The 55353-nt window shown below is 59.3% G+C and carries 56 protein-coding genes, 1 tRNA gene and 2 pseudogenes (2 of these 59 only partly in view); 37 read left to right on the top strand and 22 right to left on the bottom strand.

All coding sequences use genetic code 11. From position 1 onward, the window contains the following. Both GQ39_RS11730 and GQ39_RS11725 read left to right on the top strand, forming a co-directional pair. Positions 1–801, top strand: partial view of a polysaccharide deacetylase family protein gene (locus tag GQ39_RS11730; RefSeq protein ID WP_047529954.1) — the 3' portion only. It extends 99 nt beyond the left edge of the window; the window shows 801 of its 900 coding nt (coding positions 100–900); the start codon falls outside the window, past its left edge; its stop codon occupies positions 799–801. Positions 802–914: 113 nt separating this feature from the next. Next, on the top strand, positions 915–1154 hold the full coding sequence (locus GQ39_RS11725; protein ID WP_047529953.1) for a DUF1652 domain-containing protein: 240 nt from the start codon (positions 915–917) through the stop codon (positions 1152–1154). Positions 1155–1207: 53 nt separating this feature from the next. Here GQ39_RS11725 and GQ39_RS11720 read toward each other — a convergent pair whose 3' ends face one another. Continuing rightward, positions 1208–2095: a LysR family transcriptional regulator gene (locus tag GQ39_RS11720; RefSeq protein ID WP_047529951.1), complete on the bottom strand. Its 888-nt coding sequence runs from the start codon at positions 2093–2095 to the stop codon at positions 1208–1210. Positions 2096–2222: 127 nt separating this feature from the next. Between GQ39_RS11720 and GQ39_RS11715 the strand changes: the two genes are divergently transcribed. The 8 genes from GQ39_RS11715 (at position 2223) to GQ39_RS11680 (ending at position 9902) form a co-directional block, all read left to right on the top strand. Next, positions 2223–3371 carry a muconate cycloisomerase family protein gene (locus GQ39_RS11715; RefSeq protein ID WP_161793932.1) on the top strand — a complete coding sequence of 383 codons (1149 nt, stop codon included), beginning with the start codon at positions 2223–2225 and terminating at the stop codon, positions 3369–3371. A 10-nt stretch (positions 3372–3381) separates the two neighbouring features. Beyond that, on the top strand, positions 3382–3672 hold the full coding sequence (gene catC, locus GQ39_RS11710) for a muconolactone Delta-isomerase (protein ID WP_047529949.1): 291 nt from the start codon (positions 3382–3384) through the stop codon (positions 3670–3672). Positions 3673–3727: 55 nt separating this feature from the next. Next, the gene (gene catA, locus GQ39_RS11705; RefSeq protein ID WP_047529947.1) at positions 3728–4657 is read left to right on the top strand and encodes a catechol 1,2-dioxygenase; all 930 of its coding nucleotides are present in this window, start codon (positions 3728–3730) and stop codon (positions 4655–4657) included. A 181-nt stretch (positions 4658–4838) separates the two neighbouring features. After that, entirely contained in the window at positions 4839–5798 is a 960-nt protein-coding gene (locus GQ39_RS11700) for an AraC family transcriptional regulator (protein ID WP_047529944.1), read from the top strand. A gap of 273 nt (positions 5799–6071) precedes the next feature. Next, complete coding sequence (gene benA, locus GQ39_RS11695; protein ID WP_047529942.1) at positions 6072–7436, top strand: benzoate 1,2-dioxygenase large subunit; 1365 nt, start codon at positions 6072–6074, stop codon at positions 7434–7436. Continuing rightward, on the top strand, positions 7433–7921 hold the full coding sequence (benB, locus tag GQ39_RS11690; RefSeq protein ID WP_047529940.1) for a benzoate 1,2-dioxygenase small subunit: 489 nt from the start codon (positions 7433–7435) through the stop codon (positions 7919–7921). The genes benA and benB overlap by 4 nt, the downstream gene beginning before the upstream one ends. Before the next feature lie 10 nt (positions 7922–7931). Continuing rightward, the gene (benC, locus tag GQ39_RS11685; protein ID WP_047529938.1) at positions 7932–8945 is read left to right on the top strand and encodes a benzoate 1,2-dioxygenase electron transfer component BenC; all 1014 of its coding nucleotides are present in this window, start codon (positions 7932–7934) and stop codon (positions 8943–8945) included. Between the two features lie 183 nt (positions 8946–9128). Beyond that, positions 9129–9902 (top strand): 1,6-dihydroxycyclohexa-2,4-diene-1-carboxylate dehydrogenase, encoded by a 774-nt coding sequence (locus GQ39_RS11680; RefSeq protein WP_047529936.1) that lies wholly within the window; start codon positions 9129–9131, stop codon positions 9900–9902. A gap of 11 nt (positions 9903–9913) precedes the next feature. Here the strand turns inward: GQ39_RS11680 and GQ39_RS11675 are convergent, their stop codons facing one another. Further along, positions 9914–10276, bottom strand: coding sequence for an NUDIX hydrolase (locus tag GQ39_RS11675; protein WP_047529934.1), 363 nt, complete (start codon positions 10274–10276; stop codon positions 9914–9916). 216 nt (positions 10277–10492) lie between these two features. Here GQ39_RS11675 and GQ39_RS11670 point away from each other — a divergent pair, with 216 nt between their 5' ends. Then, positions 10493–10684, top strand: coding sequence for a hypothetical protein (locus GQ39_RS11670; RefSeq protein WP_047529932.1), 192 nt, complete (start codon positions 10493–10495; stop codon positions 10682–10684). Between the two features lie 59 nt (positions 10685–10743). Here GQ39_RS11670 and osmE read toward each other — a convergent pair whose 3' ends face one another. Both osmE and GQ39_RS33305 read right to left on the bottom strand, forming a co-directional pair. Next, complete coding sequence (gene osmE / locus GQ39_RS11665) at positions 10744–11094, bottom strand: osmotically-inducible lipoprotein OsmE (protein WP_047529930.1); 351 nt, start codon at positions 11092–11094, stop codon at positions 10744–10746. A 13-nt stretch (positions 11095–11107) separates the two neighbouring features. Beyond that, positions 11108–11350: a hypothetical protein gene (locus GQ39_RS33305; RefSeq protein WP_047529928.1), complete on the bottom strand. Its 243-nt coding sequence runs from the start codon at positions 11348–11350 to the stop codon at positions 11108–11110. A 163-nt stretch (positions 11351–11513) separates the two neighbouring features. On the opposite strand from GQ39_RS33305, the gene GQ39_RS11655 reads away from it, so the two are divergent. From GQ39_RS11655 to GQ39_RS31415, 3 genes are all read left to right on the top strand, one after another. Beyond that, entirely contained in the window at positions 11514–11732 is a 219-nt protein-coding gene (locus GQ39_RS11655; RefSeq protein WP_047538777.1) for a hypothetical protein, read from the top strand. Between the two features lie 89 nt (positions 11733–11821). Continuing rightward, positions 11822–12163, top strand: a complete 342-nt coding sequence (locus GQ39_RS11650; RefSeq protein ID WP_047529926.1) for a hypothetical protein — start codon at positions 11822–11824, stop codon at positions 12161–12163. A 574-nt stretch (positions 12164–12737) separates the two neighbouring features. After that, positions 12738–13247 carry a hypothetical protein gene (locus GQ39_RS31415; RefSeq protein WP_081997896.1) on the top strand — a complete coding sequence of 170 codons (510 nt, stop codon included), beginning with the start codon at positions 12738–12740 and terminating at the stop codon, positions 13245–13247. Positions 13248–13351: 104 nt separating this feature from the next. On the opposite strand, the gene GQ39_RS11635 is transcribed toward GQ39_RS31415, so the two are convergent. Together GQ39_RS11635 and GQ39_RS33010 are read right to left on the bottom strand one after the other, a co-directional pair. Next, a complete protein-coding gene (locus tag GQ39_RS11635) occupies positions 13352–13999 on the bottom strand; it encodes a helix-turn-helix domain-containing protein (RefSeq protein WP_047529924.1) in 648 nt (215 codons plus the stop codon). Next, the gene (locus GQ39_RS33010; RefSeq protein WP_167361775.1) at positions 13996–14157 is read right to left on the bottom strand and encodes a hypothetical protein; all 162 of its coding nucleotides are present in this window, start codon (positions 14155–14157) and stop codon (positions 13996–13998) included. The genes GQ39_RS11635 and GQ39_RS33010 overlap by 4 nt, the downstream gene beginning before the upstream one ends. A gap of 265 nt (positions 14158–14422) precedes the next feature. Between GQ39_RS33010 and GQ39_RS11630 the strand changes: the two genes are divergently transcribed. Next, positions 14423–14638 carry a TOBE domain-containing protein gene (locus GQ39_RS11630; protein ID WP_003173733.1) on the top strand — a complete coding sequence of 72 codons (216 nt, stop codon included), beginning with the start codon at positions 14423–14425 and terminating at the stop codon, positions 14636–14638. A gap of 70 nt (positions 14639–14708) precedes the next feature. Here GQ39_RS11630 and GQ39_RS11625 read toward each other — a convergent pair whose 3' ends face one another. Beyond that, the gene (locus tag GQ39_RS11625; RefSeq protein WP_047529914.1) at positions 14709–15341 is read right to left on the bottom strand and encodes a response regulator; all 633 of its coding nucleotides are present in this window, start codon (positions 15339–15341) and stop codon (positions 14709–14711) included. 34 nt (positions 15342–15375) lie between these two features. Next, positions 15376–16737 (bottom strand): cache domain-containing protein, encoded by a 1362-nt coding sequence (locus GQ39_RS11620; protein ID WP_047529913.1) that lies wholly within the window; start codon positions 16735–16737, stop codon positions 15376–15378. Between the two features lie 344 nt (positions 16738–17081). On the opposite strand from GQ39_RS11620, the gene GQ39_RS11615 reads away from it, so the two are divergent. From GQ39_RS11615 to GQ39_RS11600, 4 genes are all read left to right on the top strand, one after another. Next, entirely contained in the window at positions 17082–19139 is a 2058-nt protein-coding gene (locus GQ39_RS11615) for a carbon starvation CstA family protein (protein WP_047529912.1), read from the top strand. A gap of 14 nt (positions 19140–19153) precedes the next feature. Continuing rightward, positions 19154–19351, top strand: a complete 198-nt coding sequence (locus tag GQ39_RS11610; RefSeq protein ID WP_047529911.1) for a YbdD/YjiX family protein — start codon at positions 19154–19156, stop codon at positions 19349–19351. Between the two features lie 222 nt (positions 19352–19573). Continuing rightward, positions 19574–20479, top strand: coding sequence for a hypothetical protein (locus GQ39_RS11605; protein ID WP_047529909.1), 906 nt, complete (start codon positions 19574–19576; stop codon positions 20477–20479). 82 nt (positions 20480–20561) lie between these two features. Continuing rightward, positions 20562–21626, top strand: coding sequence for a GGDEF domain-containing protein (locus GQ39_RS11600; protein ID WP_047538767.1), 1065 nt, complete (start codon positions 20562–20564; stop codon positions 21624–21626). A gap of 21 nt (positions 21627–21647) precedes the next feature. On the opposite strand, the gene GQ39_RS11595 is transcribed toward GQ39_RS11600, so the two are convergent. After that, positions 21648–23213: an aldehyde dehydrogenase (NADP(+)) gene (locus GQ39_RS11595; protein ID WP_047529908.1), complete on the bottom strand. Its 1566-nt coding sequence runs from the start codon at positions 23211–23213 to the stop codon at positions 21648–21650. A gap of 10 nt (positions 23214–23223) precedes the next feature. Then, positions 23224–23847: an isochorismatase family cysteine hydrolase gene (locus tag GQ39_RS11590; protein ID WP_047529905.1), complete on the bottom strand. Its 624-nt coding sequence runs from the start codon at positions 23845–23847 to the stop codon at positions 23224–23226. Positions 23848–23945: 98 nt separating this feature from the next. Between GQ39_RS11590 and GQ39_RS11585 the strand changes: the two genes are divergently transcribed. The 3 genes from GQ39_RS11585 (at position 23946) to GQ39_RS11575 (ending at position 25443) form a co-directional block, all read left to right on the top strand. Continuing rightward, on the top strand, positions 23946–24482 hold the full coding sequence (locus tag GQ39_RS11585) for a winged helix-turn-helix transcriptional regulator (RefSeq protein WP_047529903.1): 537 nt from the start codon (positions 23946–23948) through the stop codon (positions 24480–24482). 122 nt (positions 24483–24604) lie between these two features. Continuing rightward, complete coding sequence (locus tag GQ39_RS11580) at positions 24605–24949, top strand: hypothetical protein (RefSeq protein ID WP_047529901.1); 345 nt, start codon at positions 24605–24607, stop codon at positions 24947–24949. A 260-nt stretch (positions 24950–25209) separates the two neighbouring features. Further along, entirely contained in the window at positions 25210–25443 is a 234-nt protein-coding gene (locus GQ39_RS11575) for a hypothetical protein (protein ID WP_047529899.1), read from the top strand. A gap of 94 nt (positions 25444–25537) precedes the next feature. On the opposite strand, the gene GQ39_RS11570 is transcribed toward GQ39_RS11575, so the two are convergent. Beyond that, on the bottom strand, positions 25538–26272 hold the full coding sequence (locus GQ39_RS11570; protein WP_047529898.1) for a FadR/GntR family transcriptional regulator: 735 nt from the start codon (positions 26270–26272) through the stop codon (positions 25538–25540). Between the two features lie 262 nt (positions 26273–26534). On the opposite strand from GQ39_RS11570, the gene GQ39_RS11565 reads away from it, so the two are divergent. The 3 genes from GQ39_RS11565 to GQ39_RS11555 all read left to right on the top strand — a co-directional run bounded on the left by GQ39_RS11565 (position 26535) and on the right by GQ39_RS11555 (position 29916). Then, positions 26535–27641 carry a mandelate racemase/muconate lactonizing enzyme family protein gene (locus GQ39_RS11565; RefSeq protein WP_047529897.1) on the top strand — a complete coding sequence of 369 codons (1107 nt, stop codon included), beginning with the start codon at positions 26535–26537 and terminating at the stop codon, positions 27639–27641. A 110-nt stretch (positions 27642–27751) separates the two neighbouring features. Then, the gene (locus tag GQ39_RS11560) at positions 27752–28693 is read left to right on the top strand and encodes an AEC family transporter (RefSeq protein ID WP_047529896.1); all 942 of its coding nucleotides are present in this window, start codon (positions 27752–27754) and stop codon (positions 28691–28693) included. 350 nt (positions 28694–29043) lie between these two features. Beyond that, positions 29044–29916 (top strand): DNA/RNA non-specific endonuclease, encoded by an 873-nt coding sequence (locus GQ39_RS11555; RefSeq protein WP_047529895.1) that lies wholly within the window; start codon positions 29044–29046, stop codon positions 29914–29916. Between the two features lie 84 nt (positions 29917–30000). On the opposite strand, the gene GQ39_RS11550 is transcribed toward GQ39_RS11555, so the two are convergent. Next, a complete protein-coding gene (locus GQ39_RS11550) occupies positions 30001–30561 on the bottom strand; it encodes a YSC84-related protein (RefSeq protein ID WP_047529893.1) in 561 nt (186 codons plus the stop codon). A 372-nt stretch (positions 30562–30933) separates the two neighbouring features. On the opposite strand from GQ39_RS11550, the gene GQ39_RS11545 reads away from it, so the two are divergent. After that, positions 30934–31986 (top strand): metallophosphoesterase, encoded by a 1053-nt coding sequence (locus tag GQ39_RS11545; protein WP_047529892.1) that lies wholly within the window; start codon positions 30934–30936, stop codon positions 31984–31986. Between the two features lie 297 nt (positions 31987–32283). After that, entirely contained in the window at positions 32284–32745 is a 462-nt protein-coding gene (locus GQ39_RS11540) for an HvfA family oxazolone/thioamide-modified RiPP metallophore (protein ID WP_047529891.1), read from the top strand. 214 nt (positions 32746–32959) lie between these two features. Here GQ39_RS11540 and GQ39_RS11535 read toward each other — a convergent pair whose 3' ends face one another. Further along, positions 32960–33988, bottom strand: a complete 1029-nt coding sequence (locus GQ39_RS11535; protein ID WP_052193558.1) for a D-cysteine desulfhydrase family protein — start codon at positions 33986–33988, stop codon at positions 32960–32962. A 248-nt stretch (positions 33989–34236) separates the two neighbouring features. On the opposite strand from GQ39_RS11535, the gene GQ39_RS11530 reads away from it, so the two are divergent. The 5 genes from GQ39_RS11530 to GQ39_RS11510 all read left to right on the top strand — a co-directional run bounded on the left by GQ39_RS11530 (position 34237) and on the right by GQ39_RS11510 (position 39228). Next, complete coding sequence (locus GQ39_RS11530; protein WP_047529890.1) at positions 34237–35490, top strand: MFS transporter; 1254 nt, start codon at positions 34237–34239, stop codon at positions 35488–35490. Between the two features lie 128 nt (positions 35491–35618). Further along, entirely contained in the window at positions 35619–35933 is a 315-nt protein-coding gene (locus GQ39_RS11525; protein ID WP_047529887.1) for a DUF485 domain-containing protein, read from the top strand. Then, a complete protein-coding gene (locus GQ39_RS11520) occupies positions 35930–37603 on the top strand; it encodes a cation acetate symporter (protein WP_047529885.1) in 1674 nt (557 codons plus the stop codon). Before GQ39_RS11525 ends, GQ39_RS11520 begins: the two co-directional genes overlap by 4 nt. Before the next feature lie 59 nt (positions 37604–37662). Then, the gene (locus GQ39_RS11515) at positions 37663–38217 is read left to right on the top strand and encodes a cytochrome b (RefSeq protein WP_047529880.1); all 555 of its coding nucleotides are present in this window, start codon (positions 37663–37665) and stop codon (positions 38215–38217) included. 3 nt (positions 38218–38220) lie between these two features. Beyond that, a complete protein-coding gene (locus tag GQ39_RS11510; protein WP_052193556.1) occupies positions 38221–39228 on the top strand; it encodes an NAD(P)H-dependent flavin oxidoreductase in 1008 nt (335 codons plus the stop codon). A gap of 1 nt (position 39229) precedes the next feature. Here the strand turns inward: GQ39_RS11510 and GQ39_RS11505 are convergent, their stop codons facing one another. Next, positions 39230–40117 carry a LysR family transcriptional regulator gene (locus tag GQ39_RS11505; protein ID WP_047529879.1) on the bottom strand — a complete coding sequence of 296 codons (888 nt, stop codon included), beginning with the start codon at positions 40115–40117 and terminating at the stop codon, positions 39230–39232. Between the two features lie 113 nt (positions 40118–40230). Between GQ39_RS11505 and GQ39_RS11500 the strand changes: the two genes are divergently transcribed. The 3 genes from GQ39_RS11500 (at position 40231) to GQ39_RS11490 (ending at position 43714) form a co-directional block, all read left to right on the top strand. Beyond that, positions 40231–40902: an MOSC domain-containing protein gene (locus GQ39_RS11500; RefSeq protein ID WP_047529878.1), complete on the top strand. Its 672-nt coding sequence runs from the start codon at positions 40231–40233 to the stop codon at positions 40900–40902. A 139-nt stretch (positions 40903–41041) separates the two neighbouring features. Beyond that, entirely contained in the window at positions 41042–42559 is a 1518-nt protein-coding gene (locus GQ39_RS11495; protein WP_047529877.1) for a CoA-acylating methylmalonate-semialdehyde dehydrogenase, read from the top strand. Between the two features lie 105 nt (positions 42560–42664). Beyond that, positions 42665–43714 (top strand): NAD(P)H-dependent flavin oxidoreductase, encoded by a 1050-nt coding sequence (locus tag GQ39_RS11490; protein WP_047529874.1) that lies wholly within the window; start codon positions 42665–42667, stop codon positions 43712–43714. A gap of 199 nt (positions 43715–43913) precedes the next feature. On the opposite strand, the gene GQ39_RS32395 is transcribed toward GQ39_RS11490, so the two are convergent. From GQ39_RS32395 to GQ39_RS11470, 5 genes are all read right to left on the bottom strand, one after another. Continuing rightward, positions 43914–44114, bottom strand: coding sequence for a hypothetical protein (locus tag GQ39_RS32395; protein WP_152613992.1), 201 nt, complete (start codon positions 44112–44114; stop codon positions 43914–43916). 189 nt (positions 44115–44303) lie between these two features. Next, entirely contained in the window at positions 44304–44975 is a 672-nt protein-coding gene (locus GQ39_RS11485) for a class I SAM-dependent methyltransferase (protein WP_047529872.1), read from the bottom strand. 208 nt (positions 44976–45183) lie between these two features. After that, the gene (locus tag GQ39_RS11480; RefSeq protein WP_047529870.1) at positions 45184–45705 is read right to left on the bottom strand and encodes a cupin; all 522 of its coding nucleotides are present in this window, start codon (positions 45703–45705) and stop codon (positions 45184–45186) included. Between the two features lie 232 nt (positions 45706–45937). Beyond that, on the bottom strand, positions 45938–47797 hold the full coding sequence (locus GQ39_RS11475; RefSeq protein ID WP_047529868.1) for an ABC transporter ATP-binding protein: 1860 nt from the start codon (positions 47795–47797) through the stop codon (positions 45938–45940). A gap of 292 nt (positions 47798–48089) precedes the next feature. Beyond that, positions 48090–48293 (bottom strand): hypothetical protein, encoded by a 204-nt coding sequence (locus GQ39_RS11470; RefSeq protein ID WP_047538758.1) that lies wholly within the window; start codon positions 48291–48293, stop codon positions 48090–48092. A gap of 652 nt (positions 48294–48945) precedes the next feature. Between GQ39_RS11470 and GQ39_RS33300 the strand changes: the two are divergent. After that, positions 48946–49098, top strand: a pseudogene (locus GQ39_RS33300) (cell wall hydrolase); the annotation flags it as partial. 75 nt (positions 49099–49173) lie between these two features. Here GQ39_RS33300 and GQ39_RS11460 read toward each other — a convergent pair. Both GQ39_RS11460 and GQ39_RS32385 read right to left on the bottom strand, forming a co-directional pair. Beyond that, entirely contained in the window at positions 49174–51261 is a 2088-nt protein-coding gene (locus GQ39_RS11460; protein ID WP_047529865.1) for a SwmB domain-containing protein, read from the bottom strand. A gap of 296 nt (positions 51262–51557) precedes the next feature. Continuing rightward, a pseudogene (locus GQ39_RS32385) lies at positions 51558–51665 on the bottom strand (integrase); the annotation flags it as partial. A gap of 404 nt (positions 51666–52069) precedes the next feature. Here GQ39_RS32385 and GQ39_RS11450 point away from each other — a divergent pair. Beyond that, entirely contained in the window at positions 52070–54844 is a 2775-nt protein-coding gene (locus tag GQ39_RS11450; RefSeq protein ID WP_152613991.1) for a DUF4214 domain-containing protein, read from the top strand. A 479-nt stretch (positions 54845–55323) separates the two neighbouring features. On the opposite strand, the gene GQ39_RS11445 is transcribed toward GQ39_RS11450, so the two are convergent. After that, positions 55324–55353 (bottom strand) — tRNA-Ser (locus GQ39_RS11445); it runs 58 nt beyond the window's last position.

Here is a 55353-nt window from a genome sequence, read left to right as displayed (position 1 = left end):
CGGCTACGCACTCAAGCTCCCGTCCGTTTTCTGCTGACTTTCGACGACGGTCCCAGCGCGTCGAGTTTCTGGAACCCGAGTGAAACCGTGCTCGATAGCCTGGCGCGCAATCCGCTGCAACCGGACATCAAGGCCGTTTTCTTCGTGCAGACCCGCGCTACACGGGCCGGCGGCAGTGACATAGGGCGCGCGGTCATGCACCACGAGCGCGATGCCGGGCACATTCTCGGTTTTCATACCGCTACGCCTTCGCACACCAACCATCGTTCCCTCGACCCGCAAGCGCTGGAACAGGCACTGACCGATGGCAGCGCCGACATCGCCGCGATCACGGGCACCTCCCCAACGCTGGTGCGTCCGCCTTTCTGGAACTACGACAAACGCACCTTTGCCGCTTATCAGCAGCATGGCATGCATGTGTTGCTGACCGACTTGAGTGCCAATGACGGCAAGATCTGGGGTTTTAATGCCAGCCCGCGCCGGCGCGCTCACTTCCTGCGCTCGATGTCCGAAGTGCGCGAGCGCATCGCCCTGGGAGAGCTGCCGGTGGTCGATGGGGTGATTCCGGTGGTGGTGACGTTTCACGATCTCAATCGCTACACCGCGCGGCACACCCGCGAGTACCTGCAAATCCTGCTCGACAGCGCCCAGGCAACGGGGGTGAGAACTGCAGAACAGCCGTTCTACGACGACACCGCCGCACTGCAGCGGGCGGCGATGGCGCGTACCGTTCGCGACAGTTCGCAGCCGGTTGAGTTGCCCGGTTTCTGGAACTGGATCTGGGGCGCGAACGCCCATTGAAGAAGTGCTCGGAATTGAGAGGTAGCTAACATTTTTTTCTGGCGCAGGATTGGCAAAGTGCATCTATCCTGAGTGGGATCCAATCCGATCAATCGCCGTACGAGGCAGCGGCCATGGTTTCCATTTCAGTCCTTTGCAATATTGTCGAGTCCGGTTTTGTGCCGTTGGCCTGCGAGTGCACGGAGCACGGCGGTCTTCTGCGAATCGAGATCTACGAACCCGCGAGCAGGCGAGTGGAGTTGTTTATCAGTGGTGTCTCGACCAAACAGCTGACCAGCGTGCGTGCCATTTCCGATTTCATTGGCGAGTTGCGCACCGAGATGAAGGCTGGGCGCCGGGCGTTTGCCGGTTAAAGTCGATCGCGGGCCACCGCTGAACCTGTGGCGAGCTCCCTCGCCACAGGTCCTCATGAGCCTTGCGGCAACAACTCATCGATCATCCTCAGACAGTGGTTCAACCCCGGCGACACATCGCCTACCCGTCGGCTGAGAATGATCGGCGAGGTCGCGTTGTCTTCCAGTAACGGGGTGAAACCGATGTCGTCGCGGTGCACCAGTTGCACCGAGGCGGGCACCAGCGTGACGCCGATTCCGGCCCCCACCAGTCCGATCGCCGTTTGCAGTTCGTTGGTCCATTGCGCCACATGGATCCTCACGCCGTAGGATTCGAAGAGTGCAATCACGTGGTCGGCGTAGCTTGGTCGTGGATTGCCGGGGTACAGCACGAAGGGTTCTTTTGCCAGGTCGCGCAGGCTGATGGGGCCGGCGAGCAAAGGGTGGCCGGCGGGCAGGGCGGCGACCAGGCGATCTTCGGTGAGGACGGTCTGGATGATTGCCGGATCGTCGATGCGTATTCGACCGAAGCCGATGTCGATACGCCCGGCCTTCAGTGCCTGCACCTGTTGCAGGGTGGTCATCTCGGACAGCCCGAGCTCCAGCTCAAGGGGTTCACCGCTGCGCAAGCGGCGAATCAGTTCTGGCAACACGCCATAGAGCGTCGACGGCGCAAAACCGATGCCCAGCCAGGTCTTTTCCCCCAGGCCGATCCGCCGCGTGTTGTCGCAGACCTTGTTCAGTTGTTCCAGCAGCGCGGTGGAGTGTTCATGGAAAAACCGCCCGGCATCGGTCAGCTTCAGCGGTCGCCCGCGTTCCAGCAGCATCACGCCGAGTTCATCTTCCAGCTGCTGGATCTGCCGGCTCAGGGGCGGTTGGGCGATGTGTAGCAACTCGGCGGCGCGGGTGAAGTTGAGGGTTTGGGCCAAGACCTGAAAGTAACGCAGGTGACGCAGTTCCATGGAGCCTCCAGTCGCCGATCGGTTGTATACCTTTAAGGTATCAAATCAGACCAATTCTATATTGGCTTCACGAAAAAAGCCGTACGAGAATCGATCCCAGAACTTCAAGAACCTGACGGGTATCGAAATGCTTGCAACAGCCATTGAGTCGATCGAGACGATCATCGTCGATTTGCCGACCATCCGCCCGCACAAGCTGGCGATGCATACGATGCAGAACCAGACGCTGGTGATCATTCGGGTACGGTGCGCCGATGGCATCGAAGGCATCGGCGAATCCACCACCATCGGTGGCCTGGCCTATGGCAACGAAAGCCCGGACAGCATCAAGACCAACATCGACACGCATTTCGCGCCACTGTTGATCGGCCAGGACAGCGGCAACGTCAATGCCGCGATGTTGCGCCTGGAGCGCAGCATCCGTGGCAACACCTTCGCCAAATCCGGGATCGAAACCGCGTTGCTCGACGCCCAGGGCAAGCGCCTCGGCCTGCCGGTCAGCGAACTGCTCGGCGGTCGCGTGCGTGACGCCCTGCCGGTGGCCTGGACCCTGGCCAGTGGCGACACCGGGAAAGACATCGCCGAAGCGGAAAAGATGCTCGACCTGCGCCGCCACCGCATCTTCAAACTGAAAATCGGTGCCGGTGAAGTCAACCGGGACCTGGCGCACGTGATTGCCATCAAGAAAGCCTTGGGCGACCGCGCCAGCGTGCGGGTCGACGTCAACCAGGCCTGGGACGAAGCGGTGGCACTGCGTGCCTGCCGGATTCTCGGCACCAATGGCATTGACCTGATCGAGCAGCCGATTTCGCGCAACAATCGCGCCGGCATGGTGCGCCTCAATGCCATGAGCCCGGCGCCGATCATGGCGGACGAATCCATCGAGTGTGTGGAAGACGCGTTTAACCTGGCCCGTGAAGGCGCGGCTTCGGTGTTCGCCCTGAAGATCGCCAAGAACGGTGGCCCGCGTGCGGTGCTGCGTACCGCCTCCATCGCCGAAGCGGCGGGCATCGGCCTGTACGGCGGCACGATGCTCGAAGGTGGCCTCGGCACGATGGCGTCGGCCCATGCCTTTGTTACCTTGAACAAACTGGCGTGGGACACCGAGCTGTTCGGCCCGCTGCTGCTGACCGAAGACATCCTCAGCGAACCGCTGGTTTATCGCGATTTCGAGTTGCATGTACCGAAAACCCCGGGGCTGGGCCTGAGCCTGGATGAAGAACGCCTGGCGTTTTTCCGTCGCGACAAAACATCCACTGCCATCCATCAAGCCTGAGGAGAGCATTATGCTGTTCCACGTAAAAATGACCGTGAACCTGCCGGTCGATATGAATCCGGAAGCAGCCAGCAGACTGAAAGCTGACGAGAAAGCCCTGGCCCAACGCCTGCAAGAGCAAGGCAAGTGGCGTCACCTGTGGCGAATCGCCGGGCACTACGCGAACTACAGCGTGTTCGATGTCGACAGCGTTCAGGAACTGCACGACCTGCTCATGCAATTGCCGTTGTTCCCGTACATGGCCATCGAGATCGATGCGATGTGCCGCCATCCTTCTTCCATCCGTGACGATGACCGCTGAACCCCGCCCGTTCAGCTCGCAACGCCAATAATTACAAGATGAGGAACCTACCAAAATGAACATCAAGATTTCCCATACTGCCGAAGTCCAGAAATTTCTCGAAGAGGCCAGCGGCCTGTTCAACGATGCTGGCAACCCACGCGTCAAGGCCCTGATGTACCGCATCCTGCGTGATTCGGTGAACATCATCGAAGACCTGGCCGTGACCCCGGAGGAATTCTGGAAAGCCGTTAACTACCTCAACGTACTGGGCGCGCGCCAAGAGGCCGGGCTGGTGGTGGCCGGGCTTGGCCTGGAGCATTACCTCGACCTGCTGATGGATGCCGAAGACGAACAGGCCGGCAAATCCGGCGGCACGCCGCGCACCATCGAGGGCCCGTTGTACGTGGCTGGCGCACCGCTGTCGCAAGGCGAAGCGCGCCTCGATGACGGCGTCGATCCCGGTGTGACACTGTTCATGCAAGGTCGCGTGTTCAACACCGCTGGCGAACCGCTGGTCGGCGCCGTGGTGGACGTGTGGCACGCCAACACCGGCGGCACCTACTCGTACTTCGATACCACGCAATCGGAATTCAACCTGCGTCGCCGTATCGTCACTGATGCCGAAGGCCGCTACCGTTTCCGCAGCATCGTGCCGTCGGGTTACGGCTGCCCACCGGACGGTCCGACCCAGCAACTGCTCGATCAACTGGGCCGTCACGGTCAGCGCCCGGCGCACATCCACTTCTTCATTTCCGCGCCGGACCATCGTCACCTGACCACCCAAATCAACCTCGATGGCGATCAATACCTGCATGACGATTTCGCCTACGCCACCCGTGACGAGTTGATCGCCAAAATCACCTTCAGTGATGATCAGGCACGTGCAGCGGCCCACGGTGTCAGCGGTCGATTTGCGGAAATCGAGTTCGACTTCACGCTGCAATCGTCGGCCCAGCCAGAAGAGCAGCAGCGCCACGAGCGGGTCCGCGCTCTGGAAGACTGATCACAAAACCCTGTAGGAGCAGCCGGTCGACGCTCGATTGCTCGCGATGGTCGTTAACGATAACGCGTGTTTACTGGCTAAACGCTGTGTTCTCGAGTCCATCGCGAGATAGCTCGCTCCTACAGGTGTTTCGGTTCTAGAATGAAGTGATGCAACCCATAATAACAATCAGAGTGACCCGATGATGCAAGCGCAACTGTTGAGTCAGCGCAGCAGAGTGTTCGACCACGCCGACCCTCATGCGGTGTCTGGCTACGTCAATCAGCATGTCGGCAACCATTGTATTCTCATGCCCCGGGCAGGCCGCCCGCTGGCCAGTCTCGACCATCGCAAATTCGCCAGCCTCGATCTGTGTCGCATCAGCTACGGTGGCAGTGTGCGGGTGACCTCAGGTGCGCTTGAGGATATCTACCACCTGCAAGTGTTGCTTCGCGGCAACTGCCTGTGGCGCGGGCACGGCCAGGAACATTACTTCGCCCCTGGCGAATTGCTGCTGATCAACCCCGACGATCCGGTCGATCTGACGTATTCGGCCGATTGCGAAAAATTCATTCTGAAAGTCCCCACCCGGTTGTTCGAGTCGGTCTGCGAAGAGCAGCGATGGCGTTATCCGGGGCAGGGCGTGCGCTTTCTGGAGAACCGCTATCAGCTCAATGAGCTGGAAGGTTTCGTCAACTTGCTGGCAATGATTTGCCAGGAGGCCGAGGCCACCGAGCAGATTCCCAGGGTGCAGGAGCATTACGCACAGATCATCGTCAGCAAGATGCTCAGCTTGATGAAGACCAATGTCAGTCGCGAGTGCCTCGGTTCGCCGACGGCCACCTTCGACGTGATCGCCGATTACATTGCGCGCAACCTCAAGCAAGACATCGACAGCGAAGAACTGGCGCGGCAGGCCAGCATGAGCCTGCGTTCGTTGTATGGCCTGTTTGAACGCAATGCCGGGCTCACACCGAAAAACTACATCCGCCAGAAACGCCTGGAACGCATCAATGCCTGTCTGAGTGACCCGACCTGCAACGTGCGCAACGTCACTGAAGTGGCGATGGATTACGGTTTCCTGCACCTTGGTCGATTCTCCGACAGCTACCGCAAGCAGTTCGGCGAGCTACCCTCCGACACCCTCAAGCGCCGCCACTGAAACCTTCAGGCTTGATGTTGTCTGGTCTGGCCCCATCGCGAGCCAGCTCGCTCCCACAGTGATTTCGGTTGGGCGCAAAACTTGTGTTCAGCCACTAAGCCTGCGGGAGTGGGCTTGCCCGCGAAGAGGCCCGTACATTCACCATCGATGGCGCATGACACAACGCCAGCCCCTTGCACAAAACGGATACAAGTCTGCATCCCGCGGATAGTCCGTCACATCCCTCCGTCCTAGCATGACCCTGCCTGAACAATAACAACGGAGGCGGCGGCCATGACCCTGCGACCTGAATATATTCACTCCCTGCTTGAAGACGACCCTGCCCAAGGCCTGTATCGCTGCAAGCGCGAGATGTTCACCGACCCGCGCCTGTTCGATCTGGAGATGCAGCACATCTTCGAAGGCAACTGGCTGTACCTGGCTCACGAAAGCCAGATTCCCAATATCAACGATTTCTACACCACCACCATGGGGCGCCAGTCGATCTTCATCGCGCGCAACAAGGATGGTGTGCTCAACGCCTTCATCAACGCTTGCAGTCATCGCGGCGCGACCCTGTGCCGGCACAAGTCCGGCAACAAGAGCTCCTATACCTGCCCGTTCCACGGCTGGACGTTCAACAACTCCGGCAAGCTGCTCAAGGTCAAGGACCCGGCCAACGCCGGCTACCCGGCGAGCTTCAACTGCGAAGGCTCCCATGACCTGACCAAAGTCGCGCGTTTCGAGTCCTATCGCGGTTTCCTGTTCGGCAGCCTCAAGGCCGATGTAGTGCCGTTGGTGGAGCACCTGGGCGAGTCGGCGAAGATCATCGACATGATCGTCGACCAGTCCGTCGATGGCCTGGAAGTGCTGCGCGGTTCCTCCAGCTACATCTATGAAGGCAACTGGAAACTCACCGCCGAAAACGGCGCCGACGGTTACCACGTCAGCTCAGTGCACTGGAACTACGCCGCCACCCAGAACCAGCGCAAGCAGCGCGAAGCCGGTGACGAAAACCCGACCATGAGCGCCGGCAGCTGGGCCAAGCAGGGCGGGGGTTTCTATTCCTTCGACAAGGGCCACATGTTGCTCTGGACCCGCTGGGCCAACCCCGAAGACCGCCCGCTTTACGAGCGCCGCGACGAGCTCGCCCAAGACTTCGGCAAGGCTCGCGCCGACTGGATGATCGAGAACTCGCGCAACCTGTGCCTGTACCCGAACGTGTACTTGATGGACCAGTTCAGTTCGCAGATCCGTATTGCCCGGCCGATCTCGGTCAACCGCACGGAGATCACCATTTACTGCATCGCCCCTAAAGGTGAGAGCGACGACGCCCGTTCGAAGCGGATTCGCCAGTACGAGGATTTCTTCAACGTCAGTGGCATGGCCACACCGGATGATCTGGAGGAGTTCCGTTCCTGCCAGACCAGCTACCAGGGCAGCGTCACGACGTGGAACGACATGTCCCGCGGCGCCGAGCACTGGATCGAGGGCGCCGACGAGGCGGCCAAGGAAATCGACCTGCATCCGCTGCTCAGCGGTGTGCGCACCGAAGACGAAGGCCTGTTCGTGCTGCAACACAAATATTGGCAGCAGACCATGCTCAAGGCCCTGGCGGCCGAACAGTCCGAGTTGATTGCCGTGGAGACCGTGCAATGACCATCACCTATGACAGCGTGCGCGATTTTCTCTACCGCGAAGCGCGTTACCTCGACGACCGGCAATGGGATGAGTGGCTGGAGATGTATGCGCCGGACGCCACATTCTGGATGCCGTCGTGGGACGACAACGACGAGTTGACCGAAGACCCGCAGCGCGAAATCTCGCTGATCTGGTACGGCAACCGCACCGGCCTGGAAGACCGCGTCTTCCGCATCAAGACCGAGCGTTCCAGCGCGAGCATTCCGGACACCCGTACCTCGCACAACATCAGCAACATCGAGTTGCTCGAACAGGCCGACGGACTGTGCAAGGTGCGCTTCAACTGGCACACCCTGAGCTTTCGCTACAAGACCGTCGACAGCTATTTCGGCAGCAGTTTCTACACCCTCGATGTGCGCGGTGAGAATCCGCTGATCAAGGCCAAGAAAGTGATCCTGAAGAACGACTACGTTCGTCAGGTCATCGATGTCTATCACCTGTGAGGCGGCCGTCATGACCCATTCCATTGCGTTCAACTTCGAAGACGGCGTCACTCGGTTTATCGACGCCAATGCCGGCGAAACCGTGGCCGATGCCGCGTACCGTCAGGGCATCAACATTCCGCTGGACTGCCGCGACGGCGCCTGCGGCACCTGCAAGTGCTTTGCCGAGGCCGGTCGCTACGACCTGGGCGAGGAGTACATCGAAGACGCCCTCAGCGCCGATGAAGCCGAGCAGGGCTTTGTCCTCACCTGCCAGATGCGCGCCCAGAGCGATTGTGTGGTGCGGGTGCCGGTGTCGTCGGATGTCTGCCGCACCCAGCAAGCCAGCTACGACGCCACCATCAGTGCCGTGCGCCAGTTGTCCGACAGCACCATCGCGCTGTCGATCAAGGGCGAGGCGTTGAACAAGCTGGCGTTCCTGCCGGGGCAATACGTGAACCTCGGAATTCCCGGCAGCGGTCAAACCCGTGCCTATTCGTTCAGCTCGTTGCAGCGCGACGGCGAAGTCAGTTTCCTGATTCGCAACGTACCTGGCGGCCTGATGAGCAGCTTCCTCACCGGCATGGCCAAGGCCGGCGACAGCATGAGCCTGGCCGGTCCCCTGGGCAGTTTTTACCTGCGCGACATCCGTCGGCCGTTGTTGTTGCTGGCGGGCGGCACCGGGTTGGCGCCGTTCACGGCAATGCTGGAGAAAATCGCCGAGCAGGGCAGTGAGCATCCGCTGCATTTGATCTACGGCGTGACCCACGATTTCGACCTGGTGGAGCTCGATCGCCTGGAAGCCTTCGCCGCGCGCATCCCGAACTTCAGCTACAGCGCCTGCGTGGCCAGTCCCGACAGTCAGCACCCGCTCAAGGGCTATGTGACCCAGCACATCGAGCCGAAGCATTTGAACGATGGCGACGTCGATGTCTACCTGTGCGGCCCGCCGCCGATGGTGGAAGCGGTCAGCAAGTACATCGGCGAGCAGGGCATCAAGCCTGCGAACTTCTACTACGAAAAATTCGCCGCCAGCGCGGCGTAAGTTGCGCGCAAATCCCGTGCACGACACAGAACCCATGTGGGAGCGAGCCTGCTCGCGATGAGGGCAGAACATTCGACATCGATGTCGCCTGTGAGCCGGCTATCGTGAGCAGGCTCGCTCCCACAGGACTGTGTTTCGTCCGGCACTTCTTCATTGACCTGCATCCTTAGTCATGGGGTACACATGAACAGATTTCACGAAAAAGTCGCGCTGATCACTGGGGCAGCCCAGGGCATCGGGCGCCGGGTTGCCGAACGTATGGCCGCCGAAGGCGCAAAGCTGATCCTGGTCGATCGTTCCGACCTGGTGTTCGAGGTGCAGACGGCACTGTCACAGACCTGCCAGGTCCTGGCCCTGACTGCCGACCTTGAGCAATACGATGAATGCGACCGGGTGATGCACACCGCCGTCGAGCGCTTTGGTCGGCTCGACGTGCTGATCAACAACGTGGGCGGCACGATCTGGGCCAAGCCGTTCGAGCACTACGAGGCCGCGCAGATCGAGGCCGAAGTGCGCCGCTCGCTGTTTCCGACGCTGTGGTGCTGCCATGCCGCGCTGCCATTCATGCTGGAACAGGGCAGTGGAGCGATCGTTAACGTTTCATCCATTGCGACCCGTAGCGTCAACCGCGTGCCTTATGGCGCGGCGAAAGGCGGGGTGAATGCGCTGACGGCGTGCCTGGCATTCGAAACCGCCGGGCGCGGCGTGCGAGTCAATGCCACCGCGCCGGGCGGTACCGAAGCGCCGCCACGAGTCATTCCGCGCAACAGTGCCGAGCAGAGCGCGCAAGAGAAAATCTGGTACCAGCAGATCGTCGATCAAACCCTTGAGAGCAGTTTGATGAAGCGCTATGGCACGCTGGATGAGCAGGCCGGGGCGATTCTGTTTCTGGCCAGCGACGAAGCGTCCTATATCACCGGCATGGTCATGCCCGTGGGCGGTGGCGATCAGGGCTGACGCACAGGCCGTTACAGGCGACGCTGAAACGCTTTGATGATGCGCAGCGTGGCGTCGCTGGTGCTCAGGTTTTGTACGGTATCCATCGGGAACCAGATGAAGTCGACAATTTCATTTTGCGCCCGGACCTCATGCAGATTCACCACGGAGGCTTCGTAGACGTGGTGTCGGGTATCGCCGGTTTCCAGTTCCATCAGGTACAGCATCTCGTCGGCGTACAGGCCGGTTTCTTCCTGCAGTTCGCGTATGGCGGCGTCAGCCCGGGTTTCTCCGGGCTCGACTTTGCCACCGGGCAGCGCCCAGCGGCACCTCAGCTTACGCACGAGGAGAATGTGCCGGTCCTGCTCGCAAATGACGGTTGCGCGTACTTTCATGTGTGACCTGATGGCTTGCTGTCATAGAACTGTAACAAAAATGCAATATTCACGCCGCGTGCCGTTTTGCCTGTGGTTGTGTTGTTCGATGTGAGTGATACCTGAAAGTGCCATTGAATCGGCCGTGGTGATACGACGTCTGGTCGGCATTCGGACAAAGGGTGGGTGTAAGGTAGGCACGTCAACTTGGACATCACTGCCAAAACGGAGGTGACTATGAGTCTTTCGATGTTGAACAAGATGCATATGAACGGCTATGACGTAATCAGCGTGAACAACGGTCCGTGGCGGGTATGCACCAAAGGTGACCGTCTTGCCTCATTTGGCAGCCGCGAAGAAGCACTGGCGTTTGCAGCGTCGCTTCCCGGCTACAAGGCACGCTCGGGCAGGCAGGCGAACAGCCAGTAAGCCAGTTGATTGCATGTAAAGCCCCGGCATTCCGGGGCTTTTTGACGTTGGCGCGGTGGTCAGTAGCCTCCGCCACCGGAGTGCGAAGGTTCCCTGGCTTTTTGCTGCGCGTGGCTCCATTCGGCGCAGGTCATGAAACTGGTGTGGTCGACCTTTCCCCGGCTGTCGAAACTGACGTTGTACGGCTGTTTTTTGCCGGATTGGGTCAACGTGTAATCGAAGCAGGTGCCGGGCTCGACGGTGCGGTCCGTTATCGATAGCGGTGGGCCGCCGATCTGCTGGACCTGTTCCTTGCTCATGCCGGTGTCGACCTTGGCCACCAGCGGCTGCCCCCGGAACGCCCCAGACTCGGTATTACAGCCATTCAATGCCGTCAGCACCACGACCAGCGAGCACAGAAGCCTGTTCATGTCGGCGCTCCGCTCAGTGAGTTTTGGTGGTTCGACTGATGGCCCGGGCTTTGACTTCTTCGGCGTAACCCGCCAATCGTCCTTCATTGCTCTGGAAAACTTCGCACAGCCGCAGGGCGGCCTGTGCGTCTACGTCATTGCCGGCCTGGCGCAACTGCTCGGCGATGCGTAACAGTTCCACGGCGGACCACCTCAAATCCGACGCAACACTCTGCAAATCACGGCGAAGTTCTTGTTCCGACTCGTTAAGCCACATGATGACCTCCTGAATGTCTGCGCTACGAAATTTTAGACCCGTTTCCCAATGGGGCGTTGTGTTCGTCTGATCCCGTGCGGCTTCCTTTGGTCGGGAAGTTTGCGCGAACTCGTAAATCCGCTGTCGTATTGGAGTATCGATTTCCTGGGCGGGGGCAATGCAAATGACAACGACCGATGACTTCCGGGCGCACGCTCACGAGCTGATCGTGGATCTGGATGCGGCCACCAGCGCAATGATGACACTCATTTCCGAGCACCGGCTCAGTGGGCCGGAATGGGAGCGGGTCACGCAATGGCAGCACGAGGCCTATGAGCGGTGGATGACTTATCTCAACACGCGCTCCTACCCCGGCCCCGGCGATAATACGGTCGGCCACTGAGTGGCCGGACTCACCAATGTCGTTGTGAGAAATGGATGTCAGGGCGACGACACGCTACATTTCATGTTTTCAGGAATTAAGGGCGCTTTATGCAGAGCCGGATGTTGATGGGCGGAGTTGGATTGGCGTTATTGGCGGGGTGTTCATTGCCGACGTCCCTGGTCCCAGGTGAACCGAACGTCAGCAAGTACAGTGAAAAGACACCAAAAGAGCTCGCGGCGTGTGTGTTGCCCGAGTGGCAGAAGGAGATATCCCACACCACTCAGATCTCGATTTCCAACGGCTACAGGATTACCGCGCCGAGTATCGTCACTGCCGATGAAGTGCTGGATATCGTGAAGTACAAGGATGGCAGCCGCGTATCACTTTATCAGGGGCCACCCTGGGCCAAATCAGGCGCGCTGCGAAAGGGCGTGCGCGACTGTCTGTAGGATTCAATCGGATAGTTCAATGACCTGGATGAGTTGATCGCCACCTGTGTGGGCGGCAGCGGATCCTCTGATCGCGATTGCATGAGTCAGGTTTCGCCCAAGTTAAGGTGATTTCTACCTTAGCCTTAAAAAATATCAGGATATTTAGAGGGTTAGAACGCTTAGTAACTACGTGGTTAATTAAAATATCTTGTTACAGGGCGAAATATTCCGTAATATCCGCGCCGCGTTCACCACCACGGTTTATGCATTTTTAAATCCCAGGCGTCCATCAGCTGCCTGGGATTTTTTTTGCCTGAAATTCAGCCCCGTTTAGACCGATTATTTCTTTCGGTTATTTGAATAGGCTCGACGGGCATATCCATAGCCGCAAAATACATGTCGCCGCATTTATTCTGGCCATGATCGAAGACAATCATTTGTCATAACGGAAATATCCGTCCTGCCTGCCTCGTTAAAGCTGCCCTGACATCGACTTTGGCTGTTTGACCATCAGCTTGTTGCGCCTGGCCGATTCCATAGAATCCGTCCCATCAGCTTCGTCCAACTATCCAATCCTTCAGGGAGCAACACCATGATGAACGCCATGCCGATGCAAATGCCGATGAACACCAGCATGCCCATGATGCCGATGATGGGCATGCCGATGATGATGGCGACCATGACCTGCGAAATGATGGACGACGGCATGATGTGCAAGATGATGCCGGCCGCTGGCATGGACATGGCGATGTTCAAGAACAGCGCTGAAATGATGCAGATGATGATGAACTGCGGCATGCCGATGATGATGCACTGCGGCAACATGAGCATGATGTGCATGTCTCAGGCGAGCATGGCCATGCCGATGATGAACATGATGATGCCAATGCCGATGATGGGTATGCCGATGCCATCGATGAAGTGCGTGATGGAATGCACCATGATGGCCGACGGCATGATGTGCAAAATCATGCCGATGGCCGGCATGAACATGGACATGATGAAAAACTGCTGCGCCCTGATGATGAAAATGATGAACGATTGCAGCATGCCGATGATGATGAGCTGCAATGGCATGCCACTGATGTGCTGCACCTGCTGATCCCTGGCGGCAAGCGTTGAAAAGCCCGGCCAATGCGAATTGGCCGGGCTTTTCATTGGCGATCGGCGGGAGGAGGCAAGCCGGCTCCCGCCGTTATAGGTGGTTCAGTCCAGGCGTTCCGGGTAAGTCACCACCAGGTACGCCAGCGCTTCACTGTCGGCGGGGTTGCGATAGCGATGGGGCTGGTCGGCATAAAACAGAATCGAATCCCCGGTGGAAAGCAGATAGCGCTCATCGTTGACGCTGATTTCCAGCACCCCCTGAGCCACCACCAGGTTTTCCTGGACACCAGGACCATGACCCTCGGACTGATCCTCGCCCAGCGGGCTCAAGCGCAACTCGTAAAATTCCGATTGTCGCGCAACGTCGTAGGGAAACAGGGCGCGGCTGACAAAAGTGCCGCTGGCGCTGACCAGGCGCTTGCTCTGACTGGCCGACAATACCGCCACGCCTTCAAAGGCCCGATGCTCAAGAAAGGCGGCCACCGATACCTTCAAGCCCTTGGCGATTTTGCACAGCACTTTGATCGACGGCACGCTGCGGCCGGATTCGATCTGCGCGAGCATCGCCCGGCTTACACCGCACAGTCGGGCCAGGGCATCGAGTGACAGAAGGCGCTTACTGCGCAGGCGTTGAAGATTCTGTGCGACCCGCTCGCAGTTGGCATCTTCATCCTGTGGGTCCAGGTGATTCAAATCCAGTACCGGTTCATCGGCGCTCACCAGGAAGCGCGAGGGTTGATGCGCGTTCACGCGTGACGCGTCTCGGTGGCCCGGGCAGCTTGTACCCATTGAAATGCCTGGAGTCCGGCGTTGCGTGCATACATTTCCCACATGGCCCGAGCCCGTTGCTGAGCGTGTTTGCGTTTGCGATAGCTGGCGAAGTCGATGAGGTTGTCAGTCGGATTCATGGGGCACTTCACTGTGTAGATGAATGACGGGATGAAGCGAGAGTACGCGGATATTTTTATAACTATAAATACTGTTTTTGTATTTATTAATTCTATTTTGTTCTTATTGGAGTCAACGTTTCAGGCCGTTGAATAGGGTGGCTTGATATCTCCAAAAGGAATAATAAAAGAATTATTTATTCCTTTTAATGTGTATTCACTCAGTGCACCTTGAGGTCCTGCACATCCATATGGATGTACTCGACATCAGACAGGAAGCCTCACCATGACTATCAAAGCGATCAACGTCCGTAACCAGTTCAAGGGCGTCATCAAGGAAATTCTGCTGGGCGAAGTGGTCTCGGAAATCGACGTGCAAACCGCCTCCGGCATTGTCACGTCGGTGATTACCACCCGTTCGGTGCGCGACCTCGAGTTGAAAGTGGGCAGCGAAGTCATTGCCTTCGTAAAATCCACCGAAGTCTCGATTGCCAAGCTCTGAGGCCTGATAAGACGGTCACCTGAAGGCGCCGGCTTGCCGGCGACGGCGATCCCGAGGGCACGAATGGGGGTTAGCGCGAAATGATCCCGTGATCGATCGCGTATTTGACCAGTGCCGCGGGTTTGTCGATGTTGAGCTTGCGGCGGATGCTCAGGCGATGGGTTTCCACCGTGCGCACGCTGATGTCCAGCTCTCGTGCCATTTCCTTGTTGTTCAGGCCCTGGGCCATTTTGTAGAGCACCTGGCTTTCACGAGGGGTCAGCTCATTGTCGGTGTTTTTATCGGCGATGAGCCGTTGGGCGATTTCGGCGCTGTAGAAGGTGCCGCCGCTGGTGATGGCCTCGATGGCGGCGATGATCTCCCGTGACGGTGCGTTTTTCAGCACATAGCCGCTGGCACCGGAACGCACCGACTCACTCACGTACTCATAGTTATCGTACATGCTCAGCACCAACACCTTGAGCGCCGGATACTGACTGCGCAGGACGCGGGTCAGTTCAAGGCCGTTCATGTCCCGCAGGCTGATATCGACCAGCAACAGGTCTGGCTGGCAGCGCCCGACCATCTCGATGGCCTCGGCACCGCTCTCGGCTTCACCCACCACTTCCAGGGGCGCCATCACGCCCAGCAGCGCCTTGATCCCGTCACGGACCAGGGAGTGATCGTCAACCAGGGCGACGCGGATCGGGGAGGGCAGGGTCATCGTAGGCATTCACTCTTGTTGTTCTTGGGCGCAGTCAGCGTTGGCTGCCCGAGGGTTTCATGGGTAGCAGAACATCCAGCGAGCTTCTTCCCGGCATCGAGATCAACTCGAAACGCCCGCCAAAATGTTCGACACGTTCGCGGATATTACGCAAGCCAATGCCGGCGTGACGACGCTCGACCTGAGCGACGTTGAAACCGACACCGTCATCGACCACCGTCAGGCGCACGTTTTCTTCCGAACCGTGCAAGGTGATGGAGACGTTTTTGGCCTGAGCGTGGCGTTCGATGTTGGTCAGGCCTTCCTGGACGATACGAAACAGCGAAACGGCGGCGCCATCGACCAACTGGCAGTCGAACTCGTTGTCGTTGTACGTCACCGTCAGCCCGCTGCGTTGCTCGAATTCGGCGGCCAGTTGGCCGATGGCGGCCGGCAGGCCCAGGGTGTCGAGCAAGGACGAGCGCAGGTCGTGGGAGAGGCTGCGCACTTCGCCAATCGCCTGGCCCAGGCGTTCAGTGGCGTCTCTCAAAATGCCCAGGCCTTTGTCCTGTCCGTTCTCCAGAACATGGCTGGCCAGTTCGAACTGAAACTTGATCGAGACCAGCACCTGACTGATGCCATCGTGCAGTTCGCGGGAAACCCGTGATCGTTCTTCTTCCTGCAGGCTGACAATGCGCTGGGTCAGGCGCTGCAGTTTTTTATCGGCCAGACGATGCTCGCTGACATTCAGGGTCATGCCGGTGGCGAAGACGAACAGCACCGCCACCAGTGCAACCACGGCAATCGCCATCATCGTCTTGCGAATGCCTTGGGCGACTTCGGCACGGGCCTGCTGGGTAGCGCGTTCGACGTCTTCAAGGTAGATGCCGGTGCCGAGCATCCAGCCCCAACGGTCGAGCATCACCACATAAGCGAGCTTGTCGGTCACCTGGCCGGAGGAGGGTTTGTTCCACGCGTAGCGTTGAAAGCCTTCGCCCGATTGCGCGCTTTTGAGCAGCGCCTGAATCACCGGCAAACCGTGGGGGTCTTTCATGTCCCACAGGTATTGGCCTACCAGATCCGATTGCCGCGCATGCATCAGGCTGCGGCCCTCGTGGTCATAAACGAAGAAGTAACCGTTGATGCCAAAGCTCAGCTTTCGCAGTTCTTCGAGCACCTGTTGCTGGGCATGCGCGTCACCGTGGCCGTCGTCGTACAGCGGCGCGATCAGGCTCTGCGCCATTTCCACGTAGTTTTTCAGTTCCGCGCGCTTGCTCGCCAGAATGCTGTCTTCGATCAGCTGTGCCTGTTGATCACCCAGCTGGCGATTGAGGGAAATCACCAGCGCACAGATGACGGCGATGGCCAGTACCAGCGGCAGAATCCCGAGCGCGACGATTTTGTGTTTGAGCTGCATCTTGACTCCTGCCCCCGCGAAGGCTCGGGATCATATGCCAAACAAGCACCTTGTAGGAGATAGCCAAAGGTCCGCTGGTCATGCAGACCTCCTGCTCGGGAGGGGCGTCAACGATGACGCGGGTTGTCTGAATGCCCGCGTTGCCCTGACGTACATCGCGAGCAGGCTCGCTCCTACAGGGGATTGGGGGAGGGGTGTCTACGTAGAACTACGTAGAAAACACGTACGTAGTAACGCGGATTTATTTGTGGACGACATACGGGGATATTGGGCCAGCTCCGCATTGCGGACACAATTATAAAAATTACCGCCGCAGTCCACTGGCTGTCGGCAGGAGACCTTGTATGCCCCGTCTGGCTAAACACCTTGCCTGGTTTGCCGTGGCCGTTCTGGGAGCGGTTGCGCTGAGTGTCGTGGCCTTGCGCCGCGGCGAAGCGATCAACGCCCTGTGGATCGTCGTTGCAGCAGTCGCTATCTATCTGGTTGCTTATCGCTATTACAGCCTGTTCATCGCTAATAAAGTGATGCAGCTCGACCCCAATCGAGCCACTCCCGCTGTGCTCAACAACGATGGTCTGGACTACGTACCGACCAACAAGCACGTGCTCTTCGGTCACCACTTCGCGGCCATCGCGGGCGCGGGTCCGCTGGTCGGTCCGGTGCTGGCGGCGCAAATGGGCTACCTGCCCGGCACGCTGTGGCTGATCGCCGGCGTGGTGCTGGCTGGCGCCGTGCAGGACTTCATGGTCCTGTTCATGTCCACCCGCCGCAACGGCCGCTCCCTGGGCGACATGGTCCGTGAAGAAATGGGCCGCATTCCCGGGACCATCGCGCTGTTCGGCTGCTTCCTGATCATGATCATCATCCTCGCGGTGCTGGCGCTGATCGTGGTCAAGGCCCTGGCGGACAGCCCGTGGGGCATGTTCACGGTGATGGCGACCATCCCGATCGCGATGTTCATGGGCATCTACATGCGCTACATCCGCCCGGGCCGTATCGGTGAAATTTCGGTGATCGGCGTAGTGCTGTTGCTGGGTTCGATCTGGCTGGGCGGGCAGATTGCCGCCGATCCGGTGTGGGCCAAAGCCTTTACCTTCACGGGAATCCAGATCACCTGGATGCTGATCGGCTACGGCTTCGTCGCTGCCGTGCTGCCAGTGTGGCTGATCCTGGCACCGCGCGATTACCTGTCGACCTTCCTGAAAATCGGCACCATCGTGGCTTTGGCCATCGGCATCCTGGTGACCATGCCCGAGCTGAAAATGCCGGCACTGACCCAATTCATCGACGGCACCGGCCCGGTGTGGAAGGGCGGTCTGTTCCCGTTCCTGTTCATCACCATCGCCTGTGGCGCGGTGTCCGGTTTCCACGCGTTGATCGCTTCCGGCACCACACCGAAACTGCTCGCCAGTGAAGGCCATGCCCGTTACATCGGTTACGGCGGCATGTTGATGGAATCCTTCGTCGCCATCATGGCCATGGTCGCGGCTTCGGTGATCGATCCGGGCGTGTATTTCGCCATGAACAGTCCGGCCGCCGTGGTGGGCGCCGATGCCGTGAGCGTCGCGCAAACCGTCAGCAGCTGGGGCTTCGCCATTACACCGGACGCCCTGCAAGCGGTCGCCAGGGACATCGGTGAAACGACGATCCTGGCCCGTGCCGGTGGTGCGCCGACCCTGGCGGTCGGTATCGCGCAGATCCTGCACCACGTCCTGCCGGGTGAAAACACCATGGCGTTCTGGTACCACTTCGCGATCCTGTTCGAAGCGCTGTTCATCCTGACGGCGGTCGACGCCGGTACCCGTGCCGGTCGCTTCATGCTCCAGGACTTGCTCGGGTCCTTCGTGCCGGCGCTGCGCCGCACGGAATCCTGGACCGCCAACCTGATCGCGACCGCCGGTTGCGTGGCGATGTGGGGTTACCTGCTGTATCAAGGCGTGATCGATCCGCTGGGTGGCATCAATACCCTGTGGCCGCTGTTCGGCATCTCCAACCAGATGCTGGCCGGTATCGCGCTGATGCTCGGCACCGTCGTGCTGATCAAGATGAAACGCCAGCGTTACGTCTGGGTCACGCTGTTGCCTGCCGTGTGGTTGCTGATCTGCACCACCACCGCCGGCTTCATCAAGCTGTTCGACGCCAACCCGGCGATCGGCTTCCTGGCCCTGGCCAAGAAGTACAGCGATGCGCTGGCCAACGGCCAGGTGCTGGCTCCGGCCAAGGACATCACGCAGATGCAGCATGTGATCTTCAACGCCTACACCAACGCAACACTGACCGCGCTGTTCCTGTTCGTAGTGTTCAGCATCCTGTTCTTTGCGCTGAAGGTCGGTGTCGCGGCCTGGGGCACCAAGGAGCGTACGGATAAAGAAGCGCCATTCCAGGCATTGCCGGAGGCGTAAGCGAGGAGTGCGCCATGTTCAATGACTTGAGTCGCCTCGGTAAATACCTCGGGCAAGCCGCGCGCCTGATGGTCGGCATGCCCGACTACGACAACTACGTCGAGCATATGCAAACCAAACACCCGGACCAACCGGTGATGGACTACGAGGCGTTCTTCCGCGAACGCCAGGAAGCCCGTTACGGCAGCAAGGCTGGACCGAAGTGTTGTTGAGCAAATGAATAACCGGCCGGTCAGGCCGGGTGAATGAGAAGGTCAGCTAGACCAGGAAGCCCTGCAGGTTCACGCGTGCAGGGCTTTTTTCGTTTCGCTCGGCAGACATTCGCGCGCCGGTTCACCTTGAGCTGATCCGCCTTTTTCCGCCACGCCTGATGCTTCCCGGCGCAATCGGCTGACCTCTACAGTCAACAGCGCTACGTTTAGGGAGATCAGGCCATGTACAGCTCACTGCAAAGACCGGGCAGCGCTCGGCAGTTTCACGATCGGATCTATGCCGGCGAGATCATTCGTATTGCCGAGTTGCCCGCCATGGCGGCACTGGTGGCATTGACCCGTGCATGGCTGGAAGACGCGCTGCATCCCTGGGCGCCGCCAGAGATTCACCGTTATCTGAGCCATGATGAACAAACGCTGCGTTTTGCCCAATGTCAGAACGCCTTTGCCCGCTCGAAAGAGGTTCGCGAGCATTGGCGGGTCGTGGTGGAAAGCCTGGGCCTGGCCCCCGATGCCCTGGCCTGTGACCGCCTGCACCTGCGTTTTCAACCTCACCGAGAACCCCGGCAATCCACGCCGCGCGCCCGCACCACCGCCACCATCGCCTTTCACCGCGATACCTGGGGCTCGAATCTCTATGCACAAACCAACTGGTGGGCGCCGATCTATCCGATCACGACAGGGCGGACCTTTGCCTTGTATCCGCACCTGTGGCAGCAAGCGCTGCGCAATTGCAGTGCGGATTTCGATATGCGCGCGATCCTTGAGCGCTCCCATCGTGACGGTCGTAATGCGGTGGATGCCGACGAGGCCATCCCGCATCTGCTGGAGGCAATCGACCCGCAGCAGGGGGTGGCCGTGGATATCGCCCCGGGGAGCCTGATTGCCTTTTCCGGGGCGCATGCCCATGCCGGCGTCGGTAACAACACCGGATTGACGCGAATTTCGTTCGAAACCCGCTCCGTTCTGATCGACGACGTGCTGGCCGGGTTGGGCGCACCGAACATTGACGGTCACGCGCCGTGGCGCACGCCCGGGTTGTTTCGCCGAATGAGCGATACCCGGCGCCTGAACGAAATCCTTGGTTGCGGGTTCATCGAACCCTATCGACGGCCGCAAAACCGCTAGTTATGGATAGCCGTTTGTCGGGCGTATCGGTATGCTTCATCGCACGCTGCGAATGCCCACGACCAATAACCACAGTGATGCCATGAGCCAATCAGAATCGCGTGCGAATGTTTTAGCGCTGTATCCGGAGGACACCCGGGAGGCCGCGGCCTTGCTCAAGCGAGCCGTGCCCCTGATGGTCCGCCACAACATTGCGCCCAATCCTGTGCATTACGCGCTCTGGTACACCTACAGCAAGGGCCAGGACCCGGAGCTCAATCGTCACCTGGACCGGGTGCTCAGAGACTTCGACTACTTTCCGCCAGAATCCGCCACCAAGCTGTTTCGCGAGCACATCATCCGTGACGAACTGGACGATGTCCGCGCGGACCAGCATCAGGTCATCAGCCTGGTGGATGGCATGGAGCGGGATGTCTCGCGCAGCGTAAAGGGCAATCTGACTTTTCAGAGCCGTCTCGGCCAGTGCATGGAGATGCTCGATGAGCCGGTCAGCGCTCGCCTGCCGGACATCTTGAGCGAGCTGCAGCAGAGCACCCGGCTGATGCAGAGCCAGCAGGAACACTTCCTTGCCCAGTTGCAATCAGCGCAAAGCGAAATCAAAACCCTGCGGGACAAGCTCGAGCGTGCGCAACGGGCCGCCACGCTGGATGGCCTGACCGAGCTGCTCAATCGGTCTGCGTTCACCCGCCAGCTGGAGCAAGCGCTGGTCAAAGCGTCGCAAAACGTGGCGCTGGTCATGCTGGATATCGATCATTTCAAGCAGTTCAACGATCAATACGGTCATCCGCTGGGCGATCGGGTGCTTCAGCATGTGGGTCAGGTACTGCGCGACGCGCTGCCAGCCAACGCTTTCGCGGCGCGCTACGGCGGTGAGGAGTTTTGTGTGGTGCTCGAACATTGCGCCGATCTCACCGTGGCCAACGCCTTCGCCGAACAACTGCGGTTGAAAGTCCAGTCGCTGCGGATCAAGGCGCGGGGCACCGACACCGTGCTGGACACGGTCACCGCGTCCTTTGGTGTCGCCTTCACTGAACCCGGCGACAACCTGGAAAGCTTGGTGACCCGCGCTGATGATGCGTTGTACCAGGCCAAGCGCAATGGCCGGAACCAGGTGCATACCTTGGAAAAAGACCCGGCAATCCCCTGAATGCCGGGCCTTCGTTGACACCTACTGACCGTCCACGCTGCGTGGCACTGCAAGGGCGTTGATGTCTCGCAGTGCCTCCGGTAGCAGCGCATCGGGAAAGCCCTGATACGACACCGGACGCAGGAAACGCTCAATGGACGTCATGCCCACCGAGGTGAAGCGGCTGTCCGATGATGCCGGAAACGGTCCCCCGTGGATGGTGGCGAAGGACATCTCCTGTGGGTGGGCAAACGCATTGACGACAATGCGACCGGTGCGACGCTCCAGTATCGGCAGCAAGCGCCGGGCCAGTTCGATGTCCGTCTGCTCGAGGTGCATGGCAGCGCTGAGCTGACCGCGAAGCGAGCGGGCGACGGCGAGCATTTGCGCCGCGTCCCTGACCTTCACCAACAACGCCGCCGGCCCGAACACTTCGTGCGCCAGTGCCGTCTCGCTGAGAAAGTGCGCGCCATCGACTTCCAGCAACGCAGAGTGGCCATCCAGATCCCCATGGGCGGGCTCCCCCTCGGCCGCCAGTCGGGCGCCGGCGCGTTGCAGGTCGTCGAGGCCGCGGATGTAAGACGCATGAATGCCCGGCGTCAGCATCGGACGCGCACTTGCTTGGGCCACGCGCTTGGCCATCGCAGCGCGCAACGCGTCAAATCCGGCGCCTTCGATGGCGATCAGGATCGCCGGTTTTAGGCAGGCCTGACCGACATTGACCAGCATGCGCTCGGCGAAACCATCACCGATCTGCGAACCACGCCCGGCCAGCGCGTGGGGCAGGACGAATGTGGGGTTGACGCTGGTCATCTCGGTAAACACCGGAATCGGTTCCGGGCGCCGTTGCGCACGACGGTACAGCGCCATGCCACCTTGTTCCGAGCCGGTGAAGGTCACCGCCTTGATCAGCGGATGGTCGACCAGGGCTTCGCCAATCGCGTTGCCACTGCCGCGTACCATGGAGAACACACCTTCAGGCAGTCCGCTGTCCTGCACCGCCTGGCGGATGGCTCGGGCCTGAATTTCCGAGGCGCCCGGGTGGGCGTTGTGGGCCTTGACGATGACTGTTGCGCCAGAGGCCAATGCCGAAGCGGTGTCGCCACCGGCCACCGAGTAGCTGATGGGGAAGTTGCTCGCGCCAAAAATCGCTACCGGGCCGATGGCGATTTTCTGCAGTCGATGGTCCATGCGCGGGCGGGGTTGGCGATCAGGTTGCGCCGGGTCGATGGCCACTTGCAGGAAGCGCCCTTTGCGCACGACATCGGCGAACTGGCGGAACTGGGTGGCGGCTCTTGCGACTTCACCCTGCAGTTGCGCCTCGGGCAAACCGGTCTCCAGCGCTGCCCGTGCCGCGAGCTCTTTGCTGGCGGCATCGAGATGGTCGGCGATGCGTTCGAGGAACGCCGAGCGCTCGGCGAGCGAGGTATGGCTGTAGGCGTCAAAGGCCTCGTCGGCGAGGGTCGCGGCCCTGTCGACCTGCTCGACGCCGCCCAGGGCGAAATCCGGCTCGATGAGCTGGTTGGTCGCGGGGTTCAGCGCCTTCATGGTCCCTTCGGTGGCAGGGATTTCATGGGCGCCGATCAGCAGATTTCCGGTCAATTTCATCTTGTGCACCTTACTGCGCCAGCGTGGCGATGAGTTCTTCCGTCGTCACGATGGCGTGGGCGAACGTCGGGCCGTTGAGTTCATGGGCGGCGTGCATCATTTCCGGCTTGAATGCCGCAGTGGCGTCTCGCACCAGGGTGACGTGGTAGCCGAGTTCCTGAGCGTAACGGGCGGTGGCCTCAATGCAGGTATTGGCCAGCAGGCCGACGATGATCACGTGGGTGACACCTATTTGCTTCAAGCGGAAATCGAGGTCGGTGTTGGCGAAACCGCTCGATCCCCAGTGTTCGGAAACAACGATGTCACCGTCCTTTGGCGCGAAATCCGGGTGCCATTCACCGCCCCATTCCCCGCGTGCGAAGTGGTGCATGTGCTGGATCTTGCACTGGGAGGGGCTCGGGTGATCCCAGTTTTCGTAGTCGCCTTTTTCCCAGCGCCGGTGCGGTACGATGACCACCGGAATGTCGAGGGAGCGGACAGTACGATCGAGGGCGCGCAGGTTGTCGAGCAGGCCGACTTGCTCGGCGATCGGCTTGATCAACGGGAAGACTTTGCCGCCCTCGGACAGAAAATCGTTGTAAGGGTCGACCAGCAGGTAAGCGGTCCGGCCAAGCGGGTAGGCAGCGTTCGACATGACAAATTCTCCAGGGAAGGGGTTGATCCGTGCCACGGGCTTGCCTTGGCATGTTGTGGATATGATAATCATAGTAAGTGTGAAAGAGGCAAGACCGTATGGCGATAAAAAAGAGTAGCCCTGAAACCCTGTGCCCGATTTCCCGGGCCGAATCGGTCGTCGGAGATCGCTGGACCGTGCTGGTGCTCAGGGAATTGTTCATGCGCAGTCATCGCTTCGATGAGATCCAGGCGCAGACAGGTGGCACTCCCCAGATGGTCGCCGCACGCCTGAAAAGCCTGGAAGCCGACGGGCTGGTCGAACGTCGTGCCTACAGCGAACGGCCGCTGCGTCACGAGTACCACCTCACTGAAAAGGGGCAGGCCTTTTACTCGGTGATTCTTGCCTTGCGTGCCTGGGGGGAAACCTGGTGCAAATCGCAAGAGGAGGGCCTGGCGGTCCGATACACCCACCAGACCTGCGGGCAACCCGCCGGGCTCGGGCCGCTTTGCGAACATTGCGGCCAGCTGTTGCGCCGTGAAGAACTGATCAGTGAGCCGAGTGCCGCTTATGCCCTGGAGCGACAGGCGCGGCGTGATGCGTTCAAGGGCAGTCGTGCCGCGGAGCCCTCAACGAAAGTCGATAAGCCTGACTGAGCCTGGTCACTGCGGGTGACTATTCGTTCAGGTAATAGTGACCATCACCGATCTCAAGTTTTGTTGTTTGCCAAAAACAAGGAAAATCGCGCACATCCAAATGCTTCCCAGGAATTTGCGCGATGAAAATGTTGACCCGGCAAGCGCTCGTCGCATGCTTGCTGTTGTCCGGCTGTGCCTCGGCCCCGAACGCCCCGACGCTGACGTTGCAGACCAGGAAAGCTCCTGCGGATTACGCACACTGCGTATTACCGAAACTGCAGAACGACTCGCTGCAAGCCACCGTATCGGAGACCCAGCGCAGCTACCGGATCGTCGTGTCCAGCAAAGTCGCCGCGGACGATGTACTCGAGGCCTACAAGGACAAGGCATCGAATGGCGGCAAGGTGTTTTTGTACGAGCGCGCGCTGCTGGCTTCGACTTTCGGTCCTTCCCCACTCGAACGTGCCGCGCAGGAATGCCTTTAAGCCAGGTGCCGGTCGTTCCGTTTCCATGACATCTGCGCGCTCGTGCGGGCGCGTCTGATGGACCTGAATTGATGCCATGGGTATTGCCTTAAACGTTCGCGGGCGATGAGCGGATCAACGAATGCGACCTGTTCGAACTGTAAGCGACAAGGCCTCGAACTTTACCCACCTTTCTTCTGTCGACCCATCACCTGCCAGATCAGTGCGCTCCAGCGTGAGGGCCATGACGGATCGGGCACAACTATAAAAAGGTGATCGTGATGAGTTGTCTTATTTGTGCCGGCGTCGCACAGCGCATTCAGTGTCACGGCCCCTGGGAAGAGAGAGATTGCCCGGAGTGTGGCCGCTATCGCGTGTCCGATGAGCTCATCCTGACGCTGATGGAGCAGGGCCAGATTTTTGATGTCGGCAAAACCAGGGGCTGGCTTGATAGCCGGCGTGTGGGCGGTGCCGTTCCTTCCATTGAGATCCATGAAGCACTGCTGGTGCCTTGATGGAAGCAGGGGACAGATCCCTGGTGCCTGTCCCCCGGCGCAACTGCGTCGCAGTCACCTGGTTTGTTGTAGAACAATGAGACAACTGGCGGCCTCAGAAGAACGTGATCTCGTAGCCGAATCGCGATGCGGCACTGACAATGTGCTGGCCCATGATCCGACGCGCCGCTTCCGCATCCCGGTCGATGAATGCCTGCACGAGGTCTTCATGCTCGCCGCGCGCTGCATGGGGAATATTGCTGAACACCGGACCCCGCCGTGCAAAGGTCATGGAGATCAGCGCTCGCATCGGTTCGAGCACCGTGCGGATCATTGTCTCGAGATAGTCGTTGCCTGACGCGGCAGCCACCGCCCGATGGAAGTCGAGGTCAGCGTTGACCGTGTCCAGAGTCGGTTCCCCTTCGTACTGCATTCGCAGCACCGCCGCCTGAATCGTTTTCAGCGTGTGGGGCGTCATATGCGATGCCGCCAGCGCAGCGGCCTGGCTTTCCAGTACAGCCCGTACTTCGAACATGTTGCGCATCGTATTGTCACCGTCCAGCAACGGCGTGCTTTCACGCAGCGCCAAAGGCTCCGCCGACTGGGCGGCGGCCGAGACGAATACGCCCACGCCCTGGCGCGACTGGATCAGTCCCTGGGCTCGAAGCGTGGCGATGCCTTCGCGCACCACATTCCTGCTGACGCCGAAGTTTTGCGAGAGAAACTGTTCGGTCGGAAGGCGGTCGCCTGGCCGCAGTCGGCCGGAGGCAATCTCTTCACTCAACGAGCGGGCGATGTGCTCAGCCAGATGAGGGCGCCGCGCCACGGGTTGCACATTCATTTCACTCATGCGGATTCATTCCTCTCACTTGTCTACTTAATCTACATCAGAAGACTTGTTCCTGACAGTTGAAACTGAATTTCATTATCGACATAAAACAAAATAATCAATAAAACCAATAGGTTAAATATCGTTTGGATATGGGGTGTTCAAAAAGCAGATGTTGTTCAGTTGAAGGACAACAGGATGTCTTGTACGTTGTCCTCAACCTGGCACGGGCGAAATCCAAAAAACACCGCGCCACCGTTGCAACCTGCTTGAGGCACCGTCTATGAAAATTGCCAGTATTGAAACCATTCCGCTGCGGATCCCCTTTACCACGGGAGGACGGTCGGCCGGCGGGGTATGGGGGCCGAAAGACCTTCAGATGGTCGATTCCCTCGTGGTCAAGATCACCACCGATGACGGTATCGTGGGCTGGGGCGAAACCTTCGGTTTTACCGCGATACCCGCCGTGAAAGTCGTGATCGACACTATCCTTGCGCCCGAACTGATCGGCAGTGATGCCACTCGGCGCGAGAAGTTGCAGGGCGATCTGCAGAAGAAATTTCACGTCTTCGGTCGCAGCGGTGCGTTCATCTATGGGCTTTCGGCGATTGACATCGCGCTGTGGGATATCGCGGGCAAAGCGGCCGGCAGGCCGATCTACCAGCTGCTTGGCGGCAGTGACGCCACTTCGCTGGCGGCCTATGCAAGCCTGATCCGCTATGCCGACCCTGAACTCATCCGCATCAACGTACAGCGTGCGGTCAACAGTGGTTTCCGCCACCTCAAGTTGCACGAGGTGGATGTCGAGGTCATCCGCGCCGCGTGCGAAGCCGCAGGTCCCGACGTGGAAATCACCCTCGACGTCAACGCCCCCTGGACGGTGCGCGAAGCGCTCGACATGACCGAGAAACTTCGCCCGTTGAATCTGCGCTGGATCGAAGAGCCGGTGTGGCCGCCGGAAAACTATTCGGGGCTGGCGACGGTGCGCAAGCAAGGCGGCATCCCGGTTGCAGCCGGCGAAAACGCGTCGACGCTGATGGACTTCCAGCACCTGCTTGAAGCCGGCGCGGTCGATTTCGTTCAGCCCAGCCCGGCCAAAATGGGTGGCATCACCGAACTGCAAAAAGTCTATGCGCTGGCTAACGCCCACGGCGTCACCGTGATGGTCCACGCCTTTTATGACGGCCCCGGCCTGCTGGCCGCCGTGCATGGCAGTGCGGCCCTGGGCGGTGCGAAATCCTTGGTCGAATGGCGTTACTTCGATCTCGAAGCGCAGCTGTATGGCGACGCCATCATTCCGCGTAACGGCCGCATCGACGTACCGCAAGGGCCGGGGCTCGGCATCGAGCCAGACCAGGACGTCATCCGGGACTACCGCTTCAAACCCTGACCACCCAAGCCGCCCGGTCTTTGCCGGGTGATCGCGGCCGACGCAACAGCCGTCGGCCGCGATCAGCGATGGCGACATTCTTGATAAAAATAAATACGAGGATTGCGGACATGTTAGACAGGATCGTAGGGCCCATTCTGCCCGTCGCCTTTGTGATCGCGCTGGGCTATATCGCCGGCAAGCGCGGACGGCTGACCCATTCGGACAGCCTGCTGATCAGCCGGCTGGTACTCGGCTGGATATTCCCGGCGCTGCTTTTTGTCGGGATGGCGAGCACGCCGCGTGAACAGCTCCTCGACTTCAAGTTCGTCGCGGCCACGTTCATCGGCATCATGGGCATGTACACGATAGCGCTGGCGATTGGCTGGTTCACCACTCGCAATCTCAAGGTTGCAACGCTCAAGGGCTTCGTCAACGGTTACCCGGACGCAGCTTTCATGGGCATCCCCATCCTCGCGACGATGTACGGCGCCGGCAGCATTTATTCGGTGCTCGTGCTGAACCTGGTCGCGAGTCTGGTGATGATCCCGCTGACGACCATGTTGCTCACCATTGCCGATGGAAAGGGCAGTGGTTCCCAGGCATTCGTGTCGAGCCTGTCGGGAGCGGTCCGCCGTCCGCTGATGTGGGCACCGGCCCTGGGCATTCTGATCTCGCTGCTGCAGGTCAAGATGCCACCGATTGCGGCGGAGTCCCTCACGCTTCTGGGCAAGGCGACGCCTGGCGTATCGCTGCTGTGCCTGGGTTTGATCATGTCGTCGGAGAAACTGAAAATGTCCGGTGAAGTGTGGGGCAACCTCGGGCTCAAGCTGTTCATTCACCCGGTGTTGATGTTCGCCGCCACGGTTTTGCTGGGCACGCACGGCCTTTACGCACAACAGATGATTCTGCTTTGTGCGCTTCCGTCGGCGACCATCCCGGCCATGTTCGCGAACCAGACCGGTGCTTATCAGAGTGAAGCCGCGACCTCCATTCTGGTCAGCACGGTGCTGTCGATCGTGACGTTTTCTGCGGCGATCTACCTGATCGATGGAGGGCTTGCCGCAGCCTGAGCATGTCCAACGGCTTGAACAGGTGTCGCCATCAAATATCGCAGCCTGCAGGAACGGCCGCAGGCTGCGGTCTTTTATGAATCCACGGCTGTTCCCTGTCGATCGCTTCTTCGACGTGCGCGTAGAATGCGAGCGCCGTTGAGCACTAATGTGAGTTGTGACGGTCAATAAATCCCGCACGACCCTTCAGTGGTCATGCTGCTCGTAGCCGATCGGGTTCGTATCGGTATTTTGATCAAGGACAGTGAAAGCATGCTCGCCGCCATGTAACCGCAACAGTCTTCACCAGGTTCCGTGATACGGCACTCGCCGTACGCTTTCCCCGCCATTCCATTCGAAGAATCTAAAGCATGCACCTACGCAAAATTGCAGTTGGGCTGTCAGCCCTTGTTTTGCTCTCGACCGGGGCAGAAGCCCGCAGTCTGCTGGACTTCATCAAGCCGCCTGCCCAGCATCAGGAGCCGCAGTCCCGCTCCGGTTCGATCAGCCAGAGCGCGGCACTGGACCTCTACTCAAACAAACAGAAGCAACCGTCGTTCGATGGCTGCGCGGATCTGTTTCCGGCCTCCAGACCGATCAACCTGGCCACCGTGCCTTCCACCATGAACCCCCTGGCCCTGTGTTCCGACAATTTCGCGGTGCTGTACTCACAAACCAGCAAGACGCCGCTGGTGGTCGTAGAGCGTCTTAATGCCGCGCAGCTTCAGGATGCAAAAGGGGAGGAACGCACTAACCAGTTCTACCCGGACCCTCGTATCCCCAAGGGGGGGCGGGCAGAATTGAGCGATTACCGCAGCCAGCATCCGGCCGTGGACCGCGGTCATCAATCCCCGGCTGCCGACGCACCGAGCCCCAATGCCATGGCCCAGTCCTTCGCGCTGTCGAACATGGTTCCGCAAGACCCGACCAATAACCGCAAGATCTGGAGCAAGGTCGAGTCCGACGTCAGGAAGTTTGCCAAACGGGCCGACGGCAATGTCTTTGTCTTCACCGGACCGATTTTCGACGCTGGCCACGCGACGATTGGCGACAACAAGGTCTGGGTGCCGACGCGCCTGTTCAAGCTGGTGTATGACGCATCGTCCAAGCGGGCCTGGGCTTACGTACTGCCCAACGCGGAAACCCGTATCGAGAGACCGATCGACTATGACGCTTTCGTGAAAAGCACCGGACTCAAGTTGCTGGGCAATCTGCCGGTCACGGGTTCAGTGGGGCGCAGTTGATGGCGTCGACTTGATGAGTGGCACCCCAAGGTTGCACGCAACCCAGGGGTGCTTCACATAGACCGGCATCACGTGTGGCCGGGTCTAGCGCTTGATCAGGGATATCTTCGTCCCTTCGATACTGATCCCGGCCATCAATCCTTGTTGGTCGAAGATAAACGCGTAGGCGTCGTCCTTCAGCGTCGAGCTGGACAGGTTCTTCGCAACCCCTTCATCGACCACCGCAACCGTCGGCCCTACGCCGATTTCCCAGCCCTTGGTTTCAGTGATGTATTTCAAGGCTTTGTCGTTCATCAGGAACACCACATAGCCATAGGATTGGGCGCCCGCCTGCAGCCCCCACGAACCGCTGACGGAGTTGTAGTAATCCTCGACTTTCGTGCCCTTCATTAATACTCCCTCACCATAGCTGCCGCCGAATACAAGGCCCGCCTTGATGATTTTCGGGAAGACAAGCACGGCTTTGGCTTTGTGCGAGAGGGTCTCGGATAAGGGATTGGTCTTGTAGAGCGTCTGTAATGCTTGTCGAGAGTCGGTATTCAGATCTTCGGCGGTGGCCGCTCCCGCAGTGTTCAGGAGGCTTGTCGATGCCAATGAGGCTGTCGCGAGGACCATCGACAGGAAGAAGCGCATTGATTGAGTCATTTGCGTACTCCGATAAGGGAGCAAGGGACGAGAGTGGCGAACAGCACCTGCCTCAGACAGGAACGGAACCCACTGAAAATATCCGGCGCACCCTAAAGTGTGTGAATCGCAAGCGTCGCTGTGGAGGCCGGAGGCCTTGATCAGTCGCGATGCCATCATTTGTTGTGACCACTGTGCGAGAGCCGGGTTCGCCGTTGACCGGCACTTTCGTTCGATGGCGGGCTTGGCTTTCAACCAGCGAAAGGGGAAAAGCGATTGGAAAGGTGTGCGTCACCATTTTTTAACAAAGTATGAACAACTGCTGTGATTTATTGGGAGGGTAGTTCGAGCTTTATTAACCCCCCTGATCGACCCTGGCCAGTGAGTTCCTGATTGAAACGCACAACGACTCCATCGCTGTCTGCAAAACGCTTGGTACTCCGAAGGATTGTGCGCTGCGCAGGCATCGCCATCGTTATTTTATTGGCCGGTGGCGGTTATTGGCTCTACACCCCGCCATCGCCCTTTGTTCCGTTGTCAGGTCTGGAACCCTCCGCTGTGTCGATGATCGCGTTGGGCGATCAAGGCAGCGGAAACATGCAGCAGTGGCGGGTCGGGCAGGCCATGGAACAGGTTGCGGCCAGAGAAGGGCGCCTGGACATGGTGGTGCTGCTGGGCGACAACTTCTACGGCAAGGCATTGACCAGTACCCATGACCTCAGCTGGCAAATCAAATTCGAGCGGGTCTATTGGGGGCACTGGCTCAGTCACGTGCCGTTCTACGCGGTCCTGGGCAACCACGATTACCCGGTGTCGCAAAAGGTCGAAATCGAATACGGCCAACAACACAAGGGGTCGGGCCGCTGGCAAATGCCGATGAACTTTTACACCAAGGATTTCGGTAACGTCGACGGGCGTCCGTTGGTGCGAATGGTGTTCCTCGATACGTCGGCGCCACGTGAAAGCCTGCAACAGCAAATCGACCTGATCGATCAGGCATTCCAGGCACCCGGCCCGGCTCCGGTGTGGCGCATTGCAGCGTCCCATCACCCGGTGCGCAATGAGGGCGAACATGGTGAAGAGTCGGACTTGATCGCCCGGCTCCTGCCGGTGTTGCAACGCAATAAGGTTGATGTGTTCCTGTCCGGCCACAATCACAATCAGCAGCTGCTGCTGCGTGCCGGGGAACCCGCGTGGGTCATCTCCGGTGCGGGCGGTCAGAAGCTCGACAACTTGAGTATCTCCCCGGAGCAAAGCACGTTCGCCGCATCACGGGCAGGTTTTGCCAAACTCGACTTTAGCGCCGATCAGTTACGGCTGGCGTATTACAACGATCGAGGTGATCTGGAGTCCGACTATCGCTGGGCCAGAAACTGCCCGTGGATGGCCAAGGGGTGCTTGCTTCCCGACGTCGTTCCACAAAACATCGCCCAGTCGGAGCACTGACGGGCAGTTTCGCCATGTTGAAAGTCGGGGCACCCGACGCGCCCTGGCAGGATGAATCCGGCCAGGTCCTTGAAATGTGACGTCAGGCGCGTGGGCCCTGTGTATCGCTGTGTATCCGAACGCGGCGTACGCAGACTGGCTTACAAATGCCCCTCGATACGGATACATCCGGGATACACGGTTGCAGTCAAATAGCCCTGCCTTAGCGAGAAAGCCAAACGCCCTCGCACCACGGCTTATCGCCTTCGTGGCAATGACCTTAGCGGCTTGGCCGCACACCGTACCCGGAGAACCACCATGTCCCGTATGTCGAACAAATCCCGCATTGGCCTGATCGCAGTTGCACTGGCCGGCAGCATGAACCTCGCTTCGTCCGCCTTTGCTGCAGACGCACTGCCACAAGGCTATCAACTCGCGTCGGCGGAAAAGACCAGTGAAGGCAAGTGTGGCGAAGGCAAGTGTGGTGCCAGCGAAACCGGCGCCAAGGCGACCAAGACCAGTGAAGGAAAATGCGGTGAAGGCAAGTGCGGCGATGCATCCTTCGCCCGTACCGACACCGATCACGATGGCCGCGTGTCGCTCAAGGAGCTGCTGACCGTTGCTCCCCAGGGTGGCGAAGAGTTCAAGGCGATGGACACCAACAACGACGGTTACCTCTCCGAGGCCGAGGTCTACAAGTACCGCACCAACCAGTACACCTCCAACGGCAAGAAAGTGCCGACCGAACTGTTCACCAAAATGAGCAAAGCCCAAGGCTGATGTCATCGCGCCGTTCCAACCTCCCCGGGGTCGCACCCAGGGAGGTTTTCTGGTTTTCAGGCTTGGTTTTTTGCAAGCGCTGACTTGCCGGCGAAGGCGTCAGCACCTGCAACATCAGTGCTGGCAGTGCCGAGGCCATCGCGAGCAAGCTCCCACAAAGGGCATTGGTCGAACCGGAAATACGGGGCACAGCGAATTCCGTGTGAGCGTCCGGTCAGTCGAAGGCGTTGCGGTAAGCGAAAATGCCGGGCAGGCCGCCGGTCATCACAAATAGCAGGTTGCTTCCTGCCGGATAGTCGCCGGCGCGAACCGCCGCCAGCAGTCCGGCGAAGGCCTTGCCGCCGTAGACTGGGTCCGTAAGGAGGCCTTCGTGGGATGCCAGCAGCCGTACCGCGTCGAGCATGGCCTCGGTGGGTGCGCCATAGGCTTCGCCGCGCTGGCTGCCGTCAACGCTGACAGCGCTTTCGGCCAACGTGGTGCGGGGGTCAAGTAGTTGTAGGACCTGGCGGGTTTTTTCCAGGGTCGTGGATGCCGCCTGGTCTTCGGTAGCGAGTACGGTATAGCCGGTGATTTCCGTTGATGAGTGGGCGAGGGTGACGCCGGCCAACAGGCCTGAATGGGTTCCGGCACTGCCATTGGGAACGATGATCCGGTCGAAATGCACACCGAGCGCATCGGCCTGGCGCAGGATCTCGGCCGCGCAGGCGGCGTAACCCAGACTGCCTCTGGGACTGGAGCCGCCCAGCGGCATCACGAAGGGTTTTTGACCTTCATGCCTGAGTTTTTCGACCCGTTCGGCGGCATAACCATCAGGAACGACGCCAAGGGGAAGCCGATGGATCTTCGCGCCGAAAAGGGCGTCCAGCACAACGTTGCCGTTGTGACGAAAGTCATCGTCGGTGCGCACGGCGGACGGGGTCAGAATCAGTTCGCAGGCCAGGCCCTGGCGAGCCGCGACAGCCGCGGTCAACCGTGCGTGATTGGACTGGAAACCGCCCCAGGTCACGAGTGTGTCGGCACCTTGCGCCAAGGCTTCGCCGAGTAAAAACTCCAGTTTACGCAGCTTGTTTCCGCCACCGCCGAGACCTGTCAGGTCATCTCGTTTGACGTAGAGATTGCAGCCGTTCATCTCGGGCAACTGGCTCAATCGGGTCAGTTTCTGAATCGGTGTCGGGCCTTCGAGCAGCGTTGCCCGCGGGTAGGCGGCGAGGGCGGTTTCGAGGTGACTCAAGTCATGGGGCATGCCGGTGTGCTCGTGAGGTAGAGGATGGAGTGGGTCTGTCACTCTATTAAGCGTCATCACGAAAGATAACTGCATCATGGGTAATTACAGTTGATACACCATGTAATGAGCGCTGGAGCCCACGCCTGCTCTGCATATCACTCATACAGATTGCTCCGATCAAATTAATTCGTTTTTTAAGATGCATTCTCCCGCGTAGTGTCCGCCTGAATCCGTTTCTTCAATCCGAGCACACTACCGGAGCCCCCATGAGTTATGCCGATCGCAATCTTTTATATTGGCGCCGCAACCTGGCCGTCTGCGTGTTCGGTTCCTTCACCACGCTGGTGAGCCTGAGCCTGTTGCTGCCGTTTTTGCCGCTCTACGTGCAGCAGTTGGGCGTCACTTCGCAGGCGGCGGTGGTCCAATGGTCGGCCGTGGCATTCGGGGCGACGTTTTTCGGCACGGCGCTGACAGCGCCGATATGGGGGCGTCTGGCCGACCGTTATGGGCGCAAGCCGATGTTGGTTCGAGCGGCCATTGGCATGGCTGTTGTGATGTCGATGATCGGGCTGGCGCGGGACGTGACGGATCTGGTGGTGCTGCGCCTGATCGCGGGTCTGATCGGTGGCTACGCTTCGGCCTCCATCGTGATGATCGGTTCCCAGGTGCCGAAGGAAAAGGCCGGTTGGGCGTTGGGTGTGCTGTCGACGGGGGCGTTGTCCGGCAATTTGATCGGGCCGTTGGTGGGAGGGTTCTTGCCGGAGTTCGTCGGTATCCGCGGCACGTTCTTCGTCGGTGGCGCCATGATCGCGGTGGCTGCCATCACCACGATCCTGCTCATTCGTGAGGATTTCGATCGCGCCTCGGACGGGGCGCGCCGCCACAGAGGCACGCGGATTGAACGCGGGAGTTCACGTTGGCCGGTCATCGCCGCGTTATTGTCGACCGCGATGATGGTGTTGCTGGCCAACATGTCGATCGAACCGATCATCACGGTTTACATCGGCCACCTGGGTGTCGCACTGGATGACCAGGCGCGCATCGCCGGCGTGATCATGGCCTGTTCCGCGCTGGGCAGTATCTTGACCGCCGCACGGCTGGGGGCGCTGGCGGACCGCATCGGCAGCTGGAACGTCATCATCGGCTGTTTGCTGTTGACGGGTGCGGTCATGGTGCCCCAGGCGTTTGTCACCCAATGGTGGCAACTGGCGATTCTGCGCGGGCTCATGGGCATGACCATTGCCGGACTGCTGCCGGCCATCGCCAAGTTGATCCGCCATTCAGTGGAGGAGCACAACACCGGCAAAGTCCTCGGCTATCTGCAATCGGCGCAATTTTCGGGGCAGGTGATCGGGCCTTTGATCGGTGGCCAGGTCGGTGCGCACTTTGGATTGCACCCGGTGTTCCTGGTGACGGGCGCGCTGCTGGTGTTCTGTGCCGGAATCAATGGTTGGGTGAAATATCGTTTTCAATCGGAGGCATTGAAATTCACCAAAAACGATCACCAGATTCATAATTGATCATTTTACATGATCATATGCCGGGCATAGGTTGAGGGTGCAAATACACCGCAGCCGGTGGCGGATCGAGTCTTCGAATCTGAGGCTGTGGAACAACAATAACGCAACCACTGCTCCACGGAGTCAACGTGAACCATGCATCTGAATCAGCCCGAATCCGCAACCACCCCCGCTACAAGGATTTGGTCTCAAGGCAGCGACGGTTCGTCGCTTGCCTGACCGCCGCCACCCTTGTTCCGTACTTCACGTTCATCCTCGTCGCCGCGTTCGCGCCCAACCTTCTGGCGACCAAGCTTTCGGCAACCAGCATCATCAACATCGGTTGGCCGCTGGGCCTGGCGTTCATCATCGGGGCCTGGTTGTTCACCGGGCTCTACATCCATCGGGCCAACGGCGAGTTCGATGAACTGACCGCAGAAATCCGCGCGGGGGTGATCGTATGAAACGCCTTCTGCGCAACCTCGTCCTGCCTGTCCTGCTCGGCGCATTCGCGGCTCGCGCCATGGCCGCCGATGTTTTGCAAAACGTCGAAAAACAACCGATCAACATCACCGCGATCAGCATGTTCCTGGTCTTCGTCGTGACGACCCTGGGCATCACCTACTGGGCCGCTTCCAAGACCAAATCGATGGATGATTTCTACAACGCCGGCGGGGGCATCACCGGGTTTCAGAATGGCCTGGCGCTGGCGGGTGACTACATGTCGGCTGCTGCGTTGCTGGGTGTCACCAGCATGATCTTCTTCAACGGCTTCGATGGGGTGCTGTACTCCATCAGCTTCTTTGTGGCCTGGCCGTTGCTGTTGTTTCTGTTTGCCGAGCGCATCCGCAATCTGGGGCGCATCACCCTCTCGGACATCGCCTCGTTCCGGCTCGATCAGAACCGCATTCGCACCATGACAGCCTTTGGTTCGTTGACGGTGGTGTGCTTCTATCTGGTGGTGCAGATGGTCGGGGCAGGGCAGTTGATCCAGCTGTTGTTCGGCTTGCCTTACCACTATGCAGTCATCGCGGTGGGCCTGTTGATGGCGGTCTATGTCACCTTTGGCGGCATGGTCGCGACCACCTGGGTGCAGATCATCAAGGCCGGTTTGCTGTTATTGGGCGGCACCTTGCTGGCGTTTCTGGCGTTGAGCAAGTTCGGCTTTTCCTTCGACGTGCTGTTCGAGAAAGCGGTGGCCGCGCACCACGACGGCGAGCGGATTCTGCTGCCGAGCAAACTGGTGGCCGACCCGCTGTCGCTGATCTCACTGTCGTTGGGCCTGGTCTTCGGCACGGCGGGGCTGCCACACATCCTCATGCGTTTCTTCACCGTTCCGGACGCCAGGCAGGCGCGCAAGTCGGTATTCGTCGCCACGGGCTTCATCGGTTTCTTCTACCTGATCGTGGCCGTGCTGGGCCTGGCCGCCATCGTCATCGTCGGCCAGGACCCGGCCTTCTACGAGTCGGGGATTGTCGGCGGCAAGCTGATCGGCGGCGGCAACATGCCGGTGATGCACCTGGCCAAGGCCGTGGGCGGGGATCTGCTGCTCGGTTTCATCTCCGCCGTGGCCTTCGCGACGATTCTGGCGGTGGTGTCCGGATTGACCATGGCTGGCACCTCGGCGATTTCCCATGACCTCTATGTGATGGTCATCAAAAAGGGGCGAGCCGATGCCAGGGACGAACGTCGTGTGTCGCGCATCGCTTCGGTGGGCATCGGTATCGTCGCCGTGGTGCTGGGGATTCTGTTCAAGGATCAGAACATCGCCTTTCTGGTGGCGTTGACCTTTGGCGTGGCGGCTTCAGTCAACTTTCCGATCCTCGTGCTCTCGATGTACTGGAAAGGGCTCACCACCCGCGGCGCATTGATCGGCGGTGTCTGCGGGCTGTTGAGCGCGGTCGGCCTGGTGATTCTCTCGCCCGCCGTGTGGGTCAAGGTACTGGGCAATCCCGAGGCGATTTTCCCGTATGACTATCCGGCAATCATCTCGATGAACGTGGCGTTCTTCTTCACCTGGCTCGGTTCGGTCACCGACCGCAGTCATGGCGCAGGGCTTGAGCGCGAGCGTTTCGACGATCAACTGATCCGTGCCCGGACCGGGCTCGGTGCCGCGCAGGCGGTCAGCCACTGACGCGTTTTCGCCCAACCCATACCTTTGCTGTTTTGCGCATTTTGCAAACGGAGTCAGCCATGCAACTAAAAGACAATGGCCTGAGATTTTCCCCTGTCACCGTCGCCCTGCACTGGGTCGTCGCATTCGCGCTATTGGGGATTTTCGGCCTTCAGCTGGCCATCGGTCACGCCTCCGGCGAGGCACTGCGGACGGAACTCGGCCGGGTGCAAAACCTGTTGGGCCTGATCTTGTTTCTGGTATCGATCTACCGCTTCTGGGCCCGGATCACCGCTTACCATCCACTGCCCGTGGGCACGCCCAATCCCATCGAAGTGATTATCAGCCGCTCGGTGGCGGTGGCACTCGCCCTGGCCATGGTGCTGCTGCCGGTGGCCGTGTGGGCTTCACGGGCCGCTGCCGGCGAAGGGGTGGAACTGCCGGGCGGATGGTCGATTCCGACAGTGCTGCCGGTCAACGCGGTGTTGAAGGAAGTCGTCGACGTGCTGTTCAACATCGGTGCTTCGGCCTTCCTCGCCGGCCTTGCCTTGCATGTGTTCGGCGCGGTGAAGAATCACTTTCTCCTGAAGAACGACACGCTCAAGCGGATGCTTGGAAAACATGTGGAGCTGTGAGTCATGAACGAAGCCAGATTCGATTTTGCCGGTAACGCCATTACCCGGCTCTGCGGCGTGAAGTACCCGATTTTCCTCGGTGGGATGGCTGCGATTTCCGGCCCGCCACTGGTCGCTGCGGTGGCCAATGCCGGGGGCATGGGGGTGATTGGCGGCTTGCGCTTGCCGCCGTTGGCCTTGCGCCGCTGGATTCAGGAAACCCGCGCGCTCACCGATCAGCCCTTTGGCGTCAATCTGGTTCCGCAGTTCGGCGGGCCGGATGTGTTTGAAGCGCAGTTTCAGGTGATCCTCAAAGAGAAGCCCAAACTGCTGTCGCTGTTCTACGCCGAAAAGTATGCCGCCGACATGATTGCCCGGGCGAAAGACGCCGGACTGGTGGTCATGGTGCAAGCGGGGTCGGTGGAGCTGGCCCGCCTTGCCATCGCCCAGGGCGCGGACATTATCGCGGCCCAGGGCAGTGAGAGTGGTGGGCACTTGAATCGCGGCACGATTGGCATCATGCCGTTGTTGACGTCGATCCTGGCGGTCTCGGAGGGGCGACCGGTGTTGGCCGCCGGCGGTATCGTCAATGGCGAAGACGTCCGCGCGCTGATGTCGCTCGGCGCGGCGGGGGTATTGGTGGGCACGGCGTTTATCGCCACCGATGAGTCAAACGCCCATCCGCTGTACAAGCAGAAAATCGTCGAGGCGACCACCGATGACACCGAGTACCGCACCGGCTACTCGTTCGGCTGGACCTGGGGCACACCTCACCGGGTGATCCCCAACCGGGACAAATGGAACCTGTTGCGGCTCATCGGCGGCGGGGCCCGCGCCATCGACAAGCCGCGGATGGCGAAAAAGCTGTCACTGTACGCGGGGCAGGGCGTGGGCAAGATCCACGGTGTCGTCCCGGCCGCCGAGCGCGTGGCGGAGCTGGCGCTCGGGTTGCCGGTGACGACAGGCCCAGTGCACCCGCGAGCAGGCTCGCTCCTGCAGGGGTTATTTGTCGACGCTGCAATACAGGGGTGATTTACACCGCAGCCGGGCGGGCTATCTGCTGTTGTGCCAGGCCGATGAAGGCGCTCATGGCCGAGGTGATCATCGAGTCGTTGCGGCGGATGAACACGGTGGACACATGGGCGAACTCTGGCGGCAGTGTGTGGCATCGAATCCCATGCCGCACGCTGCAACTTTCCGCGATGGCCTTGGGCAGAAGGGTCACGCCCATGCCGGCGGCAACGCAGGAGAGGATGCCGTCGAGGGTGCCCAGTTCCATGATCTGGTTGGGCACCAGCCCGACCTGATAGAACCAGTTTTCCAGGGTCGAGCGATAGAAGCAGCCGGTGCGGAACACCAGCACCGTTTGCTGGGGCATTTTCTCGATCAGCGCGGGTAGCGTTTCGAAGTGATGACTGCTGACCAGCACCAGTTCTTCGGAAAACACTTCCTCCTGGGACAACGCTGAATTCTGGTGGAAGCCACCGACGAAGGCGCCGTCGAGACGATGGGCTTCAATCGCCTTGATCAGCTCCACCGTCGTGCCAGTCAGCAGCGACAGCTGGACGTCGGGATATTGCTCGCGGTACTTGGTCAGCACTTGCGGCAAGCGGATGGCGGCAGTGGTTTCCATCGAGCCCAAACGCAGCAGGCCGGTCGGGCTACCGGTGTCCATCAGCGCGCTGCGACTTTCATCGGTCAGTTGCAGGATGCGCCGCGCGTAGCCGAGAAACGTCTCACCCGCCGAGGTCAGCACCACCCCGGACTTCTTGCGGATAAACAGCTCCCGGTTCAGTTCGGCCTCTAGCTCTTTCACGCGCATGGTGACGTTGGATTGCACCGTATTCACCTGCATTGCAGCGGCGGTGAAGCTGCCCAGCTCAGCCACGGCGCAAAAAATCTTCAGTTGGCGCATTTCCATGAACGTCTCCATGCATCATAAAAAGTGATTGAGGACATGCTTATCGATCACTTTACGGCCTTTAACGACGATTAGTAAAGTGATCGAAACCGACTGATGAGCGTAGTTCGACCATGACACTGACTTCGAAAATCGACCATGTCTTTGCCGGAGGGCTGGAGGTGTTGCAGCCCGAAGGTCAGCGCACCGGCATGTTCAAACGCCGAATCACGGGCCCGGCCCGCGTGGAGCTGCACGGCATTGTCGGCGACCAGCACGGCGACACGAGGGTGCACGGCGGCCCGGAAAAAGCGCTGCATCACTATGCGGCGCAGCATTACGAGCGATTGGCGCAAGCCTTTACCCACAGCGCCGGGCAACTGGTGGCGGGTAGTCTGGGCGAGAATATTTCGGCCGGCGGACTGTCCGAATGCAGCGTGCACATTGGCGATGTATTCCGGATTGGCAGCAGCGTGGTGCAGGTGTCCCAGCCGCGTAGCCCGTGCTGGAAGATCAATCACCGTTTCGATGCCGAGCACCTGTCGATGTTTGTCGCCAGGGAGCGAATCACCGGTTGGTATTACCGGGTTCTCCAGCCGGGTTTCATTGAAGTGGGGGACCGGTTCGAACGGCTGGAAAGGCACACCGAACGTTTTTCCATCGACCAGTTCTGGCGGGTGCAGTTGTCGCATCGGCCGGTGATCGACGATCTGCTGGCTTTGGCGGCAGCCCCTGGCTTGGCGGACGACTGGAAGCGGCGCCTGACACAACGGGCGAACTGGTTGCAAAAAAGCTCTCACAATTAGTGATCCATAAGATCATTAATCATCATTTTACATGATTCATTGGCGAGCCTACCTTGGCCCTGCCAGACACGCAGACAACCCGCCTGGCACCTGACAACAACAAGAGATGGCTCTTATCCATCACCAGGGGACACCCGCCATGAGCAACCAGCCAGCAGAGATCGCCCACTACATTCACGGCCGCACGACGCCAGGTCATTCCGGTCGCACCCAGTACGTCAACAATCCAGCCACCGGTTCGGTCATCGGCAAGGTGGCCTTGGCCAATGTCTCGGAAGTCGACGCGGCGGTGCAGTCGGCAGCGGCTGCATTCCCGGCCTGGTCGGCAACGCCTGCGCTGCGCCGCGCCCGCATCCTGTTCAAGTTCCTGGCCTTGCTCAACGAACACCGCGACACCCTGGCGCGGATGATTACCCGCGAGCACGGTAAAGTCTTCACCGACGCCCAGGGTGAAGTGACGCGTGGTATCGAAGTGGTCGAATTCGCCTGCGGCATCCCGCAGTTGCTCAAGGGTGACTACACCGAGCAGGTCTCGACCAACATCGACAACTGGACCATGCGCCAGGCCTTGGGTGTGGTCGCCGGCATCACCCCGTTCAACTTCCCGGTGATGGTGCCGATGTGGATGTTCCCGGTGGCTATCGCCTGCGGCAACACCTTCGTGCTCAAGCCGAGTCCGATCGACCCTTCGCCCTCGCTGCTGATCGCCGAGCTGTTCAAGGAGGCCGGATTGCCCGATGGTGTGTTCAACGTGGTGCAGGGCGATAAAGACGCGGTCGATGCGCTACTCGATCATCCGGAAGTGAAGGCCGTGAGCTTTGTCGGATCGACGCCGATCGCCAACCACATCTACGAGACCGGTGCCCGCCACGGCAAGCGCGTACAGGCGCTGGGCGGGGCAAAGAACCACATGGTGGTGATGCCCGATGCCGATATCGACCAAGTGGTCGACGCACTGATGGGCGCGGCTTTCGGCTCTGCGGGCGAGCGTTGCATGGCGATTTCGGTGGCGGTGTTCGTCGGTGACGTTGCCGACAAGGTCATGCCGAAACTGGTGGAACGTACCCGCGCGCTGAAGATCCTCGAAGGCACGAACCTCGCGGCCGAGATGGGCCCGATTGTCTCGAAGGCGGCGCTCCAGCGCATTACCGGATACATCGAGCAAGGTATCGAGGAAGGGGCCGAGTTGCTGGTCGACGGTCGTGGCTTTGACGGTGCCCTGGCCGGTGCGAATTGCGCCGAAGGGTTCTGGCTCGGCGGCACGGTGTTCGACCATGTCACCGCCGACATGAAGATCTATCAGGAAGAGATCTTCGGCCCGGTGCTGGCCTGCATGCGCGTCAAGGACTTTGCCGAAGCGATCGATCTGGTCAATGCCCACGAATTCGGTAACGGCACCGCGTGCTACACCCGTGACGGCCACATCGCCCGTGAATTCGCCAGCCGCATTCAGGTGGGCATGGTCGGCATCAATGTGCCTATCCCGGTCCCCATGGCCTGGCACGGTTTCGGCGGCTGGAAGCGCTCGCTGTTCGGCGACACCCATGCCTATGGTGAAGAGGGCGTGCGCTTCTACACCAAGCAGAAATCGATCATGCAGCGCTGGCCGGACAGCATTGCCAAGGGCGCCGAGTTCGCCATGCCAACCTCCAAGTAAGGATTGACGTTTTTGGGTTGGAGGGCGTGTAGGCGCGGGCTTGCACGCCGTCCGTTGTCCCGGGGGGCGAACTCCTCGCTCCCGATTTTTTCCAAGGTGTGCTTTATGTCCAATCCACTGTTGTCCCTGTTGAACATCGAACTGCCCATCATCCAGTCGCCCATGGTGGGTGTCTCCACGCCCAGGCTCGCGGCGGCGGTATCGAATGCGGGCGGGCTCGGCTCCATCGGTATCGGAGCGAGCAGCGTCGAGCAGGCACGCGTCATGTTGCGGGAAACGGCTGCACTGACGGATAAGCCCTTTAATGTGAACCTGTTCTGCCATCGTCCTGCCGTGCATGACCCTGTTCGGGAGTCGCAGTGGCTGGATGTTCTTGCCCCTTTTTTTAGCGAATTCGATGCGCCCGCACCGACGGCGCTGCGTGAGATCTACACCTCGTTCGTCGAAGACCCGGACATGCTGCACATGCTGCTGGAAGAAAAACCGGCGGTGGTCAGCTTCCATTTCGGCTTGCCGCCGCAACCGGCCATCGACGCACTCAAGGGCGCCGGCATCGTCCTGCTGTGTTCCGTGACCAGTCTGGCCGAAGCGCGGATGGCGGAGGGGGCTGGGGTAGATGTATTAGTGGCGCAAGGATACGAGGCGGGTGGCCATCGCGGGGTTTTCGACCCACGACAGGACAGTGAAATGGGCACTTTCGCCCTGGTGCGGGTGCTGAGTGCGGGCTGCCGACTGCCGATCATTGCTGCCGGCGGCATCATGGACGGTGCCGGCATCAATGCGGTCATGCAGCTGGGGGCGAGCGCCGCACAGCTGGGAACGGCATTTATTCTTTGTCCTGAATCCTGCGCCAATGGTGCCTATCGGGAGGCATTGAAAGGTCCGCGAGCGCATCAGACGCAAGTCACCAGCGTCATTTCGGGCCGTCCTGCACGGGGCATGGTCAATCGCAATTTCACCTCACTGGAGGCAGGGGCCGTGGCGCTGCCGGACTATCCGTTCACCTACGACGCCAACAAGGCACTCAATGCGGCGGCAAACGCCAAGGGTAAGACGGACTTCGCCGTGCAATGGGCCGGGCAGGGCGCACCACTGGCCCGGGAAATGCCCGCGGCGGCATTGGTGAAATGGCTGGCGGCGCCAGTGCAGTCCTGAAGGGATGGTTTGAGCGTGTCCGGCCTGGTCTGCGACGCGGTTAGCGGTCGAATCGACACCCTGGAGCCTGCCGATCCGTTGAGCGCCGAGTCGAAAGTCAAAAGCCCTGAATAATCAGGGCTTTTTTCGTATTACGACTGATGGAGAAAATGAACGAAAGGCCAGTTCGAACCCTTTAACTGGTCAGTGCGCTGATGGCTCATTTGCTGCGTGCGGCCGCTCGGTTCTGTGCAGCGTATTTCGCAAGGTTGTTGGATTCTTCTTCAAGATACAAATCCGCCGGACTCGGCCCTCTTGCCGCAATCAGTTCTATATCCGCGGATACCGCGATAAAGCGTCTGCCGGCCTGGGCGTTCGGGGATGAGTCAGCGGTTAGGGCGTTTCGTTTTGCGCCTGACATGGTGACGTCCTTGTATTTGTTTAAAAGTCATCAATACCGGCACGCGGCCACTATTTCAATCCTTTCATCTGGCTTAACTGAGACAATTTATGACAAGAAAGTAACCAGTTGAAAGACAATCACAGGCTGGCCGCAGGGCCGATAGCATCAGGCTTTCACCGACCAGCGCACCCGAGCAAGGTTCGAGGCTCATCGCCTTGATTCGGCCACCAGGAGCAATGACTGCGGAACAGGACTTTGCGGGTGTTGCGGCTCCTGCAGATTGACCAGCTGAAAACCGGCCATGTCCAGCGCATTGAGCCAACTGCTCAAGGTCCGGAAGTACCACGGCATGGGTTGCCACTGGCCCTTGAACCCGGCGAAGCGCTCTTCGCGCCAACCATCCTGATAGTCGCCTGCCGCCGCCGTCCAGGGATGCAGCGTCTGGATCACCAGCGCTCCGCCAGGGGCGAGCAGGGCATTCATTGCGGCGAGCAAAGGAATGATGTCCTGATGAAGCAAGGCGAAGTTGGCGCAGATCAGATCGTAGTGACTGCCGATGTTCACCGTCGTTTCTGCCAACTCTTCATAGGTTGCCAGATGTACCGGTGAAGAGCCGGCCGCCCGCGTTGCCTCGACCAGCGTCGCATCGCCATCCACACCGACCGCGTTGATCGCCCGTTTTTCCAGTTCACGCAACAACCAGCCCTCACCGCAGCCCAGGTCGAGCACGCGTTCGGGTTGGCGCCCCAGCACCGCGAGCAGGATGGCCTGGTCGGTGACGGTCAGGCGGCTTTCGATGGCGCCGGTGCGGATCGCTTCGATCCAGGCCTGGGCGTTGCGGTTCCAGCTTTGCAGAAGAGTGGATTGCGGGGCAGGCATTTTGTCGTCCGATGTGGGTGGTCGGGATGGCGGCCAAACCGCCGTGCGTCGGATTTGAAGAACCTCACCTTGTTTCTGACTTCCACCGTCACACGGCGTTCGGAGGTGTCACCCTGCACGAGGGCCACAACGCTCAGGCGCTCGCCAGGTGGCATTCCTTATTTATCTGTTGCGTTCTAGCAAACCATTGAGGCCTTTGGCATCCGGTTCACAACCAGTAGCGGTTTACCGCGCCATGGGGGCCTTGCACAGGGTCCTGGCCGGGAAAGGGTAGCTTGTCGATATTCGCCAACTGCGCAGGATTCGGCGCTTCGCGACAGATGTCAGCGTGCTGGCCCGGTGGGTACGCTCCAACCACCAGAAAATCATCGCTCGATTCGATGTTGCAGTGGCCGGTGCCGGCGGGTAACAGCAACACATCGCCGTCGCTGACTTCCAGCACCCGCCCGTCCGGGCCGCCAAGCATCAGGCGAGCGTAACCTCTGGCGATACCCAGTACTTCATGGCCCTGGGTGTGATAGTGATGATAGTCGTAAACCCCGTCACGCCATTGCGGCGGCCAGCCATGGGCGCTGAAGATTTGTTCGAACAAAGCCGCCGGATCTTTGCCTTTGGCGGCAATGGCCTTGATGTAAATCAGCACCCGCAGGCGAGGGTTGTTTGGAACCCAACCGTTGCGTTCGAGCAACAGGGTTTGCAAGGGGGCGTCGACAGCTTCTGACCTGATCATTCGAGATCCTCCGCGACCTGCCAGGCCGCTGATTAAAGTCACCGCTTAGGAGTGACATCGGACGGTCTTCAATCGTTCAAGATTTAAGCAGCCAACCCTAAAAAACGGACAGGCAGTCGCCACGATTTGCGATGATCTCGTGAGTCCGGGCCAATGGACCTTGTTGCCGCTGGGGATCTGCGCACGACTGGACTGCAGCTGTTCGCCGATCACCGCTCTCGACCGTTCACACTCATACCTGATCCATCGCCTCAATCACCCCCTCATCCTCACCCAGAAACCCACCGCTTTGATGCTGCCACAGTCGCGCATAGGTGCCGTTTCTTCCCAGCAGTTCGGCGTGGGTGCCTTGTTCGATGATGCGCCCCTCGTCCATGACAATGAGCCGATCCATGGCGGCGATCGTCGACAATCGGTGGGCGATCGCGATGACGGTCTTGCCCTTCATCATTTCATCGAGGCTTTCCTGGATGGCGACTTCGACTTCGGAATCCAGGGCACTGGTGGCCTCGTCAAGTAACAGGATGGGGGCGTTCTTGAGCATCACCCGGGCGATGGCAATGCGTTGGCGCTGGCCGCCCGAAAGCTTGATGCCGCGCTCACCCACCAGGGTGTCATAGCCGGTACGGCCTTGCCGGTCGCTCAGTTGGCTGATGAAACCGTCGGCCTGGGCATTGGCCGCGGCGCTGCGGACCTGCGCGTCGGTCGCGTCCGGGCGGCCGTAGGCGATGTTGTCGTGAATGGAACGGTGCAACAGGGAAGTGTCCTGAGTGACCATGCCGATAGCACTGCGCAGACTGTCTTGGGTCACTTGAGCGATGTTTTGACCGTCAATGCGAATCTCACCGCTTTCTACGTCATAGAATCGCAGCAGCAGATTGATCAGAGTGGATTTGCCGGCACCGGAACGGCCCACCAGGCCGATTTTTTCGCCCGGGCGGATGTTCAGGCTCAATCCGTCGAGCACTGGGCGTTCACCGTCGTAGTTGAAGCTCACTTCGTCAAAGGTCACCGCGCCGCCAGAGGGCACCAGCACGCCGGCGTTTGGCGCATCCTGCACCTTGGGGCCGCGGGTCAGGGTGGCCATGCCATCCTGCACGGTACCGATGTTTTCGAACAGCGAAGCCATTTGCCACATGATCCAATGCGACATGCCATTGATACGTAACGCCATGGCCGTAATCGCCGCCACAGCCCCCGTGCCGACTTCGCCCTGGTGCCACAGCCACAGGGCATAGCCGCCTGCTCCGAGGATAAGTGCAACCACCAGTGCCTGATTGACGATCTCGAACTGGCTGACCAGGCGCATCTGGCGAAAACCGGTGTGCTTGAAATCCTCCATCGCCGCACGCGCGAAGTGCGCTTCACGCTTGGAGTGCGAGAACAGTTTCACGGTGGTGATGTTGGTGTAGGCATCCGAAATACGCCCCGTCATCGACGATCGCGCATCGGCCTGTTCCTGCCCGACTTGGCCCAGGCGTGGCACAAAGTACAGCATGGCCAGCCCGAACAACGCGACCCAGGCAATGAAAGGCAGCATGAGTTTAAGGGCGAAGCCGCCGGCCAGTGCGATGATCGCAATGAAGTAAACGCCGATGCCGGGCGCGATTTCGATGAGGGTGAACAGGACTTCGCGCACGGCCAGTGCAGTCTGCATCACCTTGGTCGTGACCCGGCCGGAGAACTCATCGGAAAAGAATGAAAGGCTTTGCCGCAGCATCAGCCGATGGAAGTCCCAGCGCAGCCGCAGCGGCAGATTAATCGCCAAAATCTGGTGCTGCACCAGGGTGCGAAACGCCACCAGCCCAATGCTGGTGAGCAATACGATTGCGATGCTCCACAGAACTCGACGTTCTTGGCCGTTCACGCCGTCGCCGGCCTGCCAGGTCGAAAGCAGATCCACGACCTGCCCCAGAAAGGAAAACAACCAGGCTTCGTAGATCGACACACTGGCACTCAGAAAGGCAAGCGCAAGGATATAGCCACGGGCGCCTCGGGTGCAGGCCCACAGGAACGGCATCAGGCCGATAGGCGGTGGTGGTGCTTCGTCGGGGGGGAATGGGTCGAGCCTTCGTTCAAACACGCGAAGCATTGTGGTCTCCGAATTGATGAAATTGAGGGGATTCTGCCATTTAACGCTTGCTTTGAGGGTTTACAGGTTAAGGGTATGTCGCCTTCCAGGGTCGGGTTCCCGGGCAGACACGGCTTCAGCTGCCGCCTGCGCCGCAGCATGTCCCTCTGTGCAAGTGCGGCGGTATTGCCGCATTGTTGACATTGGCCTCTTTGGGCCTTTCGTTATGGTTTCAACGTGACGCCATGCATCGCCCCGCACAATCCTTGCTGATTTCACCTCGTCCGCATCACCCGCCAGCTGATTGGCAACCTCAATGGAGAGTCTTGCGACTTTCACCAATCCTGATCCGATCGAGTGCCCGGTTTAATGCGTCCAGGGCGTCGAGGAGGGCTTTCGCTTCAGCTTCCCGACCATCCCCCCACAGGCGTTCCGCCATTTTGTTCAGGGCTTGGATAGATCGTTCAATGTCTGAAGCAGTCACTGCTGCTTTGCTGTCCGTCTGCGTCTTCTTCATTGAGTAACCATTTGCAGGGTAATGGAGTGAGTGCGCCATCCTGGTCAATCCTTAAGCCAGATCGGTTACAAGTTCACGTCGCGTCAGCTCAGACCAGATGAGCATTTCACACCAGTAGCACGCGCGCCTGAATGAAGGTCTCATCTGCACTGATCGTTTGCGGAGGGTACCGCGCGAGAGCGCCGGATCTACTCCTGATCCGTGCTGAATGTTGGAGACTCACCCGCAAGGTGGCAGACGCAGTGCTGTACAGGCGGGGCGTGCGGAGGGTGTGGCGCGATGGCGAGCCCGGCTGTTCTCGGCTGGCGTCCGAATTGGCGGCGCCAGGCACTTCACCAAGACCCCGACCCGTTCGGAGATTTCTTCGTCTGGGGATTGAAAAGGCAAAGCCCCGAGGTTGGCCCTTCGGGGCTTCTAGCTTCCTCGAAGGGGAGTGCAAGCTTGCGAAGAATCCTACCAGCGAGCATCCAAAAGCAAAACCCCGAAGTTTCGCGGGCTTCGGGGTTTCTATTTCCTCCTGTCGGGGTGTGGATTAGGAGGACTTGGCCGGCATGATATCCGCGCCGACAGCATGAATCACTACGACCATAGACTACAGATTTCCGCTATCCAGCCCGCCATGAGCGGGCTTCTTTTTGCTTGGAGAAAAGTTATGACCGCAACTGAAAAAGACCGCGACATCCTCGTCCGCCCACTGTGGGGGATGATCGCGGCGAAAGCGTGGCCGGTCAGATCGCCGTCGCCTGGACGACGGCAATGCCAAGTCCTGGTGCGGGAGGGATATGCCGGCGTTTGCCAGAAGCCGCAGGCGCCTGCAAGTGCAGACACAATGCTGTTGCGCTGTCTTTAATTGATGCAACGACCAACCAACGACAAGTTTTCAGGCCTGCAAAAGTAATGCTATCCCGGAATCTACTTGGCCTGTGATCTGCAGTGTCATCTCGCTCGACGCTAAAAAGCCTTCCATCACCTGCGCGCGGCCTTCTGGGCCAGGTGCGTGCGCCAATTGCTGCATCCAGTATGCAAACCCTCCGGCGTCGGGCGAGCGATCAAAAGCATTGCCATACAATTGGGTGAGGAAAGCGTTGTCGGAAAGCTGTCCCTGCCCCGAGGCGAATTCGCTGCTCGCGACAAACGCTGCGATGATCTGGCTGGTGGTCGCGCCACTGTTGCTGACCCCCAAGTGATACTGCAAGCCGGCATCGTCCGGTTTGCGGCCCAGCGCGAGGTGATACAGTTCGGCCAGTCGTGCACTTTCAGGGGTGGCATCAATCGCTAGCGCCTGATCGCTGAAATTCACGCGCTCGATGTTCTTCATCGCCACGCTGACTGACGGGTCCAGCATGTCGCGCACGGTGTAGGTTCCGTCGCTGTTGTGGGTCAGCGTGTACTGCCCCCGCGCACCGCTGAAGACCACCGTGTCGACATTGTCACCACCATCGATGGAGTCCGCACCGCCACCTGGGTAAAAAGTGTCTTTGCCTGCCAGGCCTGTCAGGATATCGCCATAAATTGTGCCGTTCAGCACGCCACCTTTTTCTGGCGCTGTGCTCACGACGCCTGACCCGCCACTGTGAGTTGGAGCAGTGGGCGCGAGGGTGTTGTTGGTCACCAGTGTCGCTGCGAGGCTCGCTGCATCTTCGCCCGTACTGCTTTGAAGTGCATGAGGGTCGTTACCCGATGTGGGGTCGGTATAGGCGATGGTAACTGCCTGGCCTGCAGTCACTGCTGTTGCAAGGGTGAGGGTTGCAGTTTTTGCTGCAGAGTCGACCACTATTGCCGTCACTGCATTGGCTGCACCGTCTGCCGTTACATGGTAGGCACTGAGGTCAGGAATATTGATTGAGTCCAGCGAAGTGGCAGCGAAATAGCTTATAACAAGACTATTACCATTGACCGAAGCGCCGGTGAAAACAGGAGCAAGGCCGTTGACATTTACTCCAGCGGTACTGGCCACCGAGTTAAGGGTGGTCACCATGTTGTTGCCTGCCGTGTCGTGCAAGCTTCCTCCATTTGAAGTCAGCGCACCCACGGTTATACCGTTAGCGTCTTGGTCCCCTGCTTGAACGGTATAGCGAAAGAGTAGAGCGTTGGAGCCTGATCCGCTGACGTAATTGGCATAGGCCGTTGTGGCGCCCACCACCAGTGCTATTCGGGGCGTACCGCCAGTGGTGTCAACGGTAATGGCTTCGCTGGCATTGATGGTGAAGTCGAGGTTCTGTCCGGGCTCATAGGTAGCGTCTGCAGGGACGGCAACACTGCTAACAGTGGGGCTGGTAATATCCAACGTGTAGTGTTGACTGGCAGATGTGCCGGAGTTTCCAGCGAGATCCATCACCCTTGCTTGTAGCGTGTGGCTGCTGGCCAGTGTTTGTCCGGCAAGCGACCAAGCACTAGTGCCGACTGCACTAGTGGCAATAGTCCAGGTGGAGCCATTATCTAAAGACACATACACGTTCTCGCCCACGGCAAGATTCGCGCTAAGCGTCCCGCTGATGGTTTGAGAGGCGGTTTTGGTGATGAAGTCAGTCTGGGAATTGCCTGTGTCGGCTGAAAACGCAAAGCTAGCGATGGTATTGGTCGGGGCGGTGGTATCAATAACGATATTACTGTTCGCCCCCAGAGAGCCTGGTGTTCCTGGCGGCGCTAGCGCCAAGTCAGCGTTGTTCATGGCACTGTTCACGATAGTTGCGCCATTAAGCATCAACGCGTTAGTGCTGGAATAATCGAGGTCGATGGAATTGGCGCCGGCTGGTACGGTATAGCTGAAGGTCAGCACCTCGCTACCAGATCCTCTGTTGTAAACCGCAGAACCGGACGAGTTCATCTGGAGCGAAGGAATTCCACCTGTAGTATCCACGGCTACAGCCTTGTCGAATGTCACATCAACCGAGATTATAAATCCTGCTCTGTAACTACCGTTCTGAACACTTGCGGAAACGCTCACAACGCTTGCGGAACTGACCATCATGTCCTCCATGAACTAGAAATCAAAACGCCAGTATATTAAGAAAGCAAAGCATGGCAACCAAAACCTTATAGGGCTAAGGGGCTTTTTTGGCGAGCGTCAACCAATAGAGTTGCGAAGGGAGTTGGTGGGTTGGAGTTTCTACTGATCGCAAAAAAATGCGCGGCGATGGGAACATTGAAGGCGAGCGCAATGGCTTGGCTTTAGGCGTCAGGATGTCGAGCAGGAAGAGCATTGCGCTCAGATATCTCCGATATAAGCCTGCCCAGGCTGTTTGCTTCGCCGCCGATTGTCATCCTCGCGATATTGAACACGTGGGACAGGGTGCCTATCTCGCGATTCGCCCGCACCTTTGCCGTTTTCGCGTCCCGGTATCCGTCAATGGTGGCGGGGGTGATCGGGTCTGTCATTCGTTCGTGACCGATGGCCGCGTCCAGTTTTTGGGCGAGTTGGCTGAAGTTGCTGGCCAAGCCAGAGCTAAGGGAGTGACGTGTGAGCAGGCCCATATGTTGCTCGATGAAAATTAGCACGTCGCGGGCGATCAAGAATTGATTGCGTTGCAATGTTATGGGGATTTTGTCGAACGTTCCGGACGCATGAATGCCCCCCCTTCTAAGCAGGGTACATACCCGGTAAAAATGGACACATCGCAACAGCTGCGATGGTGGCTACTTGCCTTTACTCAAGCGGGCATGTATTAAGTACGAATTGTCGACATTTTGGCTCGCCCGCTCGACGCTCCCGGATTTTTTCGACAATTAAGGGAAAACAGGGTTGAGCCCCTAATTATAAAGCAAGGACGCCTCCCTTGATTCCACTGAATAGCGCACCGAAATTTGCACCATTGGCGACGACTACCCAAGTCTCCGTTTATAGCCAGCCGAATATGAATGGTTCGGATGCCAACCCGGGCACTGGCACCGAAAACGCCAACTTGGCCAGCATCATTCAGTCGATCATCAATAAGGGCGGCAACTATAAACTTGATACGTCTATCAAGAGCTTTACCGATCCGGACTTCGCCACCAAGCTCGCCGCCAGCGGTTTTTTCTTCATGACTGACATGGAGAGTGTTGCAGATCCTTCCAGTCCCGCATTCCTGCCAGCAGATGCCATAGCCGCCCTCGAAAGCTGGGTGAGCAAAGGCGGTGTGATCATGATGACAGGTACGGGCGGCGACGCTGACACCAACTTCCTGAATGCTGTTTTTGGCTGGGATTTGACCACCGCGGGCGGTTCCAGCTGGTCGCTCAATACTGCCAATGCGGCAGGAACACCCTTTGCGGGTGGTCCGGCCACTTTGAGCGATCCGTCCGCGACTGACTCTATTGGCAAGGGCACCGTCGCAAACTTCAAGGCCATTTATGGTACGGACGATAATGCAACGGTCGCGGCGATTTCTCATGGCGCCGGCAGCGTTATCTTCCTCGGTTACGATTACTACAATGCCGGTATCGCCGGCACCGGATTCCAGACTGCAGCGCCCCAGTACTTGCAAGATGTGAAGACTGGCTCAAGCAGTACGAACGCTTGGGTCACCGAAATGATTCCGCGTGCCATGCAGTACTCAGCTGAGCTGGCATCCGGCTACACCCTCAGTCAGGGCAATGCCGGCCTGCAATCAAGCAACAAACTGGCGATTTCCGATGTGGACAGCGACATCGTCACCGTCATCGCTACCGCACTGACTGTCGAGCAGAAAGACAGCACCGGCGCGGTCGTGACCTCCAATAGCCAGCAGCCGACCAACAGCGACATCCTGGCGATGATAAGCCTGTCGCCGACGCCGGCGCTCGATGGTACGCAAACCCAGGGAAGTTTGACCTGGTCGTTCAATTCGGGCAGTGAAACGTTCAAGTATCTTAAGGCAGGCGAGCAACTGGTCCTGAGCTACACCCTCAATGCTGACGATGGAAAAGGCGGCAGCGACCAGACTATCCTGCAACTGATCATCAACGGCAGCAACGATTTGCCGACGATTCAGGGTGTCCCAGGTTCGGCCCAGGTCGTTACCGCTGGTGTTACGATAGCCCTGGATAACTTTACCGTGCAGGATGTCGACGCCACCGAGCTGACGGTTAGTCTTACGGCGGTCAACGGGCAGATTGGCGGCCTCAGCGGCTGGACTCAAACTGGCAGTGTCTGGTCCAAGACTGGAACTGCCGACGCACTTAACCTGGCTTTGGCGGGCGCCACGTTCGTCGCGACCAAAGAGGGCAAAGCCAGTATCGAGGTCAGTGTTGCCGACGAAACCAATACGGCGGTCAAGACGCTGTACGAACTGACCGTTAACAAGGTGCCAACGGCGTCCTCGACAGTCTCGACAGTCCCGATCGACGGTGTCGCGGTTTCTACGTCCGGCACCTGGTTGCCCGGCGGCGGTCTGGGCCAGCAAATCTACATTCCTGTTGTGAGCGATGGCCGCGTCGAGCAAACCGGGGCTTCCGGTGTTGCCGACATTCCGCTGGCGCAGAATGGCAACACAACGCTGCTTTCCGCTCAGCTGCCCAACGGTTTCGGTCTCAAGGCGCAGGGTGGCGCCAATAGCACAGCGGGTAACTCTCTGGCGTCCCTGATCGAGTCCATCAAGGCCGTCAGCGCTGCCAACAATAGCCACGATCAGGCGCACTTGACCGGTAACGGCAAGGCGTTTCTCGCCGGCCTGGTGAGCGATGCAGCGTTGATGGTGCAAACCATTACGCCGGTGACCGCCAACGGCAGTGCACCGACAGCGCCTTTGGTGATCAATGGTTCAGCCGATGCAAAGCAACACACTGCCCTGGTGATCGATGCCAGTTCTCTGCCAGCCGGCAGTACGCTGCAACTGAACAATGTCGACTTTGCCTCGATCGTGGGCGCAGTGAAGGTGATTGGCAGCCAGTCAGGGCAACTGCTCAGTGGTGACGCTGCGAACCAGACATTCGTTCTGACGGGTAACAGCCACAGCCAGGTTTACGCCGGTGGTGGCAATGACACGATCGAAGTCAACGCTGCTGCAGTCTCCGGCGGCGCGGCGGTCCAGCCCAACTTGATTCATGGCGGTACTAATACCGACACCCTGGTATTCAGCGGCGCACGCTCCGACTATGTCATCGAGCAAAAAGACGGCCAGACGCTGGTGACGCGCGTTGATGACCCATCGCAACAGACCCGCTTAATCAACGTCGAAACCCTGCAGTTCAACGATGGCAACGTCAGCGTCGAATCACGTTCAGAACTGAACGTGCTCGCCGGGCTTTATCAGAACATCCTGGGTCGCCAAGCTGACGTCAGCGGTTTTGAATACTGGGGTCAACAGCAAAGCACCGGCACCCAGAACCTGGGGCAGATTGCCTTGAACATGATTGCTTCGACGGAAAACACAGCCCGCGGCAATATCATCACCAACGACATTGGCAACAATGTTGAAGTGCTTTACCACGCCATCTTCAATCGCAACGCCGAAGCCTCTGGCAAGGCGTATTGGGTCACGCAGATGAAAGACAACAGCATGAGCCTGCAGGATGTAGCGAACGCGTTCGTTGCCTCCGTCGAAATGAGCGCAAACGCGCAATCAGCAGCGCAGTGGGACTTCATCGTTTAATCAAAAATCAGGTTCAGAACAAAGGTCTCGAAAGAGGCCTTTTTTTTTGGCTGAAGAGGAGAAGTACCACCTCGGTGCTGCAGTAGACGCCAGGGATTGCCCTAGGCATCGATCAGCCCGAGACTTGGGATAAAGCCAGGCGCCTGAGAATGCAAGCTGATGGGCGCCGATATCCAGAGGGATGACACCTTCCGAGATTGTCTCCTCACAGCTCCAGGCGATTGTTGGCCGCTACTGGCAGCGGATCGGCCGAGAGCATGTCTGAACTTGGCATCGCGAATCCTCGGTTATGAGGTCAGCTTAGCACCGTGTTGCATGAAGGTTTTTTAACGCTCGGCAGGATGCCGGAAGAGGGGAGCTGGAGGCTTAGTTATGGAACACCTCCCAAATAGTTATGGAACACATGCCAAGCATCGTGATTTTTTCCAGATGCCAGAAACGACAAAGCCCTGAAAAATCAGGGCTTTGTCGTATAAAGATGGCGGAGGCGATGGGATTCGAACTCATGG

The sequence above is a fragment of the Pseudomonas sp. 11/12A genome, assembly GCF_000800055.1.
In the GTDB taxonomy this organism is placed as follows: domain Bacteria; phylum Pseudomonadota; class Gammaproteobacteria; order Pseudomonadales; family Pseudomonadaceae; genus Aquipseudomonas; species Aquipseudomonas mohnii.
Note: the sequence above shows the minus strand (reverse complement) of the source record. Positions and strands in the feature narration are given on the sequence as shown.

What these genes read in the sequence shown, in the direction of transcription:
- catA (WP_047529947.1), top strand. Translation starts at nt 3,728, where the DNA reads ATGAACATCAAGATTTCCCATACTGCCGAAGTCCAGAAATTTCTCGAA.
- benB (WP_047529940.1), top strand. Translation starts at nt 7,433, where the DNA reads ATGACCATCACCTATGACAGCGTGCGCGATTTTCTCTACCGCGAAGCG.
- GQ39_RS11475 (WP_047529868.1), bottom strand. Translation starts at nt 47,797, where the DNA reads ATGCTTCGCGTGTTTGAACGAAGGCTCGACCCATTCCCCCCCGACGAA.
- GQ39_RS11470 (WP_047538758.1), bottom strand. Translation starts at nt 48,293, where the DNA reads ATGAAGAAGACGCAGACGGACAGCAAAGCAGCAGTGACTGCTTCAGAC.
- GQ39_RS11480 (WP_047529870.1), bottom strand. Translation starts at nt 45,705, where the DNA reads ATGATCAGGTCAGAAGCTGTCGACGCCCCCTTGCAAACCCTGTTGCTC.
- GQ39_RS33010 (WP_167361775.1), bottom strand. Translation starts at nt 14,157, where the DNA reads ATGAATCCGACTGACAACCTCATCGACTTCGCCAGCTATCGCAAACGC.
- GQ39_RS11700 (WP_047529944.1), top strand. Translation starts at nt 4,839, where the DNA reads ATGATGCAAGCGCAACTGTTGAGTCAGCGCAGCAGAGTGTTCGACCAC.
- GQ39_RS11575 (WP_047529899.1), top strand. Translation starts at nt 25,210, where the DNA reads ATGAGTTGTCTTATTTGTGCCGGCGTCGCACAGCGCATTCAGTGTCAC.
- osmE (WP_047529930.1), bottom strand. Translation starts at nt 11,094, where the DNA reads ATGAACAGGCTTCTGTGCTCGCTGGTCGTGGTGCTGACGGCATTGAAT.
- benA (WP_047529942.1), top strand. Translation starts at nt 6,072, where the DNA reads ATGACCCTGCGACCTGAATATATTCACTCCCTGCTTGAAGACGACCCT.
- GQ39_RS11520 (WP_047529885.1), top strand. Translation starts at nt 35,930, where the DNA reads ATGAAACGCCTTCTGCGCAACCTCGTCCTGCCTGTCCTGCTCGGCGCA.
- GQ39_RS11560 (WP_047529896.1), top strand. Translation starts at nt 27,752, where the DNA reads ATGTTAGACAGGATCGTAGGGCCCATTCTGCCCGTCGCCTTTGTGATC.
- catC (WP_047529949.1), top strand. Translation starts at nt 3,382, where the DNA reads ATGCTGTTCCACGTAAAAATGACCGTGAACCTGCCGGTCGATATGAAT.
- GQ39_RS11550 (WP_047529893.1), bottom strand. Translation starts at nt 30,561, where the DNA reads ATGACTCAATCAATGCGCTTCTTCCTGTCGATGGTCCTCGCGACAGCC.
- GQ39_RS11485 (WP_047529872.1), bottom strand. Translation starts at nt 44,975, where the DNA reads ATGCCTGCCCCGCAATCCACTCTTCTGCAAAGCTGGAACCGCAACGCC.
- benC (WP_047529938.1), top strand. Translation starts at nt 7,932, where the DNA reads ATGACCCATTCCATTGCGTTCAACTTCGAAGACGGCGTCACTCGGTTT.
- GQ39_RS31415 (WP_081997896.1), top strand. Translation starts at nt 12,738, where the DNA reads ATGATGAACGCCATGCCGATGCAAATGCCGATGAACACCAGCATGCCC.
- GQ39_RS33305 (WP_047529928.1), bottom strand. Translation starts at nt 11,350, where the DNA reads ATGTGGCTTAACGAGTCGGAACAAGAACTTCGCCGTGATTTGCAGAGT.
- GQ39_RS11510 (WP_052193556.1), top strand. Translation starts at nt 38,221, where the DNA reads ATGAACGAAGCCAGATTCGATTTTGCCGGTAACGCCATTACCCGGCTC.
- GQ39_RS11600 (WP_047538767.1), top strand. Translation starts at nt 20,562, where the DNA reads ATGAGCCAATCAGAATCGCGTGCGAATGTTTTAGCGCTGTATCCGGAG.
- GQ39_RS11720 (WP_047529951.1), bottom strand. Translation starts at nt 2,095, where the DNA reads ATGGAACTGCGTCACCTGCGTTACTTTCAGGTCTTGGCCCAAACCCTC.
- GQ39_RS11515 (WP_047529880.1), top strand. Translation starts at nt 37,663, where the DNA reads ATGCAACTAAAAGACAATGGCCTGAGATTTTCCCCTGTCACCGTCGCC.
- GQ39_RS11505 (WP_047529879.1), bottom strand. Translation starts at nt 40,117, where the DNA reads ATGGAAATGCGCCAACTGAAGATTTTTTGCGCCGTGGCTGAGCTGGGC.
- GQ39_RS11615 (WP_047529912.1), top strand. Translation starts at nt 17,082, where the DNA reads ATGCCCCGTCTGGCTAAACACCTTGCCTGGTTTGCCGTGGCCGTTCTG.
- GQ39_RS11540 (WP_047529891.1), top strand. Translation starts at nt 32,284, where the DNA reads ATGTCCCGTATGTCGAACAAATCCCGCATTGGCCTGATCGCAGTTGCA.
- GQ39_RS11715 (WP_161793932.1), top strand. Translation starts at nt 2,223, where the DNA reads ATGCTTGCAACAGCCATTGAGTCGATCGAGACGATCATCGTCGATTTG.
- GQ39_RS11610 (WP_047529911.1), top strand. Translation starts at nt 19,154, where the DNA reads ATGTTCAATGACTTGAGTCGCCTCGGTAAATACCTCGGGCAAGCCGCG.
- GQ39_RS11500 (WP_047529878.1), top strand. Translation starts at nt 40,231, where the DNA reads ATGACACTGACTTCGAAAATCGACCATGTCTTTGCCGGAGGGCTGGAG.
- GQ39_RS11650 (WP_047529926.1), top strand. Translation starts at nt 11,822, where the DNA reads ATGCAGAGCCGGATGTTGATGGGCGGAGTTGGATTGGCGTTATTGGCG.
- GQ39_RS11680 (WP_047529936.1), top strand. Translation starts at nt 9,129, where the DNA reads ATGAACAGATTTCACGAAAAAGTCGCGCTGATCACTGGGGCAGCCCAG.
- GQ39_RS32395 (WP_152613992.1), bottom strand. Translation starts at nt 44,114, where the DNA reads ATGTCAGGCGCAAAACGAAACGCCCTAACCGCTGACTCATCCCCGAAC.
- GQ39_RS11620 (WP_047529913.1), bottom strand. Translation starts at nt 16,737, where the DNA reads ATGCAGCTCAAACACAAAATCGTCGCGCTCGGGATTCTGCCGCTGGTA.
- GQ39_RS11580 (WP_047529901.1), top strand. Translation starts at nt 24,605, where the DNA reads ATGAAAATGTTGACCCGGCAAGCGCTCGTCGCATGCTTGCTGTTGTCC.
- GQ39_RS11670 (WP_047529932.1), top strand. Translation starts at nt 10,493, where the DNA reads ATGAGTCTTTCGATGTTGAACAAGATGCATATGAACGGCTATGACGTA.
- GQ39_RS11460 (WP_047529865.1), bottom strand. Translation starts at nt 51,261, where the DNA reads ATGGTCAGTTCCGCAAGCGTTGTGAGCGTTTCCGCAAGTGTTCAGAAC.
- GQ39_RS11555 (WP_047529895.1), top strand. Translation starts at nt 29,044, where the DNA reads ATGCACCTACGCAAAATTGCAGTTGGGCTGTCAGCCCTTGTTTTGCTC.
- GQ39_RS11590 (WP_047529905.1), bottom strand. Translation starts at nt 23,847, where the DNA reads ATGTCGAACGCTGCCTACCCGCTTGGCCGGACCGCTTACCTGCTGGTC.
- GQ39_RS11530 (WP_047529890.1), top strand. Translation starts at nt 34,237, where the DNA reads ATGAGTTATGCCGATCGCAATCTTTTATATTGGCGCCGCAACCTGGCC.
- GQ39_RS11655 (WP_047538777.1), top strand. Translation starts at nt 11,514, where the DNA reads ATGACAACGACCGATGACTTCCGGGCGCACGCTCACGAGCTGATCGTG.
- GQ39_RS11595 (WP_047529908.1), bottom strand. Translation starts at nt 23,213, where the DNA reads ATGAAATTGACCGGAAATCTGCTGATCGGCGCCCATGAAATCCCTGCC.
- GQ39_RS11585 (WP_047529903.1), top strand. Translation starts at nt 23,946, where the DNA reads ATGGCGATAAAAAAGAGTAGCCCTGAAACCCTGTGCCCGATTTCCCGG.
- GQ39_RS11605 (WP_047529909.1), top strand. Translation starts at nt 19,574, where the DNA reads ATGTACAGCTCACTGCAAAGACCGGGCAGCGCTCGGCAGTTTCACGAT.
- GQ39_RS11565 (WP_047529897.1), top strand. Translation starts at nt 26,535, where the DNA reads ATGAAAATTGCCAGTATTGAAACCATTCCGCTGCGGATCCCCTTTACC.
- GQ39_RS11630 (WP_003173733.1), top strand. Translation starts at nt 14,423, where the DNA reads ATGACTATCAAAGCGATCAACGTCCGTAACCAGTTCAAGGGCGTCATC.
- GQ39_RS11490 (WP_047529874.1), top strand. Translation starts at nt 42,665, where the DNA reads ATGTCCAATCCACTGTTGTCCCTGTTGAACATCGAACTGCCCATCATC.
- GQ39_RS11725 (WP_047529953.1), top strand. Translation starts at nt 915, where the DNA reads ATGGTTTCCATTTCAGTCCTTTGCAATATTGTCGAGTCCGGTTTTGTG.
- GQ39_RS11570 (WP_047529898.1), bottom strand. Translation starts at nt 26,272, where the DNA reads ATGAGTGAAATGAATGTGCAACCCGTGGCGCGGCGCCCTCATCTGGCT.
- GQ39_RS11535 (WP_052193558.1), bottom strand. Translation starts at nt 33,988, where the DNA reads ATGCCCCATGACTTGAGTCACCTCGAAACCGCCCTCGCCGCCTACCCG.
- GQ39_RS11675 (WP_047529934.1), bottom strand. Translation starts at nt 10,276, where the DNA reads ATGAAAGTACGCGCAACCGTCATTTGCGAGCAGGACCGGCACATTCTC.
- GQ39_RS11495 (WP_047529877.1), top strand. Translation starts at nt 41,042, where the DNA reads ATGAGCAACCAGCCAGCAGAGATCGCCCACTACATTCACGGCCGCACG.
- GQ39_RS11625 (WP_047529914.1), bottom strand. Translation starts at nt 15,341, where the DNA reads ATGACCCTGCCCTCCCCGATCCGCGTCGCCCTGGTTGACGATCACTCC.